Source organism: Roseivirga sp. BDSF3-8 (genome assembly GCF_041449215.1).
Taxonomy (GTDB): Bacteria; Bacteroidota; Bacteroidia; order Cytophagales; family Cyclobacteriaceae; genus JBGNFV01.
This window is the reverse complement of the sequence record NZ_JBGNFV010000001.1, coordinates 4,416,432-4,474,102: the sequence shown is the minus strand read 5'-3', so window position 1 is coordinate 4,474,102 and position 57,671 is coordinate 4,416,432. Positions and strand designations below refer to the sequence as shown.

Here is a 57,671-nt window from a genome sequence, read left to right as displayed (position 1 = left end):
AACGACATTTATTCCTCCATCCAAAAGCCAGGTGAGCTCCCCTATTTTCAGCTTACACCTGTCAGAAAACCCACCCTCGAAAAAAAGGTCAATCAATTAAGAGAGGCAGGGGTTGTGCTTATGGTAGGCACAGATAGCGGAATCCCCATGAAGTTCCATTGCCAGAGCACCTGGAATGAGCTTGACGTTTGGGTAAACGAATTCGGATTTGACCCCCTGTACGCCATTAAAGCAGCCACCTACTGGCCCTCTGTAATGATGGGTGTGGACGATAAGTACGGCACCGTAACTGAAGGTAAATACGCAGATATAATTGCGGTAAAAGGAGACGCTGTCCGTTACATAAGCTTATTACAAAATGTAGAAATGGTGATGAAGCATGGCAAAAGGGTTAAATAAAGTGATACTTCATTCCTGCTAATTTTATAATCTAAGCCAGACAGAATGAAAAGAGGTACCCGGGTCAAACTGATACAAGCCGGCTTTGTCAGCCTTTTCTGGCTTGGTATAGCCCTTTTCAAGGTTATCTATGATTACCTTTTTATACAGGTTTCCGCGAAGCCTGACTATCAGTATGATCTGTCCACTGATGTATTTACCTCTATCCTGGTGGTGGCCCTCGCCGGTTTACTCGGAGCCACCACCATGGTTTTTATCCTTAAGGATATCTACAAAAACTTTCCTCTCTGGGTCACCCTGCTCATCAATGCCTTTACCATTACTTCCGTCATTATTATAGTATGCTTTCCTGCCTCCATGTTTTACTTTTCATACTCCAGGGGGCTACCCTTATGGAACGAGTTAGTCATAGAGAACTCATGGAGTTTCTACCTTAGACCGGACTTCCTTATTGTACTGCTAGTGTGGACAGTAGTTAGCATGCTCACGCTGGTCTTCCTTCAGGTTAATGACCGCTACGGCCACGGAAAACTACTGGACCTGCTCATGGGTAGGTATTACAGCCCCAAGCAGGAAGAGCGCATTTTTATGTTTCTTGATATGAAGTCCAGCACCACCATTGCTGAAACACTGGGAGACAAAAAGTACTTTACTTTACTCAATAGACTTTATGTAGACCTTAATGAGGTTATTCATGAATCGTATGGGGAAATTTACCAGTACGTAGGAGATGAGATAGTGATCACCTGGAAATTGAAATCAGGCATCAAAAAAGGCCGGTGTATTGATTGCTTTTTTACTGTTGACCAAATACTTGACCGCCTTTCAGAAGAGTATTTTACCTCTTACGGTCACAGGCCGGAATTTAAGGCGGCACTACATTGTGGCAAAGTCACTACCGGTGAAGTTGGAACGGTTAAGAAGGACATAATCTACACCGGGGATGTGCTCAACACCACCTCCCGAATACTTGAATGCTGCAATGGCTTTGATGCCAAGCTGATCGTTTCAGATGAGCTATTGAAGCTCATACAAACTCCTACACATTATACCGTTATAAGCCTGGGCGAATTTAAGTTCAGAGGGAAAAGAAAGGAAGTGCCTATAAGTACAGTGATGAACGCAAACTTGGAAGGTATAAAAGTAAGAACAGCGAAGGGGCTGATAAGAATAATATTAGCGCTAGAACGGGATAGGCTTACCATCACGAAAGAAACCGCCGCTAGGGCCTTCATCAGGCAATGTCGCCGCCCAAAGAACGCTTGAGGCGCCTTCCTCCACACTACGTGGTGCCGAACTGCCCCCCATATCTGTACGGACCCAGCCGGGACAGACGCTATTTACTAAAATACCTGAGCCTTGGAGGCCTGCCGCCAAATTTATCGTAAGTGCATTTAGTGCTGCTTTGGTTACGGAATAGGCAGGCGTATTACCCGCCATGCTTTTCATACTTCCTGACTCACTACTCACATTTACTATACGCCCCCAGCCCTGCTTTTCCATCATAGGAATCACTTTCCTGCATAAAGTCCATGGTCCCAAAAGATTGGTATGAATGGCATCATGTACTTGTCTCATATCTGCTGAGTGGGCCTTCTGCCAGGAGTCATAGAGGATTGCTGCATTGTTGATCAGTATATCAAGCCTGCCATAATCAGAGGCAATACTTTCGGCCGCCTGCTCTATACTGTCTTTATCCGCTACATCCATTAGTAAAAAATGAACATTACTGCGCTTCAGTTTGGCTACCGCTTCTTTTCCTTTTGTCTCATCGCGGCCGGATAGAAGGACAAAATATCCCTTATCGGCTAATTGTCTGCAAACTTCGAATCCAACACCACGGTTACCACCAGTAACCAATGCTACTTGCTTTTCCATTCTGTATCAATAATTAAAACCTCCCTAGTAAAAAAAGACTTTCCCTCCACTATTAAGTTTAGCCATCACACACTAATTTACACGCAACTCATTGATAATCAGATTTTTTTATTTATATTCAATAACACTAAACATACAGGTTTTTTTATTATACACAAATCAGAACTAACCGTCAACCAAACCGTCTCTAACGTTAGATTAACTACCCGGGTTTTAGATTAAATCGAAAAATCCGGGTAGTTTTCATTTCCCCCCACCTCATAAAACTGTTTGTTCATCAGCTAGTTAACTGGTAGTCCCTTAAGCAAACAGTATGAAAGACGAGCAACCTTCTTTAGCCTATTGGCACGTATGGACAGATGATGACGGAGTCAGTCATCAAAGCAAAGAATTTATATATGGGTTTGAAAAAGAAAGCATGGGAGGTGATGCCGCTGCCCAATGGAACAAGCATCTTATGGACAGCGCCATTCATGTAATGTTTGCCCAGTTACCTGTTGGCTGGGTGGGTGAATGGCATGAAAACCCGCAACCTCAATGGATTATTCCTCTTTCTGGAAAGTGGTTTGTAGAAACACAGGATGGAACCCGTGTTGAAATGGGTCCGGGCGACCTGTCACTAGGCGCGGATCAAAATACCCAACCAAATGAGCAAGGCCATAGAGGGCATAAGTCAGGAACCGTAGGTGATTCACCTGCCCGGCTTATGATAATCCAGCTCAAAGAAGATAAGTGGACCGGCATAAAGCCTGGTCAACTTTAGCCTGTCTTATTTTTTTAACGCAAAACAGACATACTAACCAATGGATCTTAAAATTAAAGATAGAATTGCCGTCATTACCGGTGGTGATTCAGGCATGGGACTTGCCACTGCGAAAATGCTGGCTGCAGAAGGTGCCAGAATCGTTCTCACTGATATTGATGAAGAAGAACTGCAACAAGCAGCAGATGAGGTTCGCAAATTAGCTTCAACCAGTGATCACGTAAAAACTTTCACAGCGGACCTGACCGATTATGAGGAAGTAAAATCCTTAGCGGCAAACGTTCGCAAAGCTTTTGGTCCCGCCCATATAGTGGCAAACTTTGCCGGAGCCCGTGGTGCGGCAGGCGATTTTCTGAATCTATCCGATAAGGATTGGATGGAAACCATCAATATTGACCTGATGGGGGCTGTAAGGGTGGCCAGAGCCTTTATCCCTCATATGCAGGAAAATGAATGGGGGCGTTTGATCTTTGTAGCATCAGAGAATGCTTTACAACCATATGAGGAAGAAAGTCCGTATAACGCCAGCAAAGCAGGGCTAATAAACCTGAGCAAATGCCTGAGCAGAGCCTACTCAAAAGATGGTCTGCTAATTAACACAGTATCTCCAGCCTACGTAAAGACACCCATGACCGATGCTATGATGGAGCAACTGGCCGAGGAAAGAAATAGCTCTGTGGAAGAGGCTGTAAACTGGTTCCTCGAAAATAAACGGCCTCACATTGAGGTTAAGCGTAGGGGTAAACCTGAGGAGGTAGCTGCCATGGTCGCCTTCTTATGCTCCGAACATGCCAGTTATATAAATGGTACTAATATACGCATTGACGGTGGGTCAGTAGAAACGGCCTTCGGCTAATTTCACCCTACCAAAATTAGTACTATAACACAAACAAATTTTGTATTTATCTGATTTTCATGTTTTTATAAAACATTAGCCAGCATATCCTTGTAGTAATTCTGTTTTATATTTGAATTAATTCAAATTGTATTTTTTCAACATATCGATAGTAATCGAGCAATTTTACTATACGATAAACTTACGATTGTAAAACAGAACTAATGGGGATATTCCCCTTACTGGAATTTTTTAACTGGTATGATTATGAAAAGAAATCAGATTGCCGCATGTATCGGTGCATTCGGATTTATGCTAACCGGCTCAGTTGCCATAGGCCAGACAATGCCGCAAACTCCTGACCAGCCTGATTATGCTGCATACGAAGATTGGGACACGGACGCGAATGAATCCATTGATAACGATGAGTTCTATAACGGAATCACCAACTCTAACAGAATGTCCGAGTGGGACAGTGATGCGGATGGCTCCCTGACCGATGCTGAACTTTACGAAGGATCACGTAATGCCTGGGACACCAACCAGGATGGTATGCTCGATGAAAATGAGTGGAACACTGGTATGGAAACGTATTTTGCAGGATACAGTGAGGACGCGTACGGAGCATTTAATGACTGGGATACTAACCAGGATGGAATATTGGATACTGGAGAATATAACCAGGGAATAGGTAACACAGGCTATTATGATGCCTGGGATGCCGATAGTGATAATATGATAAGTGACAGGGAGTTCAGCCAGGGACTTTATCGTAGTTATGATGCCGATGGCAGTGGCTATCTGGAATCAAGAGAATACGATAAATACAGAGGAACTAAAAGAGCCAGACCTCAAGGTTCTGAAGAGGATCCCGGTCCACCTAATGACGACTATTAATTTCAGCTAAGCTGAACCATTTACGAGCAGGCTGCTGAGGGCAGGCTGCTTTTTTTATTTCCTATGCTCTAAACGATAGCAACAAATTTTCATGCCATTTTATTTGATTGTAATATTGCGATTAAGCAATTAAACTATCTGGCATGAAGCGAAAAAGCCTTAATTTTTTAGATAGGTATCTTACCCTGTGGATATTTCTGGCAATGACGATAGGCGTACTCATCGGATACTTGTTTCCGTCCGCACCATCCACATTCCAGTCGTTCAGTAAAGGAGGCACCAATATACCGATTGCGATAGGCCTTATCCTTATGATGTATCCTCCCCTTGCAAAAGTTAAATACCGGATGCTACCGCAGGTCTTCCGTAATGTAAAGCTCTTAACCGTATCTTTCCTCCTGAATTGGATATTAGGCCCGGTATTGATGTTTGGATTAGCTTTAGTTTTTCTAAGTGGTTATCCGGATTATATGACCGGCCTCATACTAATAGGACTCGCCAGGTGCATTGCCATGGTTCTGGTGTGGAATGACCTTGCCGAAGGAAACAGCGAATATGGGGCTGGTCTTGTTGCGCTTAACAGCATTTTCCAGGTATTCGGATATAGCTTTTATGCATGGTTATTCATTACCGAATTACCACCACTTTTCGGACTGAAGGGAGGAATAATGGATATTTCTATTGCAACCATCGCGCATAGTGTAGCTATTTACCTGGGCATTCCTTTTTTGGCAGGCCTGATCAGCCGCCTTGTGCTTATCAGGACTAAAGGTGAAACATGGTATAAGGAGAAGTTTATTCCAGCCATATCCCCTATTACATTATGGGCTCTTCTCTTCACCATTGTAGTCATGTTCAGTCTTAAAGGTGAGCTCATAATCAGTATTCCCCTGGATGTGCTTCGTATTGCCACGCCCCTCTTCTTATACTTCATCATAATGTTCTTCCTGGGTTTTTTTCTGAGTAAATATACCGGCACTACATATGATAAGAATGCTGCAGTAGCTTTCACTGCAGCTGGGAATAATTTTGAGCTTGCCATTGCGGTAGCTATATCTGTATATGGAATAAACTCTGGGCAGGCGTTTGCAGGGGTGGTTGGGCCTCTCGTTGAGGTACCTGTGCTGATCTTACTAGTAAAAGTATCCTTTTGGTTGCGTAAAAGATATTACCTCAAACCTAAAAGCCACTCCAATAGGTAAATTTGAGCTGACAGGTATATTCCCCAGGACAGTAATCTGATAAATCGTAGATGTGAAAGTACTACAACCGGAAGGCTGAATTTTCAGAAATGAGCATAAAAAAAAGCAGCTCATTTCTGAACTGCTTTTCCTGTTTGTGAGCCCCCTGCCGGGATCGAACCAGCGACCTACTGATTACAAGTCAGTTGCTCTACCAGCTGAGCTAAGGAGGCAATAAGCTGAAGTTTTTCACTTCTTTCCCCGATTGGGATTGCAAATATAAGAACGGACTTTTAAAGTGCAAACGCCTTTGGAGAAAACTGTAAAAAAATTATTCAGCCTCTCTTAGCATCCTCAATTGCATCTTAAGTGCTTTCACCTCTTGCTGAGCACTTTGCACTTTATCTTCCATCTCCTGCTTCAGTTTATCCGCAGTACGGGACTGAGCAAAAAATTCCATGTTATTTTTCCAGAGACTAATATTGTTCTCCAATTCGCTAATCTGCCGGCGAATGGCATTCTCCCTCTTATGAATTTTCCTGCCCGCATTAGGCTGTCCCTTCATCTTTTGAATCTGGGCAGAGAGTCTGAGTTTTTCACGCTGTAATTCATCTGTATCAGTAGACTCAACATACTTATCTACTGCATCAGCGAATTTCTTCTGAATGCTTTTAATATTCTCCTTAGGGACAAAACCTATCTCAGCATACTCATGCACGAGTTCATTAAAGGCTTCCTTCGTATCACCATCTTCACCTGCCAGTGCATTGATCTTATCACATATGGCACGCTTAGCTTCAAGGTTTTCATAGTAGTCTTTCTCAGCTTCTTTTGCACGATTTCTCCTGTTTTCGAAGAATGTATCGCAGGCAGCCTTAAACTTATGATATACCTCGTCTCTCACTTTTTCAGGTACCGGGCCTATCTCCTTCCACTTACGCTGAAGCCCTTTCAGTTCGTTAGCTGTAGCATCCCAGTCATCACTATCTTTGATCTCTTCGGCACGGGCCACCAGCTCTTCCTTCTTTTTAAGGTTTTCCTCGCGTTGTCCTTCAAGTTTTTTAAAGAAGTGATTCTTATTACTAAAGAAGGTCTTAAACCCTGACCAGAAGTTTTTATTTATCTCTTTTGCTCTGTCACGGGGCAAGCCACCTACACTGTCCCACTTTTTCTGCAGAGCAAGGATCTCTTTAGTCTTGGCATTCCATTCGTTGATCCTGTCACTATCAAAAGTGGCAAATTCCTGCACCTCCGTACCCAGCTTTTCCTTCTCTCCCAGATTTTTGCCAAGGTCTTTTTTCAATTGTTCTACAAAAACCTTCCTCTTAGCATACACAGCATCAGATGCTCCCTTAAAGCGCTGCCAGACGGCTTCCTGCTCCTCCTTAGGTACAGGGCCTATGTGTTTGAACTCTTCGTGCAGTTCATTCAGCTCTTTTACAGCCTCTTTAATGCTTTCTTTCTGCAGTAAAGCTTCTGCTTTCGCACAAAGCTCCAATTTAGCAGTCAGGTTTTTACGACGGTCCAGTTCCTTCAGCTCATAATAGATGCTGCGATTATCGTAAAAGCGATCCATCAGAGCGTTATAATTCGCCCAAGTGGTTTTTACGTGCTGGCCGGGTATAGGGCCTATGGCCTTCCATTCCTGCTGAATATTTTTAATGACCTCCATGCTCGTGTTAGTCTCATCACTGTCCACGAGCTCACGAAGCTTTTCTATTAAATCTACCTTCTTTTGCAGGTTGGTATCCTTCTGCTTTTCCAGTGATTGATAATACTGATGTCGGCGATCCTTTAAAAGCTGAAATGAGGCCTCAAAGCGATTGTCATCATCATCCGGACGATAGTCGAAGTCAGCTTCATCACCACCTTCTTCCACAAACTTCTTCCTCGCCTCGTCTCTTTCATGATTATGAATATCATCATAAGCAGCCCGAACATCTTTCATCCGTCGGTCTATCTTACGCATATTCTGCTCATCACGCGCCAAGTTCTCCATCTCATTAGCCAGTTCAGCTTTACTGAATTTGCTATAGTCAACTTCTTCGTGATCTTCATCCTCCTCATCCGCATGATTCTCATCATCTGATTTATCACTGTCTCCGGCACTCTCCGGCGGGCTACCGGCACTGGCTTCCCCTTCAGTTTTCTTTACCTCGTCACCAGTAGATGCCAGACTCGCAGATGCTACGGACATATCCACCTTATCTTCTTCAGAGGGTGTTTCAGAAACATCGGGATTATTTTCACTGCCCTCTGTAGCAGCCTCTATTTCAGAAGAATGCATAGGCGGCATCTCGCTGCTTTTATCTGCCAAATCGGAAGTTTCATTGCTTTGGCTTTCTTCCTTTGAAGAGGGGGTTTCCTGCTTGATTTCGGTCTGAGACTGCTCTTCCTGTTTAGTATTTTTTTCAGGCTGCTCTTCGTTACTCTTTTCTGTGTTCATCATAAGGTGGTATGATTACCGGATACGTCTTAGGCAAATGTATAAAATTCTATCAATTCAGTCGCGGGTCTATAGGATAATTGGCAATTACCTTATATCTCCCACCCATTGACTGAAGTACGTCTTTCCACATATTTTCAGGATGCTCATCAAAAATCTGGTTGCCGGTAGCATTTTCACTCACAATCCAACTATTTTCCTTAAGCTCTCCTTCAAGTTGACCGGCAGACCAGCCGCTATAACCTATAAAGAACTTAAAATCACCTGCCTGAATCTCTCCTGTATTGATCATGCTCATTAACTGCTCAAAATTACCACCCCAATACAGATCATTGATGATATGAACGCTCCCTTCAAGGGTATCCCCCATTCTGTGGAGGAAATGTAAAGTATCCTGCTGAACAGGTCCTCCCACAAATAAAGGTTTATCAAACCCTGGCGCCTCTTCTATCACATCGTTGAAAGTGAGTACGCTCATTTTATTTAACACGAAACCGAAGGCCCCCTCATCGTTGTTTTCACAAAGCAATACGACTGTCCTTTCAAAATTAGGGTCAGGTAGAAATGGCTCTGAAATGAGCAGGCTGCCTTTTGCAGGTTTCGAAATGGACCGGTAACTGAAATAATCCATTAGTAGGCTTTTAAAAGTGTTCTGATAAGCTTAAAAAATGATATAGCAAGCTTCATACCTTCAGTATTGGCCAAACTAAATTTTAAGATAGTAATAATACTGTCTTTTAAAAAACATTGCATCCAGTGCCATGCCTCAAAAAAAATTTAGCCTATTATTGTCCTATTAACAGTATTATCAGTATTGAGTTAAGGCAAAAACGAAAATTTGCATGGATACCAGTAAAGATATAGCTTCCATACGTAAAGAATACACCAGACAAACACTGGAGATAGCCACAGTTTCTAATAATGCCATCGAGCAATTTAAAAAATGGTTTACCCAAGCCAGAAATGCTGATGTACCTGAGGTAAATGCTATGACGTTGGCTACGGTGTCAGAAAAAGGGCAGCCAGCCGCCAGGATTGTCCTGCTAAAGGATATCTCCGAGGGTGGCTTTGTATTTTATACTAACTATAACAGCCAAAAAGGAAAGGACCTAACACACAACCCTAAGGCTGCCTTGGTATTTTTCTGGCCCGAATTAGAAAGGCAAGTACGGATAGAGGGTACGGTTAAAAAGGTAGATGCTGAGACCTCTGCAGAATATTTTCACAGCCGGCCCCGTGGCAGTCAGATCGGAGCCTGGGTATCTCCTCAGAGTCAGCCCATCGAAAGCCGGGAAGTACTGGAAGAAAAAAATGAAGAGCTACAGGGAAAATATGAGGGAATGGAAGTACCTCGCCCGGCACACTGGGGGGGCTACAGGCTAATGCCTCTTCGTATTGAGTTCTGGCAGGGAAGACCAAGCCGCCTTCATGATAGAATATGTTATGACTGGCATGAAAACGGCTGGAACAAAACCCGACTGGCGCCTTGATAGCTATTATGTTAGCACAAACAGGTCACTGACACCTGGGGTACGATTCACCGTAAATCCTTCACCATAGGTGACTCCTATCTGATTACCATATTCCCTGGCTCTGGCTTCCAGAAAATCAATAAATTCAGGTCTGCTTATGTAAGTTTCCGGTTCCTCACTTTTAGGGTCGAAGAACTGACTCTCGTAAGCCCGGATACTATCCATCTTCACTTTCCAGTAGCCAGTTATATCCATAACGAAATCCGGCTTTATGTATAAGCTCTGTACATAATTGTATACGGCTTTAGGGCGCCAGGGCTGTTGCTCTTTATCGTCATCAGTAGTAGTGATCTTCCGCAACCCGCTCAAGAATACTGATTGTTGTAAAAGCTCTGCCGCCCTGCCATGATCTGGGTGTCTGTCATGAATAGCATTAGCAAGAATAATCTCCGGCTGGTATTTCCTAATGGCCTTGATTACGGCCATTTGGTGGTCCCGGTCATTTTGAAAAAAGCTATCCTGGAATCGAAGATTATCCCTTACAGCTAAGCCTAATATTTTGGCTGCCGCAGCAGCCTCCTGGTCCCGCAGGTCAGCAGACCCGCGTGTTCCCATTTCGCCCCTGGTAAGGTCTACGATGCCCACCTTTTTTCCTTTAGCCACGTGTGCGGCAATAGTGCCCGAACAAGACAATTCTGCATCATCAGGATGCGCTGCAAAAACAAGTATATCCAGCTTCATAATAAAAAAACGGAGGATAAATTATACCCTCCGTTATATTTTTAAGTAATGACCTATTACGAATTAGTTACTTCGGCAAGCTCCATTTCTTTGGCAGAGAGAAACCGTTCTGCGTCAAGGGCAGCCATACAGCCACTTCCGGCAGCTGTAACTGCCTGGCGATATATCTTATCCTGAGCATCGCCGCAGGCAAATACACCTTCAACGTTAGTTTTGCTGGTACCAGGCACTGTTCTCACATATCCGGCATCATCCATATCCAGATAATCTGTAAATATATCCGTATTCGGCTTATGCCCGATAGCTACGAAAAAGCCGCTGATAGGCAGCTCATACTTTTCGTTTGTTTTGTTGTTAAATACCCTTACACCGGTCACCTCATCCTCTCCAAGGATTTCATCTGTTTCACTGTTCCAGAGAATCTCGATGTTAGGTGTGTTTAATACCCTGCTCTGCATGATCTTAGATGCACGCATCTCATCTTTCCTAACGAGCATGTAAACCTTCTTACATATTTTACTCAGGTAGCTGGCTTCCTCACAAGCAGTATCACCACCTCCCACGATGGCTACGTCCTGCTGCCGGAAAAAGAACCCATCACAGACAGCACAAGCCGATACTCCTTTACCATTGAGCTTCTCCTCAGAAGGAATATTGAGCCATTTGGCCGAAGCACCTGTCGAAATGATCACAGCATTTGCCTCGATCACCAGGTTATCATCTATGGTTACTTTATGGGGGTATGAGGTAAAGTCTACACCCGTTGCCAATCCATGACGTATATCTGTCCCGAATCTTTCGGCCTGTTTCTGGAAATCCATCATCATTTGAGGCCCCATAACACCTTCGGGGTATCCAGGATAGTTCTCTACATCATTAGTTATAGTAAGCTGCCCACCTGGCTGCTGGCCTTGGTACAATATAGGTTTAAGTCCGGCCCTGGCAGCATATATAGCTGCCGTATATCCGGCAGGTCCCGACCCAATAATTAGTACATTTGCCTTCTCTGTCGTCATTCTATCCTATAAGTTTTTTAGCCTGACAAAAATACAAGGTATTACCAGACGAAAAAAGGTCTCATGAGGGAGACCTTTACAATTTCATCCTGAAATAATTACGTTTTAGCCAAGATAAGGTTTCAGGGCCTTACTGCGACTCGTATGCCTTAATCTTCTGATGGCTTTTTCCTTAATCTGACGAACACGTTCGCGAGTCAGATTGAATTTTTCGCCAATCTCTTCAAGGGTCATACTGTGTTCGCCATTCAAACCGAAATACAGAGTGATAACATCGGCCTCACGCTGAGTAAGGGTCGAAAGAGCACGCTGCACCTCCTTACGAAGTGAGTCATTCATCAACTCATTATCAGGCGTTTCTTCCGTATCATTTTCAAGTACGTCAAGAAGGCTATTCTCCTCTCCCTGTACAAACGGCGCATCCATAGATACGTGACGTCCGGAAATCTTCATGGTATCCACTACTTCATTAGTAGTGACATCAAGTACTTCCGCAAGTTCATCCGGGCTAGGCTCACGCTCATACTTTTGCTCCAGCTCAGAGAACGTCTTGCTGATCTTATTAAGTGAACCTACTCTATTTAATGGAAGACGAACAATTCTGGACTGCTCGGCCAGTGCCTGCAGAATTGACTGGCGGATCCACCAAACGGCGTAACTGATAAACTTAAATCCGCGGGTTTCGTCGAAACGCTGTGCAGCTTTGATCAAGCCAAGGTTACCTTCATTGATAAGGTCACCCAGAGATAGTCCCTGGTTTTGATATTGCTTCGCTACGGACACCACAAATCGCAAATTCGCTTTCGTAAGTTTTTCCAGGGCCATTTGGTCCCCTTCACGAATTCTTTTAGCAAGCGAAACCTCTTCATCAGGAGTAAGCAGGTCAACCTTGCCTATCTCCTGCAGATACTTATCGAGGGACTGGCTTTCCCTGTTAGTAATTTGCTTGCTAATCTTGAGCTGTCTCATTCAGTATGGTTTTAAATTCTTATTGTCCCGGTAAATACCCAAAAGAAACATTGAGTGATCTGCTTAAAGTTCCTCAATGTTTCCGAATCATTAAATATGAAAAACAGATTCAAGCGATGCCGGAATTATAGGGCACCGCTTAAATAGCTGATGATCAAGAGCGTGGATTACGCTCAGGACGAGGTAATAAAACTTTACGTGAAAGACGGAATTTACCGGTCTTCTTATCAATCTCAAGAAGTTTCACCTTTACTTCTTCTCCTACTTCCATTACGCCATCCATGTTCTCCAGACGCTCCCATTTTATCTCACTGATATGGAGAAGTCCTTCCTTACCAGGCATGAATTCAATAAAGGCGCCGAAAGGCATGATATTCTTCACAATACCGTCGTATACCTCCCCTACCTCAGGAAGTGCCACGATGTTTTTCACCCGTCTCACAGCATCTTCCATGTTTTCCTTATTGGTAGCAAAGATGGTAACGTATCCGGCATTATTTTTCTCTTCGATGACCACAGTAGTCTCAGTCTCCTTTTGGATTTCCTGAACGATCTTACCACCTGGCCCGATCACCGCACCGATCATATCTTTGTCGATCTTCAGAGTCTGAGATCTTGGTGCATTAGGTTTGAGGTCTTCACGAGACTCGGAAATGGTCTTACTCATTTCTCCCAGAATGTGTAGACGGCCACGCTTTGCCTGCTCGAGTGCTTCTTTCATCACATCAGGTGAAAGACCATCTACTTTAATGTCCATCTGGCAAGCTGTAAGCCCCTGCTGAGTACCGGTCACTTTAAAGTCCATATCACCGAGGTGGTCCTCATCACCCAGAATATCAGAAAGTATAGCATACTTTCCTGTTTCAGGGTCAGAGATCATACCCATAGCGATACCGGATACAGCAGCCTTGATAGGAATACCGGCATCCATAAGGGCCAGAGAACCGGCACATACAGTAGCCATGGAAGATGAACCGTTAGATTCAAGGATATCTGATACTACGCGAATAGTATATGGATTGTCCTCATCCGCAGGGATCATATTTTTCAGGGCACGAAGAGCCAGGTTACCGTGACCTACTTCACGACGGGCAGGGCCTCTGTTTGGCTTAACCTCACCTGTACTGAAAGCAGGGAAGTTATAGTGAAGAAGGAATTTATTACTTCCTGTCACCATAGCACTGTCGATCATCTGCTCATCAAGCTTGGTACCCAGTGTTACTGTGGTCAGGGATTGAGTTTCACCACGGGTAAAGACGGCAGAGCCGTGTGCTGTAGGAAGATAGTCTACCTCACTCCAGATATGGCGTACCTGATCGAGCTCACGACCGTCCAGGCGTTTACGCTCATTAAGTACGAGGTCACGGCTTGCTTTCTTCTGAATGCTATGAAAATACCTTCCAACCATATCAAGATCCAACTCATGATCTTCAGGCAGGCTTTCTATATACGACTCTTTAATTTCTTTAAAGGTCTTGCTACGCTCACTCTTGTCAGCAATCTGCTTCTGAGCGACTTCATAATAGCGATCGTAGAACTGATCAAACAACTGTTGCTTAAGCGCATCGTCGTTATTTTCATGATCGTAGGTGCGCTTCTCCGTTTTACCAACTTCCTCTACCAACTCTGTCTGTGCTTTGCACAGGTCTTTGATAGCCTCGTGTCCTACAAGAATTGCCTCAAGCATTTCTTCTTCTGACACTTCTTTCATTTCACCCTCGACCATGGTGATATTATCATAGGTAGCACCGATCATCAGATCAAGTGTGGCCTCAGTAAGCTGCTCACGGGTAGGGTTAACTACCATTTGACCATCAATTTGAGCTACACGTACCTCGGCGATCGGACCCTGGAATGGCAGGTCGGACACGGAAATAGCAGCCGAAGCCGCCAGTGCAGCGAGGGCATCAGGAAGCGCCTCGTTGTCAGCAGAAATCAGGGATATCATTACCTGAACGTCTGCATGGTAGTCATCCGGAAAAAGAGGGCGGATGGCTCTGTCAACCAGGCGGCTGACAAGAATTTCGTAATCGGATAGTCTTCCTTCACGCTTGAGGAAACCACCGGGGATTCTACCGGCAGAAGCAAACTTCTCCTGGTAGTCTACGGAAAGGGGGAGAAAATCGACACCTTCTCTAGCGTCCTGAGAGCCTACAACGGTAGCCAGAATCATCGTATCGCCCATGCGTACCACCACGGAACCGTCGGCCTGCTTTGCCAGCTTTCCGGTTTCGATACTGATCTCACGGCCATCTTTTAGTGTGATGACTTTCTTTATCTCCTTAGGTTGCATATAATTTTTTTCTGTACGTAAAATGTTAATTTGGCTGATGCTGTCGGACCAAAAAATAAAAATTGGGCTGGGGCGGGAAAGTAAAAGAGGGAACTCCTAGAGAATCCCCTCTTACTACATATGTTATTTTCTAAGATTCAGGTCGGCAAGTACTGCACGATATCTTTCGATATCCATGTCGTGCAGATAGTTTAGAAGCTTTCTTCTTTTACCTACAAGCTTCAGCAGACCAAGACGGGTAGAGTAGTCTTTTTTGTTAGACTTAAGGTGCTCGGTCAGGTGATTAATTCGATAAGTGAACAGTGCAATCTGCGACTCTGCAGACCCTGTATCACTCTTCGATTTTGACCGACCATGATTCTCAAAAAGTTCCTGTTTCTTATCTTTTGATAAATACATGACTAGCTAAATCAATTAAAATTTTTAAAACTAACTGCAAAGGTACACAGCCAGCTACAAGTTTCCAACTATGAACCGCTCATTTCCTTCTGTTTTTCTTTGAAGGTTTTTTCTCCAAGCTTCCTTCTAAACCTTTCGAAGATAACGCGGTACATATCCGAATCAAATACTCGGCTGTCGTTTCGTGCCTGTTTGAGGAAGAACAAGCCTATTGGTGCTAAAACTACATTTGCAACCCACACGGCAATGAAAGGATCCATTAGCCCTTCTTTACCCTGCTTCTCCATAGTCATGGTGAGCACATAATAAATAATGAAGAATACAATAGAGATAATAACAGGGACGCCAAGGCCACCTCTTTTGATAATGGCACCCAGAGGAGCACCAATAAGGAACATAACAAGACAGGCAAGTGCCTGAGAGAGCTTTTTATTTTTCTCTATCGTATGTTTTCTAATTTCCTTTTCGCGCGTTTCGATCTGACTCGTTTGTACGGTAATGTTATTTTTCACGAATCGCACCTGGTTCATCGCCTGCCTTACCATCCTTTTCTTAAATGAAAGCACAGAAAAACTACTGTCCACCTTATCAATAATACTGGAGTCGGGTGACTCTATAGCAGCATACCTCTCCTCGTATTTAGCCTCATTTTCTTTTCTTTTAAAGAATCGCTCCTGAACCCGTGTACGGGTCTCTAGCCGTCCGAGCTCTTCCTCATCAGATCTTTGCAAAGAGGCTACTTTCTGTTTTGCCAATTTGGCTGAATCTGTAACCGTTACACCAGATACATTACCAGTATCTTTAGGCAGCGTACCGTTGGCTAAGCTATCTTCATTACCAGCGGAGTCGGCTTCGGCTGTATTTACAGAATCAATATTTTTTCCTCCTCCATACTTTCTTTGATAGTAGTTGGGGTCAGCCATACGGTTAACTTCCTGTAAGCTATCTCTTTCTACCTGGATAAGGCTATCCGCGATACGACGCATTTCACGCCTTACTCTCACTTTCTCAAAGACCCCATCCGGAGTATCTATCTTATTTACCGTAAGATAACTAAAGAATCCTCCTGCAGAACCTATCACTTCAAACTCCGATTCAATTACATCCAGCCGCATACTATCCACATCTTCCATCAATTGAGACGTATTTTTCATATACCGGTGGGTGGCGAACAGGTTTTCATCGGTTCTGTCCAGCATAAAAGACTCGAGACTTAAAGTCATTTCGAACCTGTTAAACTCATTGCGTACCATCTGGTCGATAAGGTCTACCCTACCCGGTCGGTTTTTATCTATCTCCTGGTAAAAATTCCCATCAAATAGTTCTAGCTTCAGAAAGCGCTCGTTATTGACAGTATACATTTTTCCACTGTCGGCAATAATCACTTCTTTATTACCTGTGGATCTGGAATGATCGTAAATAATCAGGTCTTTGAGAGTCTTACCGTCGCTGAGCTTTTCGTTAACCTTTATGCTGTAGCCCGGTATTCCGTTATAAAACGCTCCTTCTTTAATATCAAGGCTGGGTTTCTTTTTGCGTATATCATGCAGCAGACTATAGGCTTTAAGGTTTGCTTTAGTAACCAGGTAATTGTTGTTGAGATAGGCAAAACCGGAAAGAAAGAGAACCAGGAAAAAAATTGGTTGAAGGGCTCTTGTTAGGCTAATTCCTGCACTTTTAATGGCGGTAAGTTCAAAATGCTCCCCCAGGTTACCAAAAGTCATAAGGCTGGAAAGCAAAATGGCCAGGGGCAGCGCAATTGGCGTCATGTTAATGCTGAAATAAGCAATTAATTCAGCAAACACAGTAAAGCCTAAATCCTTGCCCACGAACTCATCGAAGTATTTTATCATATGCTGTGTAAGCAATATGAATACGACAATTACGAAGGTCAGGAAAAATGGCCCTAAGAAGGAACCGATAATAAGTTTATCGACTTTTTTCATGAAGGATCTACCTGATTTCTCATTGCGAAACTATGCCAAAATTATAGCAATTATCATTCCGCAAACAACAAACCGGGTAAAATAAATCACCCTCCTACTATTTCTTTGAGATTACCGACTAAACCTTCCCAGAGATCTTCAAGCTCTTCCTCATCTCCGGTATCAGAATAATCAGTCACCTTCAGAAATACTGATTGGGTAAGTTCATTCTGCTCCAGGCGAAACTCAAGGTATGCGGGGCTCTCATCATCTTCGTCCTCATCATCCCCATTATCAGACTGAAACTCAAATTTGACGTGGTGATTGGTACGTTGGGAGACGGGTTTGGCAATGTGCTCTCTGCCATCCCATTGAAATATAAATTCTTTGTCTTCGTTTATATTAACATCATCTGCAAACCACTGGGACAACCCACTGGCAGAATGCAGATAGGGATAAAGCATTTTTTTTGATGCGCGAATTTCATATTCGGCTGTAAACTTAGTTTTTGCCATTTCTTGTGACAGAATTTTACTTAATCTATCACAAATAAATGAAATGTCAAATAATTTTTTCTCCCCTGAACTTGTAGGTGTAAAAAGCTTTTTCGTATGTTTGCACTCCGATTCGCCAAACGGGCGTTAAAAAGCATTGCTTAGGAAGACATTTTATGGCTTTACCATAGGCCTTAAAATGAAACACTTAGTACACATGCATATCATGGCGAGGTAGCTCAGTCGGTTAGAGCGCAGGATTCATAACCCTGAGGTCACGGGTTCAACTCCCGTCCTCGCTACAAAGGCACTCCGTGTGGAGTGCCTTTTTTTATACCGTCTATTCAGTCCTGATCAGCGAGTCTACCGGAAATCCAGGTAAGAGACCTTAGATCCGCCGCAAATTCGTCTGATAGGGCCCCATCCTTTAACCTCCACGTCCAGTTCCCTTCAGCCTTACCGGGGATATTCATAATTCCTTCTTCACCAAGCCCAAGCAGGTCCTGAGTGGTGGTAATAGAGATATTAGCTACGCTTTCCCACACTAAGCGCAGGAAGTGCTTATGTATGTTTTCAGAACTTACCGGTTGTCCAATATAAGCAGCAAGTTTCTCCCTGCTGGCATCATCAAGTTTACTAAACCATGCTTTTACAGGAATATTATCATGAGTGCCTGTATAAGCGATCTGGTTTTTCAGATGCTGATGAACTATATGGGGATTCTTCCCTGGATTGTCATCCCAGGCAAATTGTAGCACCCTCATACCTGGAAGGTCATAACTTTCCATCAGATCGTAGACAGGCTGGTCTATCTCTCCCAGATCTTCAGCGATTATCGGCATGTCGGGAAATTCCGCTTTCAATTTATCGAAAAGGCTTTCCCTCGGACCTCTACTCCATTTACCATTTCTTGCAGTCTCCTCTCCGTATGGCACTTCCCAGAAGTCTACAAACCCTCTGAAATGATCCAACCGTACAATGTCATAAACCGAAAGGTTATGCCGGATTCGTTTCACCCACCAGTCGAAACCACGACCTTTCTGAGTTTCCCATTTGTAAATAGGCATATTCCATAGTTGCCCATCTTCACTGAAGTAATCTGGCGGCACCCCTGCCACACTTAGCATATTACCTTCGGCATCCAGTTTAAATATGTCCTGATGTGACCAAACATCACAGCTTTGGTGGTCAACATAAATCGGCATGTCACCAAAAAACCTGATTTGGTTAATCCGGCAATAAGCTTTGAGGGCCTCCCATTGCTCGAAAAACAAGTATTGTTGGAATTTTTCCTTTAGAATGGTGCGTGCAGATTTTTCTTTCGCTTCTTCCAGAGCAGCGCGATCATGCTTCTTATACTTATCAGGCCAACTTAGCCAACTCTTGCCATAGGTTTCCCTAAGGGCTGTGTATAGGGCATAATCTTCCAGCCAGTGAGCATTTAAACTACAAAAACTGATGAATTCATTCTGATGAATCCCTCCCTGCTCCTCCCACCTCATGAAGGCAATTTCTAACAGTGAGCGCTTATACTTTTCAGCCTCCCGGAAATCAGAAACTGAGGATGGTTTTTCTATCTCATTTCTTTCCAGGTAACCCCTTTTTTGCAAGCTTTCAGGACTTATGAGCAATATATTACCTGCAAATGCCGACAAACCACTGTAAGGACTGTAATTACTGTCTTCTCCTACCTGGTTAGTGGGAAGGATTTGCCACCAGCTCTGACCAGCCTTAGATAAAAAGTCTGCAAACCGATAGGCGGCGGGCCCTAAGTCCCCTATGCCATATGGGGATGGAAGGGAGGTTATATGCATTAGTATTCCGGAGCTCCGGTGGAACATATGATATCAAAATTTAAAGTTACTGCTATGTAGACAAACCACGGGAAAGTGATGGAACAACTCTCTTAAGGAAGGTAACGTATCGTAATGTTTTCCTGTAAACAGGTCAACCCATCCGGAAGGAGCCTTTTCGGGAAGATCTACCGTGTCCTCCACCTCCATTCTGAGCTTTAAAGAATCGGAAGATACAAGGTTCTTATGGTTTTTGATAGGGCAAATAACCAGCAGCCACTTCTTACTACTTTGCCTAATGTATCCTATGATCTCCTCATCCTCATCCACTTCCAGAGGTATATAATTTGCCCTTCGGAAGAATTTATGGTTGCGCTTTCTGAGTTGTAACATTCGCCAGGTAACAAATAGCTTGACATCACCGTCAGAATATCTGCTCGTCAATTTATTCAGCAAGTCAACTGGTTTTTGGGAAAATGATTTTTTGATCTTATTAAGCGACTTTTTCCTGTCCTCATAGTCTACAGGCCTTCTGTTATCAGGGTCCACCAGGCTCAGATCCCATCCTTCACAGCCTTGGTAAATATCAGGTATGCCTGGTGCGGTATGCTTTATTACTACCTGGGCTAGTGAATTAATAGCTCCGGCTCTGATAAGAGGCTTTAAAAAGTCGTTAAAGGAACTTACGAACTCACTCCGTTCCGTCAGAATGTTGTCTGCAAATGCAAGAAAGTTTTCTTCGTATTCATTATTAGGATTAGACCAACTGGTATGGACCTTAGCTTCCCTTACTGCCTTACTGAGGTAAGCCTTCAGTCTTTTCAAATGGCTGTTCTTGAATTTTCCATTCATTGGCCAAAGGCCTACAAGCACTTGGTACAGAAAGTACTCATCATTAGCATCGGGGCCACCTTCACCTTTGAAGGAACTGTTTAATTTTTTCCACATCAGTACGGAATCTGCCCACTGATCAGATATTTCCGTTAGGACATTAAGCCTCATTCTGCTGTCTTCTCCCCTCTTAGTGTCGTGAGTAGAGGTACCATTCATAGCATGGGGATAGAGTTTATTCCTTTCTACCATAGCTTTATGGAAGACAGGTACGGAGATACTTCCTGCTGATGGGCTATCCCCAACTTCATTACGGGAAATTAGCCTATGAAAATTATAGAAAGTAGTGTCTTCTCCCCCTTTTGCGGCAAGTGGACCAGTGAATTGCTGCCATCGCTGTAAAAAATTCATGCGTCTGCCATCAAAGCTTTTATCACCACTCAGATCAGAGGCAAAAATCGGCCGCAATTCATCCAAAGGTTCTTTTAACTTAGGAAATCTATCCTCCACGCGGGCAAAAGCTTCTGAGATCCAGTCAGATTCTTCTGCCTCCAGCGGCAGGGAATCGGAGTAAATCCTGTACACCGGAAAAGCGGACATAAGTCTGGCAAGTGCTTCTTTAATCTTTTCCTGTTCACCCTCGATAAGCTTCAGGTTTATCAAAAGCCGATAAAGGTTCTCTAGCTCCCCATGCATCCTTTGCTTTAGCATAAAGTACTTGCGCTCAGGCAAAAGCCTACCAAAGGGTGGTATTTCAGGGACAATCTCCTGGTAAACCTCTTCCATATTTCTCCACCCCTCGCTATCAGTAAACAGCCTGTTTAATACGGCCAGGAACTCATAACCACTACTACCCTGTATGGGCCAGGAGGCAGGAATATCCTCTTCTTCCTCCAATATTTTCTCTACCACAATGTAGGTATCTTCTCCAACCAGGCTACGCAATCTTTTAAGGTATGTCCCGGGGTTAGCCAAGCCATCTACATGGTCTATTCTCAGGCCATTGATCAGGCCCTGCCTTACAAGACTTTTAATGAACCTATGGTAGTATTTGAAAATACGCTCATCCTGCATATTAATGCAGATAAGTCCGTTTATGGTAAAGAACCTGCGGAAGTTGATTTCCTGCTCTGTGGCTTTGTAGTAGGTGAGAGAATAATATTGCTCAGAAAGAATAGCCCGTACCCGTTCCGGGTCACGATTAACGCTATCCAGAGCAAAACGGAGCAACTTCTCAAAATCTTTACTTTTGAGAGCATTTGTCAGTTGTGTACGGAATTCATCTTTCTCTTCTATCGAAATCGTATTCCCAAAGTTTCTGATCTTTTGAATAAGCAACCGGATAGCTTCAATATCCTCGTGGGGCATTTCCCATTTCTCTGAGGCTTTCTGCATTTCTTCCAGTAAAGGAACATAGCTCTTCAGGCACATGGGATACCGGTTATCATAATAAGTGACAAACAGGCGCTTTCGGGTATACCATATAACCAATTCCCCACTTTGAAGGCACTTTTCAAAGGGCTCACCCAGAAAGGGAAGCATGACCTTACCCTTCAAAGCCTGGTTATGAAACTCCCAGTCAATATCAAAAAAGCTGTAAAATGGAGAGTCCGGACCGCTCTCCAGCACATCGGCTACCCAGGGATTTCGGCTGTCAAATGCCATATGGTTTGGCACAATGTCCTGTAACCAGCCGATATTTTTATCAGAGGCAACTCTGACCAGCCCTTCAAAATCCTCCAGTGACCCTATTTCAGGGTTGAACTTATGCGGGTCTGTCACATCATACCCATGGCCAGAGCCCGGAACAGCTTTAAATATGGGGGAGGAATAGATACACCCCGCTCCCAGGCTATCGAGATAACCTAATTGTTTTTTCAGATCCCTGAAGGTGAAATCTTTATTGAATTGTATGCGGTAGGTGGATGATGGTATGTACATCTTAAAAAGTTATAAGTCAGGCAAGAGGTATTACTAGCCTTTACCAGTAGGCTTCACGATCATTTCAGACAGGTTTACCCTTTCAGGCTGTGATATGGCAAATAAAGCACATTCAGCAATATCTTCAGCTAAAAGTTTTGCCTCATCCTCTGTCCAGGAGTCCTTATTATCTTCTAATAACTCCTCATCAGTTATATTCTCTCTGAGAGGGGTATCTACGGTACCAGGATCTATACAGGTGACGTGGATATTGTGTGAGGGGGATAGTTCAGTTCTTATGCCCTCAGAAAACTTGATAATGGCAGCCTTGGTAGCAGCATACACGGCTCCTCCGGGATATATGGTGCGCCCATCGGCAGAGGCAATATTAATAATGTGAGAAGAATTCTGTTCCTTGAGGTATGGCAATGCGGCATAGGTAGCTTTGAGTACGCCTTTGATATTCACATCCACCATTTGTTCCCATTCTTCAAGGTGGCGGTTTTTCAAGTATGAGAGAGGCATCACCCCTGCATTATTTACCAGAATGTGCAAGCCCCCAAAGGTTTCTTCGGCTGCTCTGATCAAGCCCACCACCTGTTCCTGATTGGTCATATCACAGGTTCGATAGACTACCTCTCCTTCTTCGTCTTTCAGTTCCTGTTTTAATTCGGCCAATTCATCAGCAGACCTGGCCCCAAGTACTACTTTGATTCCTGACTTAACAAACTTTCTGGCGATTGCTTTTCCAATTCCGCTACTCGCCCCTGTAACCACTGCAATTCGGTTGTCTATGTATTTCATAAAAGCAATTATGTATACACGGGTAATAAGGAAAGTGCGGAATTTGTTATATTTTAAGGCCTATTTCGATATTGGCCAGGTCACTAGCCATATAAAAATGGCTCTTTTCTCAGGAAACAGGCCTGCTATCTTTCTGCCCCCTATGGGTTTTGCTTCTCAGTACCAAAAATTAAGAGTGCCTTTCTCAGTGTAGTATAATTCCGTCCATCTCTACTTCTACTACCAGCCCAGGTAAAATGAGCCGCTGTATTTCTACCATTGTGGCAGCAGGTTTTATTCCGGCAAACACTTCTCCATGGACTAGTCCAATCCTTTCCCACTGACTTATATCAGTTACAAAAATCCGGGTGCGAATAATGCAGGAGTAGTCAAGGCTTTCTTTTTCAAGCAACTTTCCCACCTTGTTTAAAATGTACCGCATCTGCGCCTCTCCATCCCCGGCAGACACAACCTCTCCTGCATCATCCACTGCTGTAGTACCGGCGATGAATAGAAAAGGTCCCTGTATCACTGCTCTGGAATACCCTACCTTTTCTTCCCAGGGTGAGCCTGAGCTTACAGTTTTTCGTATTCCCTTCCCCATAAAGTAAAAGTTATCATATTGGCCTCTCCTTTGTGAGTTAGCAGAAATATAAAGGGATTCCTTATATTCTGGCCAAAATCACACTCATGCGCCATATTTTTTTACTCACATTTCTATTGATCGCATTTGGTTGCCAGCAGGAGGTACTAACTGAGTCTGCACCATCCGATCTTTTACCAGAGGTCAGAGGCCTTTTGGCAGATTCTGCTATGGTAGTATCAGCCCACCCGCTGGCTTCAGAAGCGGGTCTGAATATATTACAAAAAGGTGGAAACGCTGTGGATGCAGCTGTTGCTGTCCAGTTTGCACTGGCGGTGGTTTTTCCGGTTGCAGGAAATATTGGCGGCGGTGGCTTTATGATCTATCGGGATACAAGTGGAGAAAGTTACGCCCTCGACTTTAGAGAGAAAGCCCCGCAGGCCGCTACAGAAACAATGTACCAGAATGAGGCTGGTGAAGTATTAAATAATAAAAGCAGAAGAGGGCACCTTGCTGTCGGAATACCTGGATCTGTGGCAGGCATGGCAGAGGCCCATCGTAAGTACGGCGCCCTTCCCTTTAATGAGTTACTACAACCTGCCATACGCCTGGCTGAAAAAGGCTTTGTCCTGACACGGCTTGAGGCAGAGGGCCTGCAGAATGCCCAAAGCTACCTGAATGAGGTGAACACAATACCTCCTGATTTCTTTGTGAATGACAACTGGGAGCCTGGCGATACAATTTTCCTACCCGAGTTAGCTACCACCCTAAGGCGAATAGCTGACACTGAAGGAAAAGACTTTTATGAGGGGCAAACTGCCAGACTTCTAGTGGAAGAGATGAAACGAGGGCAGGGAATTGTGACCCTTGATGACCTGGCAAACTATCGTGCCGTATGGCGCGATCCAGTAAAAATTGAATATAAAGGGCAAACGTTACTATCAATGCCGCCTCCCAGTTCCGGAGGTATTGTACTAGGTGAGATACTTAATATGGTAGCCCCTCATCCACTCGAAGATTATGCGCCTTACGATGTCCGGACTATACATTTACTCACGGAAGCCGAGCGCAGGGCTTATGCCGACCGAGCGAAACACATGGGTGATTCTGATTTTTATCCCGTCCCAAAGGGAGATTTGCTAAGTCCTACCTATGCCCTTAGCAGAATGCAGAACTTTGATTCTGCCCGGGCCTCCTCTTCAAAATCTATTGGTCCAGGTCTAAGCCCTCCGCAGGAATCGGAGCAGACCACACACTTCAGTATTGTCGATAAAGATGGTCGTGCCGTATCTGTCACCACAACTTTAAATGGTGGCTACGGCTCTGGTGTAGTGGTTTCAGGTGCCGGCTTTTTGCTAAATAACGAAATGGACGATTTTAGTATAAAACCCGGGGTGCCAAATATGTATGGTTTGATTGGCGGGACGGCGAATGCAATAGAGCCGGGTAAACGGATGCTTAGCTCAATGACTCCTACAATTGTGGAAAAGAACGGTAAGCTCAGAATGGTATTGGGGACACCCGGTGGCTCCACCATTATTACCTCTGTACTACAGGTATTTCTTCGAGTAAGTGAGCACGGAATGTCTATGCAGCAGGCAGTAAACTCACCAAGGTTTCACCACCAGTGGCTACCCGATATAATTAAAGCTGAGGAAGGCGCTTTTGACGAAGAAACAGTCAAAAGACTTCAGGAAATGGGGCATAAAATAGAAACTACAGAATCTATTGGACGGGTAGACGCCATTCTTATAACGGATGACGGTACCCTGGAGGGAGGCGCAGATCCCCGTGGAGATGATACGGCCAAAGGATATTAAATGAAAAAAGGGCTTCGCGCCCTTTTTTTATAATTAATTTATTAATGCTCATGTTCATCCTTTCCACTCTCCTTTTTTTTCAAAGAGAGTATATCAAGGAATGATAGGGCGGTAACAAGACCTATTAAAACCGCTACTATCGTAATAAAGGTATTAACACCGTCGGTGACAAATGGGCTAAGGAACATCTTTACTGTGTTTAAATACCAGCGCACTATTACCCTGTGCGCTTAAAATTCTCCGCAATAATAAGGCATAATCAGGAATAAAAGAAGCTGACCTGAAATTTATCCTTAACTATTCGTACTCAAAAATTACGTGGCCAATAAATGTTATAGCACCAGTAGGGAAAGGGTCAGAGTTATTACCGCCAACAGGCAAGCCAGTTCCAACCTAATACTATTTAGTACCTTTTTTCTTTCCTGCTGCATCTTCCTTAATCGTTCCATATCTGTTTGTATTTATAGCCATGCTTATGACTAATCCGATGCTACAAGTTGAATCTATCTATAGGACAACCACACAGGAAAAACTACTACACATTTCAATTAGTTTTTTTCTTAAAATACTAAGACTGGTCTCTGGGAATAATCATTACTTCTGCAACATCCACGTGGCCAGGCTGACGGGCTGCATATAGAATTCCCTCAGCTATATCCTCAGGCTGAAGCATTTCCATCTCCATCATTTCCTTAAAATTCTCCATGATATCATCGTCAGTGATAGTTTCAGGAAGCTCGGTTTTTACCGCTCCGGGTTCTATACACGTAATCCTGATGTTCTTCTTTGGAGTTAGCTCCTGCCGCATACCTTCACTAAGGGCTCTTACTCCATATTTTGTGAGGCAGTAAACGGCACCTCCCGGAAATATTCTTCTACCTGCAACAGAAGAGATATTAAAAATATGCCCGCTGTTTTGCTCCAGCATAACAGGTAAAACATGCGCTATGCAGTTCAAAACGCCATGTATATTCACATCTACCATCTGGCGCCATTCGTCCACTTTCAATTTATCCATGAAAGACAACGGCATCACACCAGCATTATTGATCAACATATCAATGGAGCCAAATTCTGATTTAGCTACCTCTGCCAGCTTTTTTGTATCCTCAACTTTAGTGACATCTGTCACGCAGACTACTGCCTTGCCTCCCTCCCTCTCTATTTCAGCTTTTAAGTCCTGAAGTCTGTCTTCCCGCCTTGCTGCCAGCACAACATTCACTCCTTCGTTTGCCAAGGCCTTGGCTGTAGCCGTACCAATTCCACTTGAAGCACCGGTAACAATAGCTGACTTTCCTGATATTGAACTCATAATTAATTGATAGTTAGAGTGTAAGATATGTCACCTAAACTATCCCTCCTGGATTGTGTTCCACATTAAATGAAATAGCCTAACTATTTCATAAAGCCGGCGTAGTCAACTATTAATATCACTATAACATTTTAATGAAACCTACCTATAAGAAAGCCTTACGCATTGCCATTATTGCTCTCAGTGTCATTCTTCTATTGACAGTAGGTTTGTATTTATTTCGTAAGCCAATCCTGCGTAAGGGAATTACTAAGGCGGCAGAAAAAATAGAAGCGCGTACGGGCATGACACTTACGGTTAATAATATCGACCTCAATGGGCTCAACCTTATCCGTATGGACAGTGTACGGGTAATGGAAAAAGATGACACAGTTTTTACTGCTGATAAGATGTTTATGCGAATACGTATGGCAAATGTATTGTTCGGTAAAATACGCCCAGAGGAGTTCATCATGAATAACGCCCGCCTCTATTACGCACGGCAGGAAGCAGTTTCCCCTATACTTGCTGACAGCCTGGAAAGCGAAGAGGTCACGGAACCCTCCGATACTACAGGAAAAACGGCTGATTCTATAGAGAAAATACTTTCGCTGGACTATAAGAGCTACGTAGACCAAAGCTTTGATGCCATTTTTGATTACGTCCCGGATCGCATCACTGTGGATAGCATGACGGTATTACTTAGCCGAAATGAAAAGAAGGGCCGGATATTTATTGAAAATTTACAGAAAGAGGGTGCGCCCTATCAAATGGAACTTAGCCTTTATGATGAAAAAAGTCTGCAGACTTATGCAATAAAAGGAGAAATGAATAGCGAAAATAAATCGCTAAGCATGCAAGTAACGCTACTGAGAGGAGATAATGAAATTCCCCTGGTGGATAAAATTTTTGATATAAAGGCCAGTCTGATCCAACTGGATGCTTTTTTACAGCAAAAAGACAGAGAAAATGACCGTACGATAATAAAAAGTAGCCTGCATCTGGAGGGCTTCTCAATATTGCATCCTGACATATCTGTTGAGAGAGTTGAACTGGAAAGCATAGACTCGGATATGGAGATAGCTTTTGGAGATCAGTTTTTGCAAATAGACAGCTCAAGTCAGATAAAAATAAACCGAATTGATATACCTTTTTACTTTAGCTATGGCAGGTATGGGGACAGAACCTTTACTGTAACTATACCCGAAACGAAGTGGCGGGCAGAAGACTTTTTCTCCAGTCTGCCTCCGGGCTTGTTTAACACATTTCAGGGACTTGAAGCGACCGGAATTATCAAGTATAGCCTATATGCGCAGGTAAACCCCAAAAAACCGGAAGAACTGAAGTTTGATAGTTCAATGGATAGTGAAAACCTGAAGATCACCAAATATGGGCGTGAGGACTACCGTAAAATCAATAGCAAATTTATCCAAAAAGCCTATGTAAAGGAAAAGCTGGACCGCACCTTTACCGTATCACCCGGTTCAGACTCATATGTAACATTGGATGAAGTGTCGCCATACCTTATCAACAGCCTACTTACTGCAGAGGATGGCGGATTTTGGTCCCATAATGGATTTAATGAAGAGGCTTTCAGAGACAGCTTTATCACCAACCTGAAGGACAGTAATTTTACCCGCGGGGGCAGCACTATCACCATGCAACTCGTAAAAAATGTTTATCTGTCCAAAAGAAAGACTATTGGTAGAAAGGTAGAAGAGGCGTTGATTGTATGGTTGATCGAAGAACTAGACCTCGTCAGCAAAAGACAACTACTACAAACCTACCTGAATATCATTGAGTGGGGGCCTCACGTGTATGGCATTCAGGAGGCTTCGGACTTCTATTTCGGAAAGCACCCTTCAGATCTCACTCTGGCAGAGTCATTATTCCTAACCAGTATAATCCCTAAGCCCAGAAAAGCTCGATCGTCATTTGATTACGAAACCGGCCAACTAAGGGCCTACCACAGCCATTACTTTAATCTGCTAACAGGTATCATGCTGAGAAGAAACCAGCTTGAGGAAAAGGACACTACAGGCTTAAAGGCCGAGATCTATCTGACAGACAATGCTTATAATCGCCTAAATTTACCGAAACCTGAGCCCCCGGAAGAAGAAGAACAAGGAATTTTTAATAAGCTATTCAGCAGCGACAACGCCCCTGTGCCCTCAGGGTTTTAATAAAGAAAAGTAAAAGGTAGTACCCGCGGGGCTACTTTTTACCCACATTTTGCCACCGGATTTCTCGACCAGGTCCTGGCATAATTGTAAGCCTAACCCAGTCCCCTTTTCTCCTTCCGTACCTTCCTGTGAGACAGACCCTTTCTTCTTAAAGATGGTATCGATAGTTTCATTTGTCATACCTACACCAGTATCAGTTACGGATACAATTATTTCAGATGCAGTCTCATCAAATTCCCAATGTACCTCTCCCTCCTTAGGTGTAAACTTTATTGCATTACTCAGCAAGTTACGTACTACCGTATCCACCACATTTTTATCGCCTGAAAACTCAATCGGTTTCACCAGATTATTAGTGATTTTTATACCTTTTTGCTCTGCCTTGGGAATAAACAGCTCCTTATTAAACTCGACAATCTCCTGCAGGTCGTACGTCCCTATTTCCATTTTCAGTTGGTTCATCTGATTTCTCGACCAAAGCAGCAAATTCTCCAACATTTTATATACATTCCTGGTATTCTTACCCAGTCGCTGCATAATTGCCTGCAGTTCTGAAGGCTTAAGCGCATCCGGTGATTTTTCTAATAAGTCAGTTAGCCCCATTATGCTATTAAAAGGACTTTTCAGGTCATGAGCCACAATACTGAAAAACTGATTCTTTGCTTCATTCAGGTCCCTTAGCGTATTTTCAAGGGTTTTATGTTTAGTAACATCGTTAAAGAATACCAGGTAACCTTCTGGTCCCTTGCTTACAGAAATCTCAAACCAGGACTGCAGAGTATCAAAATGTACCTCATGCACCCCTGAGCTATTTTGGGCAATGGCGTCAGACAAAAATGTATGGCAAGCTTCTCCTGTACCTTCCGGAAAAAGGTCCCACAGATTTTGATTGATCATCTTACGGCGGCTTATCTTAAGAAGCCTTTCCATGATCTTATTGGCATACGTAATAGTCCAGTCGGCATTCACGCTTACAAATGCATTAGGAATATTTTCCAGAATAGCAACAATGCGCTTATTCGTACTTTCGAGACGATTCTCAGTTACCTTTTTTTCTGTGATGTCCTGAACTATTCCAAAGACTTTGATCACCTCATCCTCATCATTGAAAATCAGTTCTGTATTTACCCGTTGGTATCTGACCTCACCATCTTTTAGCACCACACGAAATTCTATGTCATACCCTTTACCCTCGTTCAGAGAGGTATTAATAGTAGCAATGACCGATGTGCGATCATCAGGGTGTATAAAGTCAAGCCCCTTATTGATATTGGGCTCAAAGGAGAAGTCCTGAAATCCGTATAATCGATACGTTTCAGAGGACCAGTAAACAAGGTCTGTTTTTAAATCCCACTCCCATACGCCAATCTTCCCTATACGTTGTGCTTTAGCAAAATGACTTCTATAAAACTGCAGATCCTTTTCTGTCACCATCTGATTCACCCTGGTCTTAAAAATGATTACCAGCGCACCTGCTTCACCGTCAATGACGCCTGGGAGGGGAAAAAACCAACCAACGAGGTCCTGATGCCCCGTAGGGACTACCTCTTTACGCACCACACCTTTCATGGCCTGTCTCATGCTAAACACAAAGGCAGGCACTTCCTGATAAGCTGCATAAGCATTTATATCAACAGCGTTACGCTTATTAACAGGAAAATGCTCAAGGCAATGGCCATTTACATATTCGAAGTTTCCATCTTCCTTAACAATAGCCAAAAGAAATGGAAAACGTAGCATCATGGAGGTAGTTTCCGGATGCTGGTCAAGCACAGATCTGATACAGTCCAGATACAGAAGACTACTGTTCTGAACATCCTGCAAGATGAGTCGCTGAATATTTTTTCCTTGTACTGACATTAAGTAATTATCAAATCACCTCATTAACGTCACAAACGAATCAAATATTCATGTGTTAAAAGTAAAAGAAGAAACCGTAAATCAGATTTGTGTGTATTTTTTCACTTTTAATGTTACGAACAGCATAATTTACTTAAACCCAACATCTCTCAAGACACCAGTGAGCAACCTGAAATAATATTCCTTTAAACATTTCAGCAAAAATTTATATTAAGGGGATCTCAAAATAAATAGCACAAAAACCACACAACGCCCAATCGTTTATTCTAAAATAATATGTAAAACAAAATTAAACCCAACTACATGAAGGAGCTATATTGTATCATAGCCTATGAGGCAGGGGGGAAATACTTATAATTTTTGATTAAATATGAATGGGATACTAAAAAACATTACACTAAAGCATTAAAACAAAAAAACCCCGCAATTGCGGGGTTTCAAATCTTGTCAGCCTATCGGCCTACTTAACTTTTTCCACGATAGCTTTGAATGCATCGGGATGGTTCATTGCAAGGTCGGCAAGAACTTTTCTGTTAAGATCAATATTAGATTTTTTAAGAGCTCCCATAAGCTGTGAGTAGCTCATGCCGTGCTCTCTGGCTCCGGCGTTGATACGCTGAATCCAAAGCTTACGAAACTCTCTTTTCTTTGCTTTTCTATCACGGTAAGCATACTGCCAACCTTTTTCAACCGCATTTTTCGCTACGGTCCAAACGTTTTTCCTTCTGCCGAAATAACCTTTTGCGGCTTTAAGGACTTTTTTCCTGCGTGCTCTTGACGCAACATGATTTACTGATCTAGGCATTCGTTAAATTTTTTTGACGATTGGTGCTTTCAGTAACTGAAAGGCTTTGAAAACCAGGCGTCTGGTAAAACAATAAAACCTCTGGTTAGAGTGAATCAAATAACAAGCATGTCTTTAACGCGTTGCTTATCGCTGGAGTCCACGAGACCGGCGTGAGTCAGATTACGCTTTCTCTTGGTCTCCTTCTTAGTCAGAATGTGACTTTTGAACGCATGCTTTCTTTTGATTTTTCCTGTTCCGGTAAGCTTGAATCTCTTCTTGGCTCCGGATTTGGTTTTCATCTTGGGCATGAATATATACTTTAGTTTTCAGTTACTTTTTACCTCCCTGCTTAGGCGCCAGGATCACGGTCATCCGCTTTCCTTCGAGCTTTGGCAGTTGTTCAACCTTCCCTAGTTCCTCCAGAGCCTGTGCAAATTTCAGCAACAGAATCTCTCCGCGCTCTTTGAAAACAATAGTACGACCTGCAAAATGAACATAAGCCTTTACTTTGGCTCCCTCTTTGAGGAAGTTCATAGCGTGCTTAAGCTTAAAGTCAAAGTCATGATCGTCTGTATTTGGACCGAAACGGATTTCCTTTACAACAGTCTTCTGAGCCTTAGCTTTAATTTCTTTTTGCTTCTTCTTCTGTTCATACTTGAACTTAGAGTAGTCGATAATCTTGCATACAGGTGGATCTGCCTTAGGAGAAATCTCCACCAGGTCGAGACCCTGCTCCTGCGCCATACGACGGGCAGTATCAGTGTCATATATATCTACCTTTACATTTTCACCTACTACACGGACCTTGGGCACACGAATGCGCTCATTCACCCTGTAGGGTTCTTCTACTCTGCCTCTCTGAGGTCTTCTGGAACGTGGTCTTTTGCTAATAGGAACCTCCTTTTTGGTTGATTTAACAAAGTGCAAATATCCGATATTTTCAATGAGAAAAAAAGGTCAGCCAGTTTTTTTAGGCCAGCCCCCCTCATAATTCACGAACATATTGCAAAAAATAAATTAGTTGTACCGCTTTAAACAACGAACCCCCACAAAATTGTTCATTTTAATTTACAACTAAGGGGGCAAAGCCCTTTCAGGATTTTAGTTGCTTGTCTACGTCAGCTTCATTTTTAAATGAATTTATAAAGTCAGTTACAGCAACAGAACCCTGATCTCCTTCACCGTGCTTTCGTACACTTACCGTACCTTCACCGGATTCTTTTTCGCCAACAATTAGCATATAAGGCACCTTTTTCACCTCTGCATCACGTATTTTCCGCTGCACTTTCTCATCTCTGTGATCGACGAACCCACGGATATCTGCTTCCTGAAACTTAGTGAAAAGCTCCCGGGCATAATCATGGTATTTTTCAGATATAGGGAGAATGGCAATTTGTTCCGGAGATAGCCATAGCGGGAAATTGCCTCCTGTGTGCTCAATAAGCAGACCGATAAACCGCTCCATACTTCCAAAGGGAGCCCGGTGAATCATGACGGGACGATGATGTGCATTATCGGCACCAATGTATTCCAGTTCAAAACGGTTAGGCAAATTATAATCTACCTGTATAGTTCCCAACTGCCACCTTCTGCCTAGTGCATCCTTAACCATAAAGTCCAGCTTAGGACCGTAAAAAGCTGCCTCTCCTGTTTCCACCACATAGGGTAGCCCCTTCTGCTTTACCGATTCAAGAATAGCACTTTCGGCTTTTTCCCAAAGATCATCATCTCCTATATATTTAGCTTTGTTCTCGGGATCGCGAAGAGAAACCTGAGCAGTAAAATCCTCAAAACCAAGGGCATTGAATACATATAGGACAAGGTCAATAACCTTCATAAATTCATCCTCCACCTGGTCCGGGCGGCAGAAAATATGAGCATCATCCTGGGTAAAGCCTCTAACCCTTGTTAGACCGTGCAACTCACCACTTTGCTCATAACGGTACACCGTGCCGAACTCGGCAAAACGTACCGGAAGGTCTTTGTATGACCGTGGGCGACTTTTGTAAATTTCGCAGTGATGAGGGCAGTTCATTGGTTTAAGCAGAAACTCCTCATCTTCATTGGGAGTATGAATAGGCTGGAAACTATCCTCTCCGTACTTTTCATAATGCCCGGAAGTCACATACAGCTCTTTCTGGCCGATATGTGGCGTTACCACTGGGTCATATCCCGCCTTTACCTGCGCTTTACGAAGAAAATTTTCTAACCGTTCACGGAGTGTGGCCCCTTTAGGTAGCCAAAGGGGTAAACCAAGACCCACCTTCTCACTGAAGGTAAAGAGGTCCAGCTCCTTACCTAACTTACGATGGTCACGCTTTTTGGCCTCCTCAAGTCTTTCCAGATACTCCTTTAGTTCCTTAGCCTTGGGAAACGTTATGCCATAAATACGGGTAAGCTGCTTATTATGCTCATCTCCTCTCCAGTAGGCACCGGCTACATTCATCAGCTTAATGGCTTTTACAAAACCGGTATGGGGAATGTGCGGTCCCCTGCAAAGGTCAGTGAAGTTGCCCTGCGTATAAAATGTAATGGTACCATCTTCCAGCCCTTCGAGCAGGTCAAGCTTATACTCATCACCTTTATTTTGATAGTAGGCCACGGCCTCGCTTTTACCTATGGGTTTACGAACGAATTCGTTCTTTTGGCGGGCCAGCTCGGTCATCTTTTGTTCCACCTTTTCCAGGTGGTCACCATTGAATTCCATTTCGCCGAAGTCCACATCATAATAAAATCCGTTTTCTATAGGAGGGCCAATACCTAACTTAATTCCCGGATACAGCTCTTCCAAGGCTTCTGCAAGTAAGTGTGCTGATGAGTGCCAGAAAGCTGACTTGCCATCATCATCATTCCAGGTAAGTAACTGTACCGCAGCATCAGTTTCTACAGGCCGGGTGGCATCCCACACCTCACCATTAACTTTGGCTGCCAGTACATTCCTGGCCAGTCCTTCACTTATACTTTTGGCAATGTCTAATCCTGAGGATCCCTTGGGGTACTCTCTTACACTTCCATCAGGCAGCGTAATATTGATCATACTTTCCTGGCTCATTAACTAGTTATTCTTATCGTCTGTATCAGAATCTTTTTTTTCCAAAGTGGGCAGTGTATTTCGCCTGCGCCTTTCGAGTTGCTGCAAATATGCAATTTTTCTTCGTAGGTCCGCCAGTTCACTACTCGCGATTTCATTAGTACTGTCCACATCCAGCAAAGTGGTATAAGAAGCTACTGACTCACCATAGCGCCTTGCGGTATTAAGTATCCTTGCTTTCTGCAGAAGGGCATAGGTATTACGGGCATTGGAGGCTAGCACATCATCCACATAATACAACGCCGAATCATACTGCCTTTTCTCCATAAGGTAATCAGCTATTTCGACCTTCGGACGGTAGTCTTCAGAAAACCGCTTTGTTAAATGGCCTAATAAAGAAGCCGCACTATCGGGGTAATCCATAGCTTTTAACAAAGAGGCCATCTGCAGGTTAGCCTCCAGATTATCCGGCCTAAGCACGAGTTGCTTTTCCAGATAAAAAGCCGTTTTCTCAAGATCATTGCGATTAAGGTAAATATCAATAAGCCCTGAGTATGTTCCGGGGTCTTCTTTGATATTCAGGCTGCTTAAAAAGTCCTGCTCTGCAGCTAATGTGTCTTCCAGCGAAAGCAGTATATACCCCCTGGAACAAAGGTAAGCCGGATTCTCCGGCTCTTTTTTCATCGCCTTGTTAATATAATCGGCCGCTTTAATATAATTTTCCTTGAGTCTGTGAACTTCTGAAAGCAGGTAGAACAGTCCGCCGGACTGCTCTCCCAGCCTCTCTGCCTCAGAAGCAAAAGACTCCGCTTCATCCACATCGCCTATCCTCAGGTTTTCCCTCGCAGCCATGTAGTGATATACCGGTTCATCAGCCTTAAGGGAGATTGCCTTCCGCAAGTTTATCAGTGCATTTTCATTGCGGCCGAGCTCGTTAAGAATTATGGCCTTACGATAGTAGTTTTCCGGGTTGTCAGAATTTTGTTCAATGTTTCTGTTAACCTTTTCAAGGCTTACAGAGTGATAGCTCTCATCAAACTCGGGGGCTTCATGTAGCTGGTAACGGCTATGGTTTCGTTCACAAGACGAAATCACCACTAAACCTAAGATAATATATAAGATTCTTATCCTCATTTTCAGACCTGAAGCCACATAACAAAAGTAAGACGCTAAAAATTTGATGAAAATGAAATTGCTATAAAATCAGTTGTGCACTAACTTTTATACCAAATGGCCTTACATTCTCTTCATCAAGGTAGGTAACGCGGTGAATGAAGTCCACCCTCAGAAGCTTAAAGATGTTCTCTACTCCATAGCCTAGCTCAATGTACGGTTCTTTTCCTAAGCCTCTGAACATCACAAGGTCATTTCCATCAGCATCCTGCTGAGGCGTCAGAGAAAGATTTCCTTCATCAAGCTTTCCGTACAGGATATTAGCTGTAGCCAGGGCCCGCCACTTGAGCTTTTTCATCAGCGGAATTCTATTCAGCAGAAAACCTTCAAAATAGTGTCGGTAGTTTAAACTCAGGTATGAATCACTGACAAACTCGAAAAAGTCCATCTGATTGAATGCTGATGTAGTGTAAAAGGGAGATTCATTTCCTAAATGTACCCGCAATAGAGGGTATGGAAGATTCTCAAAAATGTACCCGCCATCAATGTTATACCGGCTAACCCCGAAAAGGCCCATCTTCAGGCTTTGTTCTACCTGTAGATTAATCCTGTTGTAATCAAAGTCGCCTCCAAGCAGGTCGTTAAAACCACGGGAGTACGCCAGCGTTATGACGGGCCATCCAGTAGTAGATCCCATACTTATCCTGCTGTTATCATTGATTACTAATAGTTCGTTTTTGGTAAACCTTGCTTCTATCGTTGCTTCAGTGGTGCTGAATTCCCTTTTAAGCCCTTCTTCAGATTGGTTTGAGTTCTCATAATATGCAAATGGAAAAACTGGGTCATAATCTCCATTACTTATAATAGCTTTCAGAGTAAAGCCCCTGTAAATATCGGTTTGGAAAGAGAAGGTGTTTCGTGAATAATAGTAAGGGCTCGTCAGCTCTCCGAAGCGGGTAAAAGAATAAAATATAGGATTACTACCAGGGTCTGCAAACTGTAAGCCTAATTGGTCTATATCCACCACGCGTTGTACAGATACTTTGGTCCATTTCTTTCTATTCAGAAAATAAGCTGCACCAAACCTGTACTTCCATTCTTCATCCCTTAGGCCATAGGCTCCGTATGCGGAAAACTCCCAACGTTTACTAAACTCTGCGTTTGTCCTGAAGCCAAGTCCTAAGCGGTGGCCCTCAACATTGTTAAAATTATATACCAGAGGATACGGACCTATGTCCACCTTGCCGGATTTTATATATCCGCTACTCAGCGTCTTAACAATATTTGTCAGGCGACGCACACTAGGTATATTTCGCAGGGTGTCGATCATCTCGATCACGTCCATTTCCGTAGCGGTGAGGCTATCGTGACGAGCTTCCAGCCAGTAAACCTCATCCGTTTCACCTGCGTCTGGCTCTACCTCTATAGGCACCTCGTAAAACCGAACAGGCTTCCGGTTTCCAATCTTAACATCTTCCACGCTGTTGTAGAATTTTGCCAAAAAGCCCACCGACTCTTTGCCTACATTATCTACATCGATGGTGAGCCGGGTTTTCACAGGCAGCCAGGGGCCTGCCGATGTCTGCTCAAATTGCTGAGAAATATCTATCCGTTTTATAAAGTTCAAATTAGCACTTTCCGGCACTGTTAGTTTAAGTTGCTTCAGTGCAGCCTCTTCCTTTGTGATCCAAATAGTCCCTGTAAACGCTAGGTCCTGTTCTCTCAGTGGATAGACCTCGAGTCTGTAGCAATAGTCCCCTTCAATCATAAGGCTATCTACCAGGTCGTAATCATAATATAGCTTCCAGCCATCAGCTATGGGAGAGATAAACTCCTTCCCTGCAATATTCACCCAGTTTTTATAAAAATTATATTCCTGAAATGACGAACCTATAAGCTGACTCACCAGGCTGCCATCATCTACCCCTACCCCGGTAATTTTGGTTTTGAGTACGTGCTCCTTTTTAAGCACTGGGTCATTGCGATAATAATATCTGCTGATGGACTCACTGATAAATACCGGCAAAATAGGGTTGCCATCCTCACCGGCTATTACCTTTACACTGTCCAGAACAGACTTTACTTTCCGAATGAACTTTTTCTGCTGAAAATCTTCGGACATCCGGCTGATGTCCATCTCAATTTTGGTGTAGCTTTCGTAATCAAAAGCATCCAACTCTCTTTTATCGTTTAGACGGGAATTTTCGGAAGCTCTGTCAATAATGGCAAAAGCCGGATTAATTCCTGGTCTCACCACTACTTCATCCAGGCTTATGACATCTGGGACCAACTGAAAACTTACCTCTCCTGCGGCACTTACAGCCTTAGTTCGGGAAACATACCCTACAAAAGAGGCCGTAACAGAGTCGCGGTTGGCCGAACTACGGATTTTATAATATCCATCAAAGTCAGTAGTTCCCCCCTCCGTAGTGCCGGTAAATACAATATTTGCAAAAGGAATAGGATCACCTGTTTCAGCATCCGTTACCCTGCCGGTTATCAATATTTGGGCACAGATACTACCTCCACTTAAAACGAGCAGGATACTTATCAGTAATGCCGAAAAAATTTTCCGGCTAAAATACCTGTTACATAAAAGATTCATCTTTCATCACCACTGGTTAATCAATAGGTAAAGTCTCTTTTTTACCCAGAAACTTTGGGGAAATATCTAAAAAGTAAAGGTCCAGGATAGCCTTTGGCCTGGCCAGCATCTCCCTTGCTAATACTTTAAAACTCTTGTCCAGAGGTTGTACTTCGGCTGCGTAAGCCACGGCCCGCATATCATAATGCTCAGCAATGAACAATGCCCGATAGCTGTGAAACTCCTGGGTCACGATTATTATACTATTCTGCCCGAAAATCTCTTTGCTGCGAACCACACTGTCCAGGGTCCTGAACCCTGCGTAGTCCAGGGTAATGACGCTATCAGGTACCCCGAGATCCATTAGTGCTTTCTGCATATCCACAGGCTCATTATAATAGACGGTATTATTATCGCCGCTCAATATGAAATGCCTTACTTTACCCTCTTTAAATAACCTCGCCGCAGCCTCCATCCGGTAAGCAAAGAAGGAATTAACATAGCCCCCCCTCAGCCTCTTACTGGTACCAAGCACGAGGGCAACATCGGTTTCTGGTAGGCTATCAATTTCGTGAAAAACCTGATCATCCGTAGAAAGTATCACCCACATGTTAGCTACAGCCACACCTGACAGCATGCAAGCCAAAAGTATCAGGCTGATTCTCGCTATTTTTTTGAAGGCTTTCACTTACTGCTGCTTCCCGTATTCCTTCTTAAATAGTTTTTCGTGAGCATTCACGTTTTTCACGCATTTTTTGTACCAGTCAAGCCGTATCACTGAGGCCTCTACTTCTGCTAGTCTCCACTCCGTATCAGACCGCCAAAGCCTGTCCATAGTGCCATACAGGCAAATAGCAGCAGCAACAGATATATTGTAACTTTCGGTAAAACCTACCTGGGGTATCTGTACATATCCATCTGCCATTTCCAGAATGCTCTCACTAAGTCCGGCATGCTCATTACCGAGAGCCAAGACAAAAGGCTGATCAATAGGGATCTCATCCGGCAGGTACCCCTCTTTATGCGGTGAAGTGGCTAGTATACGGTACCCACGATTCTTCAGGCCCTTCACTGTCTGCACACTACCCCCGTCGGCAGTACTATACTTATAGACATCCACCCACTTTGATGCCCCCCTGACTACATATGGATTTACTTCGTAGGCATCATCCTCTTCTACAATATGTACATCCTGTATGCCCAGGCAGTCACAAGTACGCAGTATGGCACTGGCATTATGAGGTTTATAGATGTTTTCGAGCAATAGTGACACATATCGTGTTCTGTTGGCAAGATTTCTTTCAATAAGCCCCTTCTTATTATCCGTCACATAACCGGACAGATAGTTTAATAGCTGCCTGTCGTACTGATTCATTCGTTAAAACAAGCCCATTTGCTCTTTATCCGGATCTTCGCCACCTTCATCTGAGCCCTCATCGCCGCGGCTATCTTTGCCATCCATGTCATTCTCGGGTTTTGAAGCAAGCAAACGTACATTAACTATCTTCTTATCAGGATTTAGCTTATTACCTACTGCCTTCCAGCCACGTACATCAATAAGCATATCGATATCGTAAACCACGGTCTCTTTACTTCTGCCTTCTTTCAGCTCCAACTCCACCTGGGGCTCCTTGTCAGTAGAAGCTACCACGAGATAGCTCCCCCTGGCTTCAGAGATGAAATTGAATTTTTTCCCTATCGTAGTGGTCTCTACTTTAAACCGCTTAACGAAGTGTGTCTTTTGCGCCCCATCGTAATACACAGCGCTCACTACCTTGTCCGGGCTGAATTTGTCAATGAACAGAATCTTGTCCGGCTCATACCGGTTGGTTAACTCATATGTAGTGAGCTCATAATTACCGTCTTTGAATAGCACAAGTATGGAGTCATCCCCAAGGAAAGTTCCAAGCTTTTTGCCCCGTTCCTCCGTATTCAGCCTGCCTACAGCTCCATCATACCAGATATCGATGCCTCCGAGAGAGGACTCTCCCAGTCGTTTGAACGTAATATTCCTTACCGGATACTTAGTGAGAATATTACCCCCTGCCCCCCGGCCTTTGATATCAAGATCATCAAAATCAAAATCAAACACCTTGATACGGGCCTTGCAGCCGGAGGTGAGTTTTACCGTCACTATCTCTGATTCTCCATTTGGCCGGGCCGCAAAGTACAGCATTTTGCTACCTTTGTGCCCTTTGGTCAGATCATACTCGCGGTCGCGGGTAACCCCTCCTACCTGGAAACGCTTGGCCATAGACCGGCCAGTTTTACCATCCAGATAGACCATGTTATATACTGTTCGATCATCGCCACGCAGAAAAACGTCTGCATACAGGATATTCTTACCTACAAAGACCTTCTCCTGGATACGGGTTACAATCATGATGCCATCTGCCCTGAACACAATAATGTCGTCCAGGTCAGAACATTCACAAACCATCTCTACCTGTTCGCCTTTCTTTAGGCCATATCCAAGAAACCCTTCCTTATAGTTCACATATAGCTTTTGGTTATTAGCTGCCACCACTGTTGCCTGAATCGTATCAAAAGCCTTGATCTCAGTTTTACGCTCACGGCCTTTTCCGTATTTCTCCAGAAGGTTTTTGTAGTAAGTAATAGCAAACTCTGTGATATTGGCCAGGTTATATTCTACCTGCTCAAGCTCATCCTGAAGTTTCTTCATCAGCTCATCAGCCTTAAAACTGTCAAACTTGGAGATCCGCTTGATCTTGATTTCCGTAAGCCTGATAATATCGTCCTGGGTAATCTCACGATAAAACTGCGGCTTGAAAGGATCCAACCCTTTGTCGATGGTTTCCAGTACAGCCTCCCAAGTCTCACATTCCTCTATATCACGGTATATGCGATTCTCTATAAAGATTTTCTCAAGGCTGCTAAAGAGTATCTTCTCCAGCAGTTCACCTCTGCGTATTTCCAGCTCGCGGGTAAGGAGGTCTACGGTCTGGTCATTACATATTCCCAGTATTTCATTTACTGAAATAAACCGGGGCTTATCTTCAATAATGACACAGGCATTAGGCGATATAGAGACCTCACAGTCAGTGAAAGCATAAAGGGCATCGATAACTACATCCGGCGACTGACCAGCTGAAATGTGGACTTCGATCTCCACATCTCTGGCAGTATTATCTATAACTTTCTTTACCTTGATTTTCCCCTTATCATTTGCCTTCAGGATACTATCTATGAGGCTGGTAGTAGTTGTTGAGAAAGGAATATCCTTGATAATGAGAGTCTTTTTATCCAGCTCCTCTATCCTTGCTCTGACTCTGACCTTGCCTCCTCTCAGACCCTCATTGTAATCACTGAAATCAGCAGTACCCCCAGTAGGAAAATCAGGAAGTACATTTACTTTTTTCCCCTTCAGCAAATCAATGCTTGCCTGCAGCAGTTCACAAAAGTTATGAGGTAAAATCTTAGTACTCAGACCAACAGCAATACCCTCCGCTCCCTGTGCCAGCAAAAGGGGAAATTTAACCGGCAGGTTTACCGGCTCTTTCTTTCTTCCATCATAAGATAGCTGCCACTCGGTGGTCTGGGAGTTAAATACCACATCAAGGGCAAACTTTGAAAGTCGGGCTTCTATATACCGGGGAGCAGCTGCCGAGTCCCCTGTACGAATATCTCCCCAGTTACCCTGAGTCTCAATGAGCAGGTTTTTCTGACCCATATTGACAATTGCATCACCGATACTCGCATCACCATGGGGGTGATACTGCATGGTCTGCCCTATGATATTGGCCACCTTATGGAAGCGCCCATCGTCCATATCGCGCATGGCATGCATGATCCGCCGCTGAACAGGTTTAAAGCCATCCACTATAGAAGGTACGGCCCGCTCAAGTATTACATAGGAAGCATAATCCAAAAACCAGTTTTCGTACATTCCGGATACAGGAAGTACATCCTGCAGGGCATCATCCTGTCCGTTCTCCATTGGGTCGAGGTTATCCTTATCGTCTGCCATTCTCAGCTATCAGCAATATTCTTAGTTCTTCCCACACCAGTCAGGTGTAGGATCAATATTATTAGTAAAATGACCACACCACCCAGCACCAGGTAAAAGCTTTTGAGTATCCATGGTCTCACTTCTTCAGCCGTCTCGGATAGCATGCGGGCCTGGTCCCGGTCTATTTGATCCAGCTCTTCGATCATTTCAGAAAAAACATCCTTGCTCTCCCGGTTATATAGCTTCTCAGCCGTGGTATACCGGTCAGCCGCCAAAAGTTCCAGTATTTTTTCTTCGTAGGCTTTGTAAATGATCAGGCGATTATAAAGCGAATCGAAATGGCTGTAATCTTTTATTATATCCCGGTTAGCCATATACCGATCAAAAAGGCTGTCAATACGCGAATTATTCGCTATTAACTGGTCAAACTTTCTTTCATAGTTCTTTCCGGTGAGGTACACCAGGGAGTTCAGGTTCATACGGTTCACCAGTAGCTCCTCGCGAAGTTTACCGAAATCACGTACGGGGATCAGGTTTTCCTCCATCATACGCTCATATACATTCAATCTCTGGTAATGATTGAAAAGCTGGATACTCACAATAAGCATTATTGCAAGAACCCCTCCAAGTCCGGCGGTAACAACCCGGTGACGCCTCCAGCTCCCGTTCATCAGGGTGCCGTGGCTACCTCCTGTACAATGTCTTTTTCCACCCGGAGCTTGTCAATGATAAAGGTTTGGCGTTGAGGGGTGTTCTTACCCATATAGAATGTAAGAAGGTTTTTGATTTTAGTATCTTTCAAAATTACCGGATCAAGACGGATATCCTCTCCGATAAAATTCCCGAACTCCTCGGGTGATATCTCTCCAAGTCCTTTAAAACGGGTGATTTCTGCTTTAGCTCCTATCTTAGCAGCAGCAGCCTGCTTCTCTGCTTCGTCATAGCAGTAATACGTTTCTTTTTTATTTCTCACCCTGAATAAGGGAGTCTCCAGAATGTACAGGTGTCCGTTACGTACCAGGTCAGGAAAGAATTGAAGAAAGAATGTAAGCAGCAACATACGGATATGCATACCATCCACGTCCGCATCAGTAGCAATCACAATTTTGCGATAACGTAACCCTTCCAGGCCCTCCTCTATGTTCAGAGCATGCTGAAGCAGGTTAAACTCCTCGTTCTCATACACCACTTTTTTCGTAAGTCCGAAACAGTTAAGCGGCTTACCTCTAAGGCTGAAAACAGCCTGAGTCTGTACATTTCTGGACTTTGTGATAGAACCACTGGCCGAGTCACCCTCAGTAATAAAGATCATGGTCTCTTCCTTCAGGTCACTTTTATTTTCGTTAAAGTGAATACGGCAGTCCCTAAGCTTCTTGTTATGCAGGTTAGCCTTTTTAGCACGTTCGTTAGCCAGCTTTTTAATACCTGCCATGTCCTTGCGCTCGCGCTCAGATTGCATGATCCGCTTAAGCAGGGCATCTGCAGTTTCAGGGTTTTTGTGCAGATAATCATCAAGATGCTTTTTCAAAAAGTCATTGATGAATGTACGCATAGTGGGGCCGTCATGCGCCACATTCTGCGAGCCAAGCTTAGTTTTGGTCTGAGATTCAAATACAGGCTCCTGCACTCTCACAGAGATAGCTGCGGCAATACTGGCTCTGATGTCTGCTGCATCAAAGTTTTTCCCATAATGGTCTCTTATCACCTTTACAAGGGCCTCACGAAAAGCCGCAAGGTGCGTTCCTCCCTGTGTCGTATTCTGTCCATTGACAAAACTGAAGTATTCTTCACCATACTGATTGGTATGGGTCATCGCCACCTCTATATCATCTCCTTTCAGGTGCAGAATAGGATATCGTCTGTTCTCCTCATCCGTTTCCTTATCCAGAAGGTCTCGAAGGCCGTTAGCAGAGTGGAATTTCTGCCCGTTAAAATTAATGGTGAGGCCAGAGTTCAGATAGGCATAGTTCCATATCTGCTTCTCGAGATACTCAGGTATAAAATGGAAATGCTTAAAGACCGTCTCGTCCGGTTCAAAAGCTATAAGTGTACCGTTCCTGCCACTGGATTTCTCTTCTTTAGCATCGTTGATCAATTCTCCCTGCTTGAATTCAGCCATTTTAGTTACACCGTCTCGATAGGATTGTACTTTAAAGTAGCGGCTTAGGGCATTTACGGCCTTTGTACCTACCCCATTCAGTCCTACAGACTTCTGAAAGGCCTTACTATCGTATTTACCACCGGTATTTATCTTGCTCACACAGTCTACCACTTTACCCAGTGGTATGCCACGGCCGTAATCCCGTACCTCTACCCGATGTTCTGTGACCTTAACCTCAATGGTTCGGCCATGGCCCATCACGTGTTCATCGATACTGTTATCAATTACTTCCTTTACCAGAACATAAATACCATCGTCAGATGCAGATCCGTCACCGAGCTTACCGATGTACATACCCGGCCTAAGCCTGATATGTTCTTTCCAGTCAAGTGAACGAATGCTATCCTCGTTGTAAACTACTTTATTTTCAGCCATGAAGAGTATTCGATTAGGTAGAAAGCGGTCCCCCTACGGGTATTTACCGCTCACAAACATAACAGATAATGGGGTATCATCGCAAGGGACTGCCCTTGTTCTGTCAGGTTCGTTTTACTGCACCGGAAATAATTACTCCCAGGTAAATCAGCCACCCGACGATCAACACAGGAATCAGGTAAATCAACAGGACATAGTCCATAGTCCCCACATTATCTGTGGAATTAAATATACCGATAAACAGGCTTATGGTAATAAAAAACAGATTAATAAGTATGGTCAGCCCCTTGATCCATACAGCAAGACGGTTTCTAAAATGAAATAACCCCGAGCCCCTGTTATTACTATTCATACGGGACGCTTCCATATGTATTAGGCGGGAAAAAAGGTAAAGCACAATGTTGGTCAGCATAAAAAAGCCTATGCCACCATAGAAAAACATCTCTTTAGATACGAATTGGTTGCCTCTTCCCCCGGCGTCCGAATTAATAGCAACTTCCCCCGGCAGGTAAGCATACACTACTAAAAAGGCTCCTAAAAAAGCTATAAGGGATATTACCCACAACATATTGACTATCTTTCCCATACCTTGTCCATCTGAATTCGCGGCAAAATAACCAAAAAATATGCTAGGTTAGGGTAATTAATCGTGGTAAAGTTAACTTTACTTTAGTATTCGGAGTAATAACAAAACCAGGAAGGCTTTATGGATCTGAACCCGATTGTGTTATCTATCCCCATCTATTTCCTCCTGATAGGCGTGGAATTACTTATCCAGCAGTTCAATAAAGAACGCTTGTACAGGCTAAACGACGCTGTTACTAACATTAGTTGCGGCATACTACAGCAGGTTACCGGATTAATTTTTAAGGTATTGACTGTGGCCGCCTACCAATTTGTCTACTCCTACTTCGCACTTTTTCAAATTGAGCCCACTTGGTATAATCTTATTATTCTTTTTATACTGGTTGACCTTTGCTATTACTGGGCACATCGTATGAGCCATGAGGTAAACCTTTTTTGGGGCGGGCACGTGGTGCATCACCAGAGCGAGGATTACAACTTTTCGGTAGCATTACGTCAGGGTTCATTTCAGGTAGTGTGGACCTTCGCCTTTTATTTACCCCTGGCAGTAATTGGCTTCGACACGCTCAGTATGGTCACCATGTCAGCGTTAGTGACAGTCTACCAATTCTGGATACATACCGAAAAAATAAACCGTATGGGCTGGTTGGAGAAGGTTTTTAATACCCCTTCCCATCACAGAGTTCATCATGGCCGTAACCCGAAATACATCGATAAAAACCATGCAGGGGTGTTTATCATCTGGGATAAAATGTTCGGCACTTTTCAAAAGGAAGAAGAACGCCCCGTTTATGGCATCACGACACCCGTAGCTACCTGGAATCCACTTTATGCAAACCTGAAGCACTACCATGACATGTCGAGACAACTCATACATGCCAAAAAATGGTCTCACAAGATGGGTATCCTTTTTAAAAAGCCCGGATGGCTACCTGAAACAGACTCTTATCTTGCCATACCCGAGGTAGATAGGAATACCATCCAAAAATACGATGTCAAAGGTACATCAGCTATAAATTTTTACGTTCTATTCCAATATGTATTAATCCTTGCTGGTACGGCAACCTTCCTTTTTACAGAAGGAAATACAAGCTGGCTAAACAAAATCGCAGCAATCCTTCTGATTTCAGCTGGGATTCTCACCTGTGGCGGCCTATTCGAGCGAAAAAAATGGGTTTTAGTGCTAGAGTTTTTTCGCCATCCGGTAACTACCGCGTTTGTTATTTACCTATTTACAGGTTCTCAGGCACAGACAATCGTAATAACCATGCTAGTAACAACTTCTCTAATTTCGATAATTTGGTTATTTTACCTTAAGCGGCATTTCAGGTTCCTCCCTGAATACAAATCTCCTGTAGCGGTATAAATTCACCTGAAAATTCAGGTTTATCATCAGACGTTTTCATAGGTGCTGGATACCTGCTTTTAAAAAATTGATCAATTTATTACCTGACTTTGAGAGAGTTCAAGGCGGGCTACACCCTTAATCCAATCCAAAATCAAAATGCTTACGTAACTTACCTTATCATTTAGAAGACAGGTAAACCTAAGCCATTGAAAACATTAATAGTAGGCCTTGTTCTTGTCAGCATATTTTCCGCCATCGGATATATCTTCTGGCAAACAGACCTAAAATATTCACAACCTACCCCAGTCCCCGCACACTATCAGCCGCTGGATATGGGTGAGGAAGTGAGCCTTGAAGAATTGGCTCTTTCTACGGATAGACCGACTCTTCTCCATTTCTTCAACCCCCATTGCCCCTGTTCCAAATTCAATTTCGAGCATTTCAGAACGCTTGCATTATCATACGGAGACAAGGTAGACTTCAAAGTAGTCCTGCAGGATCTGGAAGAAAAAGACGCCCGGGTGGCTTTTGCCGGATATGATTTACAAGTGCCGACGCTGTTTGATCACGATGGTAAAATTGCCGAAGCATGCGGGGTTTACGCCACACCTCAGGCTGTGCTTCTGGATAAGGAAGGGCATATCTATTTCCGAGGAAACTACAATAAATCCAGATACTGTACAGTAACTGGCTCTAACTATACGCAAATGGCACTCGACTCACTCATCGCCGGTAAGGACATTCCTTACTTTGGCCCCCTCGCCTATCGGGCGTATGGTTGTCAGTTGCCATCAGATAACCCGGCAACTGCGCTGGATTTCTGGGACTTATCCTTTTAAGAGGTCAGATTTTTAAAATATTAAACAATGGAGTACGCTAAAATGCAATCTCACGAACATCGTTTGCCAAAAGAAACGTTAGACCAGATCAAAAAATCCATTTACAGAGATGCAGACAGTATTATCGCCTATTTTGTAGGAGCATTTTTTGTAGGTGGGGTGCTGTTATCATTTTACTACGATACCTGGGCAGTTGGCCTGGGCGTGGGGGGATTAAATCTCGCCGCCTACTTACTTACCAGGGCCACTATAGCTGATAGCGCGATACACCGCTATGTTACCTCCAGCGTGTTCGCCATATTCGGGGCGCAATATATTTATCAGATGCACGGGCTTTTTGAAATGCATTTTACGCTTTTCATCATAGTTACGATCATGATCCTGTACCAGGATTATCGTGTACTTATCCCCCTGACACTGATTGTGGTCGTACACCATACCGCATTTGCCTATATGCAGAATACTGGCAATACGGCCATTTACTTCAGTCAATTAGACTACATAAGTATGAGTACCCTTGCCTTTCACTACGGCTTATTCGTAGTCCAGGTATTTATTTGTGGCTGGTGGGCTGAGCGGCTTAGGAAAAATACCTATAAAGAGGCTGTGCAGCTTCACCAACTCGAAGGTCAGGTGAGCAATACAGAAAACAATATCAGGTTTGCCGGGCAAATTGCCAATGGTGACCTGGAAGCAAACTACGAGACCACTGAAGACGACACCATTGGCAAATCTTTGTTGTCGATGAGGGAGAGTCTGAAAAAAGCACGTGATGTAGAAAGCCAGCGGCACTGGTCTTCTCAAGGCATAGCAGAAGTAGAGGCATTGCTTCGCAAGCATGATAATGACATGGAAGAGCTATGCTCAGAGATCATTGCATACCTCGTAAAATACCTTGGAGCAAATCAGGGGGCATTGTTTATCTCTCAGTCCGATGAGCAAGATAGTGACTTCGAAATGAAAGGGTGCTATGCATATAGCAGACGTAAATACATGTCGAAGACCTTCCAGCCCGGGGAAGGCCTGGCAGGCCAGTGCGTGCTGGAGAAAGAGCCGATCTACCTCACCGAAATTCCACAGGGGTACATGACAATTACCTCCGGCCTCGGCGAGTCATCGCCCCGTGCGCTGTTAGTAGTGCCTTTAAAGTCAGAAGAGAAGGTTGTAGGCGTATTGGAAATAGCCGGCTTTGAACAGTTCCAGGAATTTAAGCGGGAGTTTCTGGCTCAGGTTGGCACCAGCATAGCCAGTTCACTGATAGGTGTAAGGGTTAATGAACGTACCCAGGTACTTCTGCAGGAATCGCAAAGTCTTACCGAGCAAATGCGTGCACAGGAAGAAGAAATGCGCCAGAATATGGAAGAAATGCAGGCAACGCAGGAAGAGTTTGAGCGTCAGTCTCAATCTTACGAAGAATTTATACATTCTGTAAATGAACTGGCTGTCACTATTGACCTGGACCATAGCGGATACATACAGAAGGTGAGTAAGCGAATGGCAGAGCTCTCGGCACGGTCGGAAGAAAGCTGGATAGGTGTACATTTTGATCAGGCTTTTCCTACCTGTAATAAAAAGTGGCATGACCTCAACCAGGGACAGCTATCCGACATTCACCTTACAGCCGGAAGCACTGAATTGATAGCTGAATCAATGCCCGTCAATGATAATAGCGGCACCCTGAAGCGCGTAATGATGCTTGGCCATCAGGTGGTAACAGAAAAGGGATAAGACTGAATAACAGCAAAACATAGCAGAAGCCCCGGTTTTTCCGGGGCTTTGCTGTTTGTCTTCAGGCATGGTCAAATTTTCCTTATTATTGTAGCGGAAAATAAAATGCTAATGAAAGATCTAATTGCTTTCTTACTGCTGATGGCAGGAGGCACTACCATATTCTCTTGCTCACCCAAAACGGACCTTGAAGGATTTGATGAAGCTGCCTGGAAGGAGGATACCGGAGGGTGTTCGGGTAAACGTGTAGAGCTTTCTGAAAGTATACCCGGCATCAAGGAAGATCTTATGGGAATGGGGCAAAAAGAGATACAATCCGTATTGGGAAAGCCAGATCGTCATGAGCTCTCCCGCCGTAACCGAAAATACTTTATATATTATATAGAGGCCGGCCCTGCTTGTCCTGCCACTTCCGACGCCTCTCCCCGTTCTCTGTGGGTAGGGTTCGATGCCCTGGGTCGTACTAATGAGGTCGTTTTTCAGCAGAATTAATGGCTGTAAATTTTTACATTTTCAGATGTAATATTCTCATACTCTGGGACTAAAACCGTCCCGGTAATTTCTTATTCATTTCATCATTACCTCACCAGCTGACGCTTCCCTGATTCCTTTCCTCTAGTATTTTTGCAGAAGGTCAAAATCAGGGTAAATTATTGATTATCGATCAAAAATCAACGTCAAATGGACCTTTCCGCGACTATAATCAGCCAGATTAGACGTACAGGTATACGCAGCGTGTTCCTGACCTTCTTCTTTATACTTGCAGGCCTCTCCGTTATAGCACTTGCTATCTCATTTTTTTACGGAGTTTCTGACATAGAACTATCTATGAATGAAAAAGCAAAAGAAAACAGGTTTTCTCTTCAGCTTTTGCATCCCTCTGCCATTGAGGCTATTAGCGAAACGCAGAAAAAAGAAACGCTCAGGCTGATAGATCAGAACTTTATCTCCTTGCGTGAGATATACAGAGAAGACGAGGCACTGGCAGGCTCTTTGGCAAAAGCAATTGCTGCCTGGGGAAACTACCAGCAGAAATACATTCGTAACGCAGGAATAGACACTGAAGCCCACACTGATTTTGTTAATTTATCCGGGGAGTTTAAAGCCGTAAGCCAAGCAGCAGGACAGCAAGTCCAGAAAGCTATTAGCTTCCAGCATACTCTTATTGCGATTTGCATCAGCTTTGTATTGCTTTCCTTGATCGTTTGGTACCTGGTGATCCGCAGGAATGTTATTTTGCCGGCAGAGAGGCTTGCCGCTGCCAGTGGTAAAGTGGCAATGGGGGAGTTGGAAGAAACAATAGTGGTTGGCTCAAATAATGAGTTGGGAAAAGTAGCAGAAGACATTAATGCCCTGACCACTTTACTGCAGAATGCTGACTCCTTTACCCGGGAAATTGGGAATGGAAACCTCGAAGTTGATTATCCTGGCCTGGAGGGTAATGAATGTGAGATCAACCATCTGGCTGCTTCTCTATTGGATATGCGGGAGAAAATGCAACGGGCTGCTGAGGATGAGCGCCAGCGCCGCTGGATTACGGAAGGGCTTGCACGCTTTAGCGAAATTCTGCGTAAAAATAACAGCAATCTGGAGTCAATGGCTGACGAAGTCATATCCAACCTCGTCAAATACCTGGAAGGTAACCAGGGTGCATTTTTTGTCATTGACACTGAAACAGAAAGTGAGCCTGTATTACAGATGCGTGCAGCCTATGCTTACGATAGGAAAAAATTCATATCTAAAACCGTAAAACGGGGACAAGGCCTTGTAGGTCAGGCTTTTGTCGAACAGGAAAGCATCTATATGACGAAGATTCCGGCAAATTACGTCGAAATCCGGTCAGGCCTGGGAGACAGCGGCCCGCGGAGTATCCTGATTGTTCCCCTCAAGGTCAATGGCGAGATACATGGCGTGGTAGAGGTTGCTTCCTTTGAGGAAATCCCTCCGTATCGTAGAGAGTTTGCCGAAAAAGTTGGTGAAACCATTGCTTCTACCATTTCCACAGTCAAGATCAATGAGCAAACCAGTCAGCTCTATAGGGAGTCGCAGGAAATGACCGAGCAACTTCGCGCACAGGAAGAGGAAATGCGCCAGAATATGGAAGAAATGCAGGCTACTCAGGAAGAAATGCGACGTACTCAGCAGGAAATAGGTCGTAAAGAAGCTAACCTGAGCGCCCTTATTAATAATACAACTGATTCTATCGTCACCATTGATCGTGAATACCGCATCATGGTAATCAATAAAGTATTGACTGATCGCTACAAGGGAACCAACTACGAAGGGATGACTGTAGGGAAAAATGCCCTCGACTTCCTGGGTGATGTTCGCGATGAGTGGAAGACCTACTATGACAGGGCCCTAGCCGGTGAGCGTTTCCAGTTTGTTATCAGAAGTACCGTGAGCGGTGAGGACAGTTACCGCGAGTACAGCATTCACCCTATTAAGGTAGACGGACAGGTAGTGGGAGCATCTGTATTCTCACGTGACGTAACAGAGCAGAAGCTTACGGAGATACGTAGTAAGGAAGTCATGCGCGAGTTACAGCATAAAGACCGACTGTTTATTAATAGCTTCTACTTTTTGGAGCTGGACCATAAACTTACTATTCGTACGGCTAATGACCACTTCTGCAAGTTACTTGGGCGGACTGAAAATGATATACTGGGCACTTCTGTAAATTCATTACTTCCTGACAGCGATGATTCATTTACCACTAAGCTTAAGGAAATGAACGGAGAAGATCTATGGGATGGTGAAATCACCTTCATCAATAAAGAGGGTGAGAACATTCGGCTGCAGGGACATGCTACCTTTATAGACGATGAAGATGATAGACTTGACAAATACGTGATAGTGATGAATGTAGCGCAAACTCAAGCGGTATAATAACAAAAAACCCGTAATCTACGAGATTACGGGTTAGTATTATTCCAAATCTATCTTAATCAAAACGTCATTGTGCGTTCTTTCCATATTTACGTAAATAGTCCTTGACAAGTTGCGGCGGAGTGGCACCTTCTTCAACAAAAATCAATGCTACTCCATTCAGACAGTATCTTTTGCCAGTAGGTTCAGGACCATCGTTAAACACATGCCCAAGGTGAGAGCCGCTGCTACTATCCAAGACCTCAGTACGAGTCATGCCGTAGCTGTTATCTTCCACTAATACAATTGCCTCATTGCTGATAGGCTTGAAAAAACTGGGCCAGCCTGTTCCGCTATCAAACTTATGCTCTGAACTAAATATAGGCTGTCCGGTAGCAGCTGAGTAGTAAATACCTTTTTTCTTATTATCATTAAGAGGGCTTGAGAAAGCGCGTTCTGTACCAGCCTTACGAAGTACTTCAAATTCTTTATCACTAAGCCTTTCCTTCCATTCGCTTTCGCTGAATTGAATAGGAAAGTTCATATCTGCGCTATCATTCCCTGCTACAGAAGCTTTCATAGTTGCCTTATCATCTTCAGGAGACATATCAATTATATACCCTCCGGCGATAACGAGAACCATAAAAATGATTGTAGCTATCAGGCATTTCATTTGCATAATTGGGTCTTTTTTATTATAGAAACGGAACTGATCGCCGTCAGGTTACCTCCTACCTCAATTTTTCCTTATAGTTTTCATAGCCCTCCTCCCTTTAATGCTAATTAGGCACTAATTTTGAGCATTTACCGTATTCAGAAAAAAATGAAAAAAATTGACCTTAGGAACTGGTACAGGAAAGAGCATTTTGAGTTTTTTAGCCTATTCGAAGAGCCCCTGTATGGGTTAACTGTCAAAGTGGACTGCACCCAAGCTTATAAACAAGCTAAAACCAGGCACCTGTCATTTTACTTATACTACCTACATGCCTTATTAAGCTCCATCAATGAAATTGAAGCACTTAAAGTACGCATCATTGATGGGGATCCCTATCTATTTGACCGCATCGATGTATCAGCCACAGTAGACAGACCAAATGGCACCTTTGGGTATAGCTATATAACTTATGATGCTGATCTTGAAAGATTTAGCCACTTGGCAAAAGAGGAGATAAAAAAGGTACGTGAATCGTCATCTTTATTTCCGGATAAATCCTCTGAAGGAGTAATTCACTTCTCGGCATTGCCCTGGCTGGATTTCACCAGTTTATCTCATGCCCGAAAATTTGGATCCAGCGATTCCATCCCTAAAATTTCTGTAGGGAAGTTGACGGAAACTGGAAACAAAAAAACCATACCCTTCTCCGTACATGTGCATCATGCATTAGTAGACGGCATACACCTTGGGCAGTTGGTGGATCTCTTTCAGGAAAAGCTAGATGTATAAAAAAAGGGATTCTGATACGAGTCCCTTTTTGGTTTTATAGCAAAGTAATGTAGCATTACGTGAAAGCAGGCATTGGCATACCTGACTTTCATTGTGAAGGTAATAAAAAATATCATAATTTTCTTACACCCGTGACTTTTTTGCTTCTGGCTAGTTCATAAACAACAGGTATATATTTGTTAGCCTGGTTTTTAAATCTACAGTAGTTAATGAGTGACAAGAAGGACAGCCGTAAGAATAATACCCCGGACGATGACACCAAGCAAAGTAAAATCCCCCTATATATATCACTTGCCATAATTGCTGCTCTTATAGGTAGTTATTTTATTTTCTCATCATATAAAGAATTTATTGATACCGCATGGTCTACACTAACCAGTGGTGATCGGGATAAAATAGAGTCCTGGGTGGCCCAGTTTGGTTATTGGGGTCCTATTTTCATCATATTAGTGATGATACTTCAGATGTTTCTGTTTGTATTACCCAGCTGGGGGCTAATGGTCGTCAGCGTACTTGCGTATGGACCATTCTGGGGCGCGGTCATAAGCATTACGGCCGTAGCCGTAGCTTCTACTATAGGCTATATAATAGGTAAGTACTTCAGTGACCTGTTTATCGCTAAACTGATAGGTAGAAAAACGGAGAGAAAGCTCGAATTATATCTGGATGAATATGGCACCAAGGCGGTATTCTTATTCAGACTGGCACCAATGCTGAGCAATGATGCCATAAGCTTCGTAGCCGGACTTGGTAGTATGAGATACATCAGTTTTATGATGGCTACCCTGGCGGGAATTATCCCGCTATCGGTATTGATTGCCATTTTTGGTGAATCTGCTGATAAGCTCCAGCAATTTCTTATCTGGGCGTCAGCCGTCAGTCTAGTCCTCTTCATAGTCTATGTCATCTGGGATAGAAAGAAGCAGAAAAAACTGAAGCAGCAGCAGTCAGATTAAGGGTTTTCATATTTAGTGAGTTCGAAGATTTGGTCCTCCCCGGTAAGAGTCAGTCTGCCATCTTCCAGAGTAAAAGTCGGACGGCTCTCCATCATATCCAGAAAGAGAGACTCCATATCTCCAGGACAGGCTTTGCGTGTTAGTGATATATCATTAACCCGGAGTCTGTCTCCTTCAACCCACAGCATACCATTAAAAGAGTTACATCCCGTATTACCTGAAATATTCATTCCCCACTCCCCTATCACAATTACTGGCTTATTCTCCGCTTCAGTGAGCTTCAGAGTTTCACCATTAACCTTATCCATCTGCCATTTGCCTGTTATAGCCTCGTCATACACATATGTACCACAGCCTCTGTAGGTTTTTTCATTATCTACTATAACCTCTACTGTAAAAGGTTCACTTCCTTCCGACAGGTCACATGAGTCCCTCAGGATTGTAATGTCAAGGCTATGTCCTTCACCTGATGAAACATACCTGAGATTAGAGCTCCCATTTGTCTGCACTTCTGGCAAAGGCACAGCTACAGTATCTCCGTCAGGAGTATAAAAACGGATAAACTTGTCAAAGATGAATTCCAGGTTCCAGGCAGGCGTGTTGCTATAAGCTCTAAAGCCATAATCGCTCTCTACTGACGCCTTCTGGTCCGCTGCCTGGGCTTTTCTTACTAACTTAAAAAATTTTGCCTCTGGTCCACCCATTCGCTCACCCTGCGGGCCCAGTACAATTAATGCCCCGTCCTCGGGCATGAGCAATAGGGTATCCTGCTGAGCATCATCCATTATCATTATCCGATCTTCACTTACCTCCCATTTCCCCGTCAGTACACTTGGCTCTGATTGGCCAACTCCCAGGTAATTTATAGTGGACCTGTAAGTCTTATTCTTATCAAGCCTCAATTCATAGTCTACAGCATCACAATCTGCACATGGTAACAAGCCCTCCCATTCACCGATATAATCTTTTACAGATAGCCTCCCGGAGTTTTTTTCTGACATAGTCAGGCAACCTGACAGAACACTAAACAGACTAAGCAAACAAAGGGAGTAAATCCGGCAGCGCATGATATTATTAAAATGAGGACTTGTAAATTTTGTAACAGGCAATTAACGATTTCTCGCAGGAAGAGACAAGCAGCCACATAAAAACCATGAGCATCCCTGTTTTCAGGGATATGTATTTCATTGTTTCTTGCGATACATAACTTCCGGCACGTCAGTATATTGCCAAACAAATAATAAAATCTGGCACCTAAGCTTAACCTGACCGAAATGGCTTTTGTCGCCGAAGCCTGCCTTTACATAGGGCAGGCTTGATTTTTTCTATTAAATAAAAAGTGTTTCGGGATTACTGGTGTGCAATTGACCTCAACAACAACTCAGCCGAAATATCTGCATTAGCAAAAAAAGAGGGACTGCCCGCATAAATGCGCAGTCCCTCTTTTTTTATAAACTACAAGATATTTCCAGGTCAGTTACCCCTGTAGTACTTCATAGCCTGATCCATATATTTATTCAGGTTGTTAATCCTGGTACTGTGACTAGGGTGCGTACTTAAAAATTCCGGCGGTGAACCGCCCCCACTTTCCGCAGCCATACGCTCCCAAAACTGGGGAGCCACCCGTGGGTCATATCCTGCCATAGCCATAAAGATTAGTCCCAGTTTATCTGCTTCAGATTCCTGCTGTCTGCTATGGGGCAAAACATACCCTACCGTACTACCCAGTCCGTAAGCTGTCATGAACAGTTGCTGGGTTTGCTGAGGCTTTTCAGAAAGTGCCACAGCAAGGGCTACTCCTCCTAGCTGCTGCACTAGTCCCTGGCTCATACGTTCACCACCGTGCTCAGCCACAGCGTGGGCTACCTCATGCCCCATTACCACAGCCACTCCCTGATCATTCTCACATATTGGCATGATACCGGTATAAAAAGCCACTTTACCACCGGGCATACACCAGGCATTGACCTGGTCATTTCGTAACAGGTTAAACTCCCACTCAAACATACTTGCCTCTTCCTCGTATCCGTTTTCGTTGAGAAATTTTTCTACAGCCGTAGCAATGTCCCTACCTACGCTCTTTACCATTCTGGACTCGTCTGTCCCTGTGACCACCTCTTCAGATTGAAGTACCTGTTGGTACTGGCTAAAGCTCATGGAAATAATTTGGCTGCTGGGGATAAGGTCTAATTGTTTTCGCCCTGTCAGGGGCACAGTAGAACAACTTATCAAAAAAAATGCCGCCAGAAAGGCAGTAAGTAAACGTTTCATAATACTTTGTAATTAAGGCTCGCGTAATAATTAAAAAATTTGAAAACGGCTCTACCGTTACAAACAGCAAATAGTTTGCCTCTTTTTATCATTACAACTAAAAAATCCTATTTTTGCTTAAAAACATTTTTTCAGATGAAAATACTGGCTGTCGGAAGAAACTACGCCAAACATATCGAAGAATTACAGAACGAAAGGCCCGCAGAGCCTGTCGTATTTTTTAAACCTGATACCGCCGTTCTAAAGAATGGCGCCCCGTTCTACCATCCCGAGTATTCTAATGATATTCACCACGAAGTGGAGTTACTCGTGCGGATAAGCCGGGAGGGGAAATTTATCCAGGAGCAGTTTGCTCACAAATACTATGATGCCATAGGATTAGGGGTAGACTTTACTGCCAGGGACCTGCAGAGTAAAGCAAAAGAAAAAGGCCTGCCATGGGCGCTGGCAAAAGGCTTTAACGGGTCAGCACCGGTAAGCAAATTTATACCTAAGGAAGAGTTTGAAGAACTTCAAAACATCAATTTCCGCCTGGAAGTTAATGGAGAAGTGAGGCAAAGGGGTAATTCATCCATGATGCTATTTCCCATCGACTTTATTATATCCTATCTTTCTACCTATTTCACACTAAAAACGGGAGACATCGTTTTTACAGGAACACCTGAAGGCGTGGCTGCGGTAAGTCGTGGTGACAAACTCACGGGGTACATCGAAAACACTAAAATGCTCGACTTTGAAGTTAAATAAGCCTTCTCTCCTACTTATTTTTTGCTTTTTCTGCTCCCTTAACCTTCTTGCTCAGGATGGGGAGTACCTTTTTCCTATCAAGCCAGGGCAGC

49 protein-coding genes and 2 tRNA genes (2 of these 51 cut by a window edge) are annotated in these 57,671 nt (G+C 43.7%); 19 read left to right on the top strand and 32 right to left on the bottom strand.

Annotation, left to right across the window (positions count from 1 at the left end):
• Together AB9P05_RS18460 and AB9P05_RS18455 are read left to right on the top strand one after the other, a co-directional pair.
• Window positions 1-399, top strand: partial view of an amidohydrolase family protein gene (locus tag AB9P05_RS18460; protein WP_371910314.1) — the final stretch only. 948 nt of this gene lie to the left of the window's left edge; only the last 399 of its 1,347 coding nucleotides appear in the window; its start codon lies beyond the left edge, outside the window; the stop codon is at window positions 397-399.
• A 45-nt stretch (window positions 400-444) separates the two neighbouring features.
• Window positions 445-1,665, top strand: coding sequence for an adenylate/guanylate cyclase domain-containing protein (locus tag AB9P05_RS18455; RefSeq protein ID WP_371910313.1), 1,221 nt, complete (start codon window positions 445-447; stop codon window positions 1,663-1,665).
• Here the strand turns inward: AB9P05_RS18455 and AB9P05_RS18450 are convergent.
• On the bottom strand, window positions 1,582-2,277 hold the full coding sequence (locus AB9P05_RS18450) for an SDR family oxidoreductase (protein ID WP_371910312.1): 696 nt from the start codon (window positions 2,275-2,277) through the stop codon (window positions 1,582-1,584). The genes AB9P05_RS18455 and AB9P05_RS18450 overlap by 84 nt on opposite strands.
• 313 nt (window positions 2,278-2,590) lie before the next feature.
• On the opposite strand from AB9P05_RS18450, the gene AB9P05_RS18445 reads away from it, so the two are divergent.
• From AB9P05_RS18445 to arsB, 4 genes are all read left to right on the top strand, one after another.
• Entirely contained in the window at window positions 2,591-3,040 is a 450-nt protein-coding gene (locus AB9P05_RS18445; protein WP_371910311.1) for a hypothetical protein, read from the top strand.
• Window positions 3,041-3,080: 40 nt separating this feature from the next.
• Window positions 3,081-3,896, top strand: a complete 816-nt coding sequence (locus AB9P05_RS18440) for an SDR family NAD(P)-dependent oxidoreductase (protein ID WP_371910310.1) — start codon at window positions 3,081-3,083, stop codon at window positions 3,894-3,896.
• A gap of 246 nt (window positions 3,897-4,142) precedes the next feature.
• Window positions 4,143-4,772, top strand: coding sequence for a hypothetical protein (locus AB9P05_RS18435; RefSeq protein WP_371910309.1), 630 nt, complete (start codon window positions 4,143-4,145; stop codon window positions 4,770-4,772).
• A gap of 143 nt (window positions 4,773-4,915) precedes the next feature.
• The gene (arsB, locus tag AB9P05_RS18430) at window positions 4,916-5,974 is read left to right on the top strand and encodes an ACR3 family arsenite efflux transporter (protein WP_371910308.1); all 1,059 of its coding nucleotides are present in this window, start codon (window positions 4,916-4,918) and stop codon (window positions 5,972-5,974) included.
• Between the two features lie 139 nt (window positions 5,975-6,113).
• Here arsB and AB9P05_RS18425 read toward each other — a convergent pair.
• From AB9P05_RS18425 to AB9P05_RS18415, 3 genes are all read right to left on the bottom strand, one after another.
• Window positions 6,114-6,186, bottom strand: a tRNA-Thr gene (locus AB9P05_RS18425).
• A gap of 98 nt (window positions 6,187-6,284) precedes the next feature.
• A complete protein-coding gene (locus AB9P05_RS18420) occupies window positions 6,285-8,402 on the bottom strand; it encodes a DUF349 domain-containing protein (RefSeq protein ID WP_371910307.1) in 2,118 nt (705 codons plus the stop codon).
• 49 nt (window positions 8,403-8,451) lie between these two features.
• Complete coding sequence (locus AB9P05_RS18415) at window positions 8,452-9,030, bottom strand: YqgE/AlgH family protein (protein ID WP_371910306.1); 579 nt, start codon at window positions 9,028-9,030, stop codon at window positions 8,452-8,454.
• 211 nt (window positions 9,031-9,241) lie between these two features.
• Here AB9P05_RS18415 and pdxH point away from each other — a divergent pair, with 211 nt between their 5' ends.
• Window positions 9,242-9,889, top strand: coding sequence for a pyridoxamine 5'-phosphate oxidase (gene pdxH, locus AB9P05_RS18410; RefSeq protein ID WP_371910305.1), 648 nt, complete (start codon window positions 9,242-9,244; stop codon window positions 9,887-9,889).
• Between the two features lie 6 nt (window positions 9,890-9,895).
• On the opposite strand, the gene bshB1 is transcribed toward pdxH, so the two are convergent.
• The 7 genes from bshB1 to AB9P05_RS18375 all read right to left on the bottom strand — a co-directional run bounded on the left by bshB1 (window position 9,896) and on the right by AB9P05_RS18375 (window position 17,729).
• A complete protein-coding gene (bshB1, locus tag AB9P05_RS18405; RefSeq protein ID WP_371910304.1) occupies window positions 9,896-10,612 on the bottom strand; it encodes a bacillithiol biosynthesis deacetylase BshB1 in 717 nt (238 codons plus the stop codon).
• Between the two features lie 56 nt (window positions 10,613-10,668).
• Window positions 10,669-11,628 carry a thioredoxin-disulfide reductase gene (gene trxB, locus AB9P05_RS18400; protein WP_371910303.1) on the bottom strand — a complete coding sequence of 320 codons (960 nt, stop codon included), beginning with the start codon at window positions 11,626-11,628 and terminating at the stop codon, window positions 10,669-10,671.
• 105 nt (window positions 11,629-11,733) lie between these two features.
• Window positions 11,734-12,597 (bottom strand): RNA polymerase sigma factor RpoD/SigA, encoded by an 864-nt coding sequence (locus AB9P05_RS18395; protein WP_371910302.1) that lies wholly within the window; start codon window positions 12,595-12,597, stop codon window positions 11,734-11,736.
• A gap of 154 nt (window positions 12,598-12,751) precedes the next feature.
• On the bottom strand, window positions 12,752-14,890 hold the full coding sequence (pnp, locus tag AB9P05_RS18390) for a polyribonucleotide nucleotidyltransferase (RefSeq protein ID WP_371910301.1): 2,139 nt from the start codon (window positions 14,888-14,890) through the stop codon (window positions 12,752-12,754).
• A gap of 123 nt (window positions 14,891-15,013) precedes the next feature.
• A complete protein-coding gene (gene rpsO / locus AB9P05_RS18385) occupies window positions 15,014-15,289 on the bottom strand; it encodes a 30S ribosomal protein S15 (protein ID WP_371910300.1) in 276 nt (91 codons plus the stop codon).
• 68 nt (window positions 15,290-15,357) lie between these two features.
• On the bottom strand, window positions 15,358-17,235 hold the full coding sequence (locus tag AB9P05_RS18380; protein ID WP_371910299.1) for an LptF/LptG family permease: 1,878 nt from the start codon (window positions 17,233-17,235) through the stop codon (window positions 15,358-15,360).
• Between the two features lie 86 nt (window positions 17,236-17,321).
• A complete protein-coding gene (locus AB9P05_RS18375) occupies window positions 17,322-17,729 on the bottom strand; it encodes an START-like domain-containing protein (protein WP_371910298.1) in 408 nt (135 codons plus the stop codon).
• Between the two features lie 207 nt (window positions 17,730-17,936).
• Here AB9P05_RS18375 and AB9P05_RS18370 point away from each other — a divergent pair.
• A tRNA-Met gene (locus AB9P05_RS18370) sits at window positions 17,937-18,010 on the top strand.
• A gap of 42 nt (window positions 18,011-18,052) precedes the next feature.
• On the opposite strand, the gene malQ is transcribed toward AB9P05_RS18370, so the two are convergent.
• The 4 genes from malQ to AB9P05_RS18350 form a co-directional block, all read right to left on the bottom strand.
• Entirely contained in the window at window positions 18,053-19,549 is a 1,497-nt protein-coding gene (gene malQ, locus AB9P05_RS18365) for a 4-alpha-glucanotransferase (RefSeq protein ID WP_371910297.1), read from the bottom strand.
• Window positions 19,550-19,555: 6 nt separating this feature from the next.
• Complete coding sequence (treY, locus tag AB9P05_RS18360; RefSeq protein WP_371910296.1) at window positions 19,556-22,273, bottom strand: malto-oligosyltrehalose synthase; 2,718 nt, start codon at window positions 22,271-22,273, stop codon at window positions 19,556-19,558.
• 33 nt (window positions 22,274-22,306) lie between these two features.
• On the bottom strand, window positions 22,307-23,056 hold the full coding sequence (locus tag AB9P05_RS18355) for an SDR family oxidoreductase (RefSeq protein ID WP_371910295.1): 750 nt from the start codon (window positions 23,054-23,056) through the stop codon (window positions 22,307-22,309).
• 184 nt (window positions 23,057-23,240) lie between these two features.
• Window positions 23,241-23,639: a RidA family protein gene (locus AB9P05_RS18350; RefSeq protein ID WP_371910294.1), complete on the bottom strand. Its 399-nt coding sequence runs from the start codon at window positions 23,637-23,639 to the stop codon at window positions 23,241-23,243.
• 86 nt (window positions 23,640-23,725) lie between these two features.
• Between AB9P05_RS18350 and ggt the strand changes: the two genes are divergently transcribed.
• Window positions 23,726-25,438: a gamma-glutamyltransferase gene (ggt, locus tag AB9P05_RS18345; RefSeq protein ID WP_371910293.1), complete on the top strand. Its 1,713-nt coding sequence runs from the start codon at window positions 23,726-23,728 to the stop codon at window positions 25,436-25,438.
• Between the two features lie 568 nt (window positions 25,439-26,006).
• Here the strand turns inward: ggt and AB9P05_RS18340 are convergent.
• Window positions 26,007-26,750 carry an SDR family oxidoreductase gene (locus tag AB9P05_RS18340; RefSeq protein WP_371910292.1) on the bottom strand — a complete coding sequence of 248 codons (744 nt, stop codon included), beginning with the start codon at window positions 26,748-26,750 and terminating at the stop codon, window positions 26,007-26,009.
• Window positions 26,751-26,884: 134 nt separating this feature from the next.
• Here AB9P05_RS18340 and AB9P05_RS18335 point away from each other — a divergent pair, with 134 nt between their 5' ends.
• Complete coding sequence (locus tag AB9P05_RS18335; RefSeq protein ID WP_371910291.1) at window positions 26,885-28,912, top strand: transglycosylase domain-containing protein; 2,028 nt, start codon at window positions 26,885-26,887, stop codon at window positions 28,910-28,912.
• Here the strand turns inward: AB9P05_RS18335 and AB9P05_RS18330 are convergent.
• The 13 genes from AB9P05_RS18330 to AB9P05_RS18270 all read right to left on the bottom strand — a co-directional run bounded on the left by AB9P05_RS18330 (window position 28,901) and on the right by AB9P05_RS18270 (window position 45,379).
• A complete protein-coding gene (locus AB9P05_RS18330; RefSeq protein ID WP_371910290.1) occupies window positions 28,901-30,772 on the bottom strand; it encodes an ATP-binding protein in 1,872 nt (623 codons plus the stop codon). The two genes, AB9P05_RS18335 and AB9P05_RS18330, sit on opposite strands and share 12 nt — an antisense overlap.
• 460 nt (window positions 30,773-31,232) lie before the next feature.
• The gene (gene rplT / locus AB9P05_RS18325) at window positions 31,233-31,577 is read right to left on the bottom strand and encodes a 50S ribosomal protein L20 (protein WP_371910289.1); all 345 of its coding nucleotides are present in this window, start codon (window positions 31,575-31,577) and stop codon (window positions 31,233-31,235) included.
• A 95-nt stretch (window positions 31,578-31,672) separates the two neighbouring features.
• Window positions 31,673-31,867 (bottom strand): 50S ribosomal protein L35, encoded by a 195-nt coding sequence (rpmI, locus tag AB9P05_RS18320; protein ID WP_371910288.1) that lies wholly within the window; start codon window positions 31,865-31,867, stop codon window positions 31,673-31,675.
• A 22-nt stretch (window positions 31,868-31,889) separates the two neighbouring features.
• Entirely contained in the window at window positions 31,890-32,450 is a 561-nt protein-coding gene (gene infC, locus AB9P05_RS18315) for a translation initiation factor IF-3 (protein WP_371911367.1), read from the bottom strand.
• 202 nt (window positions 32,451-32,652) lie between these two features.
• A complete protein-coding gene (gene thrS / locus AB9P05_RS18310) occupies window positions 32,653-34,596 on the bottom strand; it encodes a threonine--tRNA ligase (protein ID WP_371911366.1) in 1,944 nt (647 codons plus the stop codon).
• Between the two features lie 18 nt (window positions 34,597-34,614).
• Window positions 34,615-35,724: a tetratricopeptide repeat protein gene (locus tag AB9P05_RS18305; protein ID WP_371910287.1), complete on the bottom strand. Its 1,110-nt coding sequence runs from the start codon at window positions 35,722-35,724 to the stop codon at window positions 34,615-34,617.
• 61 nt (window positions 35,725-35,785) lie between these two features.
• Window positions 35,786-38,308 (bottom strand): DUF5686 family protein, encoded by a 2,523-nt coding sequence (locus AB9P05_RS18300; protein WP_371910286.1) that lies wholly within the window; start codon window positions 38,306-38,308, stop codon window positions 35,786-35,788.
• Between the two features lie 16 nt (window positions 38,309-38,324).
• Window positions 38,325-38,975: a vancomycin high temperature exclusion protein gene (locus AB9P05_RS18295; protein ID WP_371910285.1), complete on the bottom strand. Its 651-nt coding sequence runs from the start codon at window positions 38,973-38,975 to the stop codon at window positions 38,325-38,327.
• The gene (locus AB9P05_RS18290) at window positions 38,976-39,662 is read right to left on the bottom strand and encodes a TrmH family RNA methyltransferase (protein ID WP_371910284.1); all 687 of its coding nucleotides are present in this window, start codon (window positions 39,660-39,662) and stop codon (window positions 38,976-38,978) included.
• Between the two features lie 3 nt (window positions 39,663-39,665).
• A complete protein-coding gene (locus AB9P05_RS18285; protein WP_371910283.1) occupies window positions 39,666-42,275 on the bottom strand; it encodes a DNA gyrase/topoisomerase IV subunit A in 2,610 nt (869 codons plus the stop codon).
• A 2-nt stretch (window positions 42,276-42,277) separates the two neighbouring features.
• Window positions 42,278-42,865 carry an MCP four helix bundle domain-containing protein gene (locus tag AB9P05_RS18280; protein WP_371910282.1) on the bottom strand — a complete coding sequence of 196 codons (588 nt, stop codon included), beginning with the start codon at window positions 42,863-42,865 and terminating at the stop codon, window positions 42,278-42,280.
• A 62-nt stretch (window positions 42,866-42,927) separates the two neighbouring features.
• Window positions 42,928-44,793, bottom strand: coding sequence for a DNA topoisomerase IV subunit B (locus AB9P05_RS18275; protein WP_371910281.1), 1,866 nt, complete (start codon window positions 44,791-44,793; stop codon window positions 42,928-42,930).
• 103 nt (window positions 44,794-44,896) lie between these two features.
• A complete protein-coding gene (locus tag AB9P05_RS18270) occupies window positions 44,897-45,379 on the bottom strand; it encodes a hypothetical protein (RefSeq protein ID WP_371910280.1) in 483 nt (160 codons plus the stop codon).
• 120 nt (window positions 45,380-45,499) lie between these two features.
• Between AB9P05_RS18270 and AB9P05_RS18265 the strand changes: the two genes are divergently transcribed.
• From AB9P05_RS18265 to AB9P05_RS18245, 5 genes are all read left to right on the top strand, one after another.
• Window positions 45,500-46,744, top strand: coding sequence for a sterol desaturase family protein (locus AB9P05_RS18265; RefSeq protein ID WP_371910279.1), 1,245 nt, complete (start codon window positions 45,500-45,502; stop codon window positions 46,742-46,744).
• 188 nt (window positions 46,745-46,932) lie between these two features.
• Window positions 46,933-47,565, top strand: coding sequence for a TlpA family protein disulfide reductase (locus AB9P05_RS18260; protein ID WP_371910278.1), 633 nt, complete (start codon window positions 46,933-46,935; stop codon window positions 47,563-47,565).
• A 27-nt stretch (window positions 47,566-47,592) separates the two neighbouring features.
• Window positions 47,593-49,293 (top strand): GAF domain-containing protein, encoded by a 1,701-nt coding sequence (locus tag AB9P05_RS18255; RefSeq protein ID WP_371910277.1) that lies wholly within the window; start codon window positions 47,593-47,595, stop codon window positions 49,291-49,293.
• Window positions 49,294-49,404: 111 nt separating this feature from the next.
• Entirely contained in the window at window positions 49,405-49,785 is a 381-nt protein-coding gene (locus AB9P05_RS18250; protein ID WP_371910276.1) for a hypothetical protein, read from the top strand.
• Between the two features lie 189 nt (window positions 49,786-49,974).
• Complete coding sequence (locus tag AB9P05_RS18245) at window positions 49,975-52,182, top strand: PAS domain-containing protein (RefSeq protein ID WP_371910275.1); 2,208 nt, start codon at window positions 49,975-49,977, stop codon at window positions 52,180-52,182.
• A gap of 67 nt (window positions 52,183-52,249) precedes the next feature.
• Here the strand turns inward: AB9P05_RS18245 and msrB are convergent, their stop codons facing one another.
• Complete coding sequence (gene msrB / locus AB9P05_RS18240; protein ID WP_371910274.1) at window positions 52,250-52,834, bottom strand: peptide-methionine (R)-S-oxide reductase MsrB; 585 nt, start codon at window positions 52,832-52,834, stop codon at window positions 52,250-52,252.
• A 150-nt stretch (window positions 52,835-52,984) separates the two neighbouring features.
• On the opposite strand from msrB, the gene AB9P05_RS18235 reads away from it, so the two are divergent.
• Window positions 52,985-53,605, top strand: coding sequence for a CatA-like O-acetyltransferase (locus AB9P05_RS18235; protein WP_371910273.1), 621 nt, complete (start codon window positions 52,985-52,987; stop codon window positions 53,603-53,605).
• A gap of 209 nt (window positions 53,606-53,814) precedes the next feature.
• On the top strand, window positions 53,815-54,561 hold the full coding sequence (locus tag AB9P05_RS18230) for a TVP38/TMEM64 family protein (protein ID WP_371910272.1): 747 nt from the start codon (window positions 53,815-53,817) through the stop codon (window positions 54,559-54,561).
• On the opposite strand, the gene AB9P05_RS18225 is transcribed toward AB9P05_RS18230, so the two are convergent.
• Window positions 54,558-55,562: an META domain-containing protein gene (locus AB9P05_RS18225; RefSeq protein WP_371910271.1), complete on the bottom strand. Its 1,005-nt coding sequence runs from the start codon at window positions 55,560-55,562 to the stop codon at window positions 54,558-54,560. The two genes, AB9P05_RS18230 and AB9P05_RS18225, sit on opposite strands and share 4 nt — an antisense overlap.
• 472 nt (window positions 55,563-56,034) lie before the next feature.
• Complete coding sequence (locus tag AB9P05_RS18220) at window positions 56,035-56,832, bottom strand: M48 family metallopeptidase (protein ID WP_371910270.1); 798 nt, start codon at window positions 56,830-56,832, stop codon at window positions 56,035-56,037.
• Window positions 56,833-56,967: 135 nt separating this feature from the next.
• Between AB9P05_RS18220 and AB9P05_RS18215 the strand changes: the two genes are divergently transcribed.
• On the top strand, window positions 56,968-57,579 hold the full coding sequence (locus tag AB9P05_RS18215) for a fumarylacetoacetate hydrolase family protein (protein ID WP_371910269.1): 612 nt from the start codon (window positions 56,968-56,970) through the stop codon (window positions 57,577-57,579).
• A protein-coding gene (locus tag AB9P05_RS18210) for a M23 family metallopeptidase (RefSeq protein ID WP_371910268.1) crosses the window boundary here: on the top strand, window positions 57,566-57,671 show its beginning. 1,793 nt of this gene lie beyond the right edge of the window; the window shows 106 of its 1,899 coding nt (coding positions 1-106); it begins with the start codon at window positions 57,566-57,568; the stop codon falls past the right edge of the window. The genes AB9P05_RS18215 and AB9P05_RS18210 overlap by 14 nt, the downstream gene beginning before the upstream one ends.

Coding starts and splice junctions, on each gene's coding strand:
- AB9P05_RS18455 (WP_371910313.1), top strand. CDS start 445: ATGAAAAGAGGTACCCGGGTCAAACTGATACAAGCCGGCTTTGTCAGC.
- AB9P05_RS18450 (WP_371910312.1), bottom strand. CDS start 2,277: ATGGAAAAGCAAGTAGCATTGGTTACTGGTGGTAACCGTGGTGTTGGA.
- AB9P05_RS18445 (WP_371910311.1), top strand. CDS start 2,591: ATGAAAGACGAGCAACCTTCTTTAGCCTATTGGCACGTATGGACAGAT.
- AB9P05_RS18440 (WP_371910310.1), top strand. CDS start 3,081: ATGGATCTTAAAATTAAAGATAGAATTGCCGTCATTACCGGTGGTGAT.
- AB9P05_RS18435 (WP_371910309.1), top strand. CDS start 4,143: ATGAAAAGAAATCAGATTGCCGCATGTATCGGTGCATTCGGATTTATG.
- arsB (WP_371910308.1), top strand. CDS start 4,916: ATGAAGCGAAAAAGCCTTAATTTTTTAGATAGGTATCTTACCCTGTGG.
- AB9P05_RS18420 (WP_371910307.1), bottom strand. CDS start 8,402: ATGATGAACACAGAAAAGAGTAACGAAGAGCAGCCTGAAAAAAATACT.
- AB9P05_RS18415 (WP_371910306.1), bottom strand. CDS start 9,030: ATGGATTATTTCAGTTACCGGTCCATTTCGAAACCTGCAAAAGGCAGC.
- pdxH (WP_371910305.1), top strand. CDS start 9,242: ATGGATACCAGTAAAGATATAGCTTCCATACGTAAAGAATACACCAGA.
- bshB1 (WP_371910304.1), bottom strand. CDS start 10,612: ATGAAGCTGGATATACTTGTTTTTGCAGCGCATCCTGATGATGCAGAA.
- trxB (WP_371910303.1), bottom strand. CDS start 11,628: ATGACGACAGAGAAGGCAAATGTACTAATTATTGGGTCGGGACCTGCC.
- AB9P05_RS18395 (WP_371910302.1), bottom strand. CDS start 12,597: ATGAGACAGCTCAAGATTAGCAAGCAAATTACTAACAGGGAAAGCCAG.
- pnp (WP_371910301.1), bottom strand. CDS start 14,890: ATGCAACCTAAGGAGATAAAGAAAGTCATCACACTAAAAGATGGCCGT.
- rpsO (WP_371910300.1), bottom strand. CDS start 15,289: ATGTATTTATCAAAAGATAAGAAACAGGAACTTTTTGAGAATCATGGT.
- AB9P05_RS18380 (WP_371910299.1), bottom strand. CDS start 17,235: ATGAAAAAAGTCGATAAACTTATTATCGGTTCCTTCTTAGGGCCATTT.
- AB9P05_RS18375 (WP_371910298.1), bottom strand. CDS start 17,729: ATGGCAAAAACTAAGTTTACAGCCGAATATGAAATTCGCGCATCAAAA.
- malQ (WP_371910297.1), bottom strand. CDS start 19,549: ATGTTCCACCGGAGCTCCGGAATACTAATGCATATAACCTCCCTTCCA.
- treY (WP_371910296.1), bottom strand. CDS start 22,273: ATGTACATACCATCATCCACCTACCGCATACAATTCAATAAAGATTTC.
- AB9P05_RS18355 (WP_371910295.1), bottom strand. CDS start 23,056: ATGAAATACATAGACAACCGAATTGCAGTGGTTACAGGGGCGAGTAGC.
- AB9P05_RS18350 (WP_371910294.1), bottom strand. CDS start 23,639: ATGGGGAAGGGAATACGAAAAACTGTAAGCTCAGGCTCACCCTGGGAA.
- ggt (WP_371910293.1), top strand. CDS start 23,726: ATGCGCCATATTTTTTTACTCACATTTCTATTGATCGCATTTGGTTGC.
- AB9P05_RS18340 (WP_371910292.1), bottom strand. CDS start 26,750: ATGAGTTCAATATCAGGAAAGTCAGCTATTGTTACCGGTGCTTCAAGT.
- AB9P05_RS18335 (WP_371910291.1), top strand. CDS start 26,885: ATGAAACCTACCTATAAGAAAGCCTTACGCATTGCCATTATTGCTCTC.
- AB9P05_RS18330 (WP_371910290.1), bottom strand. CDS start 30,772: ATGTCAGTACAAGGAAAAAATATTCAGCGACTCATCTTGCAGGATGTT.
- rplT (WP_371910289.1), bottom strand. CDS start 31,577: ATGCCTAGATCAGTAAATCATGTTGCGTCAAGAGCACGCAGGAAAAAA.
- rpmI (WP_371910288.1), bottom strand. CDS start 31,867: ATGCCCAAGATGAAAACCAAATCCGGAGCCAAGAAGAGATTCAAGCTT.
- thrS (WP_371911366.1), bottom strand. CDS start 34,596: ATGATCAATATTACGCTGCCTGATGGAAGTGTAAGAGAGTACCCCAAG.
- AB9P05_RS18305 (WP_371910287.1), bottom strand. CDS start 35,724: ATGAGGATAAGAATCTTATATATTATCTTAGGTTTAGTGGTGATTTCG.
- AB9P05_RS18300 (WP_371910286.1), bottom strand. CDS start 38,308: ATGAATCTTTTATGTAACAGGTATTTTAGCCGGAAAATTTTTTCGGCA.
- AB9P05_RS18290 (WP_371910284.1), bottom strand. CDS start 39,662: ATGAATCAGTACGACAGGCAGCTATTAAACTATCTGTCCGGTTATGTG.
- AB9P05_RS18285 (WP_371910283.1), bottom strand. CDS start 42,275: ATGGCAGACGATAAGGATAACCTCGACCCAATGGAGAACGGACAGGAT.
- AB9P05_RS18280 (WP_371910282.1), bottom strand. CDS start 42,865: ATGCTTATTGTGAGTATCCAGCTTTTCAATCATTACCAGAGATTGAAT.
- AB9P05_RS18275 (WP_371910281.1), bottom strand. CDS start 44,793: ATGGCTGAAAATAAAGTAGTTTACAACGAGGATAGCATTCGTTCACTT.
- AB9P05_RS18270 (WP_371910280.1), bottom strand. CDS start 45,379: ATGGGAAAGATAGTCAATATGTTGTGGGTAATATCCCTTATAGCTTTT.
- AB9P05_RS18265 (WP_371910279.1), top strand. CDS start 45,500: ATGGATCTGAACCCGATTGTGTTATCTATCCCCATCTATTTCCTCCTG.
- AB9P05_RS18255 (WP_371910277.1), top strand. CDS start 47,593: ATGGAGTACGCTAAAATGCAATCTCACGAACATCGTTTGCCAAAAGAA.
- AB9P05_RS18250 (WP_371910276.1), top strand. CDS start 49,405: ATGAAAGATCTAATTGCTTTCTTACTGCTGATGGCAGGAGGCACTACC.
- AB9P05_RS18245 (WP_371910275.1), top strand. CDS start 49,975: ATGGACCTTTCCGCGACTATAATCAGCCAGATTAGACGTACAGGTATA.
- msrB (WP_371910274.1), bottom strand. CDS start 52,834: ATGAAATGCCTGATAGCTACAATCATTTTTATGGTTCTCGTTATCGCC.
- AB9P05_RS18235 (WP_371910273.1), top strand. CDS start 52,985: ATGAAAAAAATTGACCTTAGGAACTGGTACAGGAAAGAGCATTTTGAG.
- AB9P05_RS18230 (WP_371910272.1), top strand. CDS start 53,815: ATGAGTGACAAGAAGGACAGCCGTAAGAATAATACCCCGGACGATGAC.
- AB9P05_RS18225 (WP_371910271.1), bottom strand. CDS start 55,562: ATGTCAGAAAAAAACTCCGGGAGGCTATCTGTAAAAGATTATATCGGT.
- AB9P05_RS18220 (WP_371910270.1), bottom strand. CDS start 56,832: ATGAAACGTTTACTTACTGCCTTTCTGGCGGCATTTTTTTTGATAAGT.
- AB9P05_RS18215 (WP_371910269.1), top strand. CDS start 56,968: ATGAAAATACTGGCTGTCGGAAGAAACTACGCCAAACATATCGAAGAA.